General features: G+C 71.9%; 55 protein-coding genes and 6 tRNA genes (2 of these 61 running past the window's edge). 25 read left to right on the top strand and 36 right to left on the bottom strand.

The window, feature by feature from the left end; all coding sequences use genetic code 11:
* Positions 1–315 carry the 5' portion of a trigger factor gene (gene tig / locus AC2AXK_RS09985; protein WP_484345213.1) on the bottom strand. The gene continues 1,083 nt to the left of window position 1, outside the view, so the window shows 315 of its 1,398 coding nt (coding positions 1–315); its start codon is at positions 313–315; the stop codon falls past the left edge of the window.
* Between the two features lie 174 nt (positions 316–489).
* Positions 490–563, bottom strand: a tRNA-Pro gene (locus AC2AXK_RS09980).
* A gap of 244 nt (positions 564–807) precedes the next feature.
* On the opposite strand from AC2AXK_RS09980, the gene AC2AXK_RS09975 reads away from it, so the two are divergent.
* From AC2AXK_RS09975 to AC2AXK_RS09950, 6 genes are all read left to right on the top strand, one after another.
* Positions 808–881, top strand: a tRNA-Gly gene (locus tag AC2AXK_RS09975).
* A gap of 491 nt (positions 882–1,372) precedes the next feature.
* On the top strand, positions 1,373–2,308 hold the full coding sequence (cysK, locus tag AC2AXK_RS09970; RefSeq protein WP_484345212.1) for a cysteine synthase A: 936 nt from the start codon (positions 1,373–1,375) through the stop codon (positions 2,306–2,308).
* A 76-nt stretch (positions 2,309–2,384) separates the two neighbouring features.
* Positions 2,385–2,969 (top strand): serine O-acetyltransferase EpsC, encoded by a 585-nt coding sequence (epsC, locus tag AC2AXK_RS09965; RefSeq protein ID WP_484345211.1) that lies wholly within the window; start codon positions 2,385–2,387, stop codon positions 2,967–2,969.
* 180 nt (positions 2,970–3,149) lie between these two features.
* Entirely contained in the window at positions 3,150–3,503 is a 354-nt protein-coding gene (locus tag AC2AXK_RS09960; RefSeq protein ID WP_484345210.1) for a GntR family transcriptional regulator, read from the top strand.
* Positions 3,500–4,537, top strand: coding sequence for a DUF1648 domain-containing protein (locus AC2AXK_RS09955; RefSeq protein WP_484345209.1), 1,038 nt, complete (start codon positions 3,500–3,502; stop codon positions 4,535–4,537). Before AC2AXK_RS09960 ends, AC2AXK_RS09955 begins: the two co-directional genes overlap by 4 nt.
* A 70-nt stretch (positions 4,538–4,607) precedes the next feature.
* A complete protein-coding gene (locus AC2AXK_RS09950) occupies positions 4,608–5,657 on the top strand; it encodes an LLM class F420-dependent oxidoreductase (RefSeq protein WP_484345208.1) in 1,050 nt (349 codons plus the stop codon).
* On the opposite strand, the gene AC2AXK_RS09945 is transcribed toward AC2AXK_RS09950, so the two are convergent.
* The 3 genes from AC2AXK_RS09945 to AC2AXK_RS09935 form a co-directional block, all read right to left on the bottom strand.
* Positions 5,628–5,972 (bottom strand): MGMT family protein, encoded by a 345-nt coding sequence (locus AC2AXK_RS09945; protein ID WP_484345207.1) that lies wholly within the window; start codon positions 5,970–5,972, stop codon positions 5,628–5,630. The genes AC2AXK_RS09950 and AC2AXK_RS09945 overlap by 30 nt on opposite strands.
* A gap of 83 nt (positions 5,973–6,055) precedes the next feature.
* A complete protein-coding gene (locus tag AC2AXK_RS09940; protein WP_484345206.1) occupies positions 6,056–7,087 on the bottom strand; it encodes an Fpg/Nei family DNA glycosylase in 1,032 nt (343 codons plus the stop codon).
* A gap of 15 nt (positions 7,088–7,102) precedes the next feature.
* The gene (locus AC2AXK_RS09935) at positions 7,103–7,552 is read right to left on the bottom strand and encodes a ribose-5-phosphate isomerase (protein ID WP_484345205.1); all 450 of its coding nucleotides are present in this window, start codon (positions 7,550–7,552) and stop codon (positions 7,103–7,105) included.
* A 55-nt stretch (positions 7,553–7,607) separates the two neighbouring features.
* On the opposite strand from AC2AXK_RS09935, the gene AC2AXK_RS09930 reads away from it, so the two are divergent.
* Positions 7,608–9,617: a M13 family metallopeptidase gene (locus AC2AXK_RS09930; RefSeq protein WP_484345204.1), complete on the top strand. Its 2,010-nt coding sequence runs from the start codon at positions 7,608–7,610 to the stop codon at positions 9,615–9,617.
* 4 nt (positions 9,618–9,621) lie between these two features.
* On the opposite strand, the gene AC2AXK_RS09925 is transcribed toward AC2AXK_RS09930, so the two are convergent.
* From AC2AXK_RS09925 to AC2AXK_RS09915, 3 genes are all read right to left on the bottom strand, one after another.
* The gene (locus AC2AXK_RS09925; protein ID WP_484345203.1) at positions 9,622–10,221 is read right to left on the bottom strand and encodes a hypothetical protein; all 600 of its coding nucleotides are present in this window, start codon (positions 10,219–10,221) and stop codon (positions 9,622–9,624) included.
* 87 nt (positions 10,222–10,308) lie between these two features.
* Positions 10,309–10,818, bottom strand: coding sequence for a pyridoxamine 5'-phosphate oxidase family protein (locus tag AC2AXK_RS09920; RefSeq protein ID WP_484345202.1), 510 nt, complete (start codon positions 10,816–10,818; stop codon positions 10,309–10,311).
* Complete coding sequence (locus tag AC2AXK_RS09915; RefSeq protein WP_484345201.1) at positions 10,818–11,465, bottom strand: mycothiol-dependent nitroreductase Rv2466c family protein; 648 nt, start codon at positions 11,463–11,465, stop codon at positions 10,818–10,820. The genes AC2AXK_RS09920 and AC2AXK_RS09915 overlap by 1 nt, the downstream gene beginning before the upstream one ends.
* Positions 11,466–11,626: 161 nt before the next feature.
* Between AC2AXK_RS09915 and pepN the strand changes: the two genes are divergently transcribed.
* Positions 11,627–14,173 (top strand): aminopeptidase N, encoded by a 2,547-nt coding sequence (gene pepN, locus AC2AXK_RS09910; RefSeq protein ID WP_484345200.1) that lies wholly within the window; start codon positions 11,627–11,629, stop codon positions 14,171–14,173.
* Between the two features lie 49 nt (positions 14,174–14,222).
* Here pepN and AC2AXK_RS09905 read toward each other — a convergent pair whose 3' ends face one another.
* Complete coding sequence (locus AC2AXK_RS09905; protein WP_484345199.1) at positions 14,223–14,882, bottom strand: DUF5701 family protein; 660 nt, start codon at positions 14,880–14,882, stop codon at positions 14,223–14,225.
* 10 nt (positions 14,883–14,892) lie between these two features.
* Positions 14,893–17,040, bottom strand: a complete 2,148-nt coding sequence (gene malQ / locus AC2AXK_RS09900; RefSeq protein WP_484345198.1) for a 4-alpha-glucanotransferase — start codon at positions 17,038–17,040, stop codon at positions 14,893–14,895.
* A gap of 123 nt (positions 17,041–17,163) precedes the next feature.
* Here malQ and AC2AXK_RS09895 point away from each other — a divergent pair, with 123 nt between their 5' ends.
* Positions 17,164–18,267 carry a mechanosensitive ion channel family protein gene (locus AC2AXK_RS09895; protein WP_484345197.1) on the top strand — a complete coding sequence of 368 codons (1,104 nt, stop codon included), beginning with the start codon at positions 17,164–17,166 and terminating at the stop codon, positions 18,265–18,267.
* On the opposite strand, the gene AC2AXK_RS09890 is transcribed toward AC2AXK_RS09895, so the two are convergent.
* Together AC2AXK_RS09890 and AC2AXK_RS09885 are read right to left on the bottom strand one after the other, a co-directional pair.
* Positions 18,215–18,703: a PTS sugar transporter subunit IIA gene (locus tag AC2AXK_RS09890; RefSeq protein ID WP_484345196.1), complete on the bottom strand. Its 489-nt coding sequence runs from the start codon at positions 18,701–18,703 to the stop codon at positions 18,215–18,217. The genes AC2AXK_RS09895 and AC2AXK_RS09890 overlap by 53 nt on opposite strands.
* Positions 18,704–18,717: 14 nt before the next feature.
* Positions 18,718–18,948, bottom strand: coding sequence for a PTS sugar transporter subunit IIB (locus tag AC2AXK_RS09885; protein WP_484345195.1), 231 nt, complete (start codon positions 18,946–18,948; stop codon positions 18,718–18,720).
* A 113-nt stretch (positions 18,949–19,061) separates the two neighbouring features.
* On the opposite strand from AC2AXK_RS09885, the gene ptsP reads away from it, so the two are divergent.
* Entirely contained in the window at positions 19,062–20,753 is a 1,692-nt protein-coding gene (gene ptsP, locus AC2AXK_RS09880) for a phosphoenolpyruvate--protein phosphotransferase (protein ID WP_484345194.1), read from the top strand.
* A gap of 24 nt (positions 20,754–20,777) precedes the next feature.
* Here the strand turns inward: ptsP and AC2AXK_RS09875 are convergent, their stop codons facing one another.
* Positions 20,778–21,557: a hypothetical protein gene (locus AC2AXK_RS09875; protein ID WP_484345193.1), complete on the bottom strand. Its 780-nt coding sequence runs from the start codon at positions 21,555–21,557 to the stop codon at positions 20,778–20,780.
* A gap of 187 nt (positions 21,558–21,744) precedes the next feature.
* On the opposite strand from AC2AXK_RS09875, the gene AC2AXK_RS09870 reads away from it, so the two are divergent.
* Genes AC2AXK_RS09870 through AC2AXK_RS09855 form a run of 4 tightly spaced genes read left to right on the top strand, consistent with a single transcriptional unit; the run spans position 21,745 to position 25,206 of the window.
* A complete protein-coding gene (locus AC2AXK_RS09870; protein ID WP_484345192.1) occupies positions 21,745–22,836 on the top strand; it encodes a LacI family DNA-binding transcriptional regulator in 1,092 nt (363 codons plus the stop codon).
* Entirely contained in the window at positions 22,833–23,231 is a 399-nt protein-coding gene (locus tag AC2AXK_RS09865) for a globin (RefSeq protein WP_484345191.1), read from the top strand. Before AC2AXK_RS09870 ends, AC2AXK_RS09865 begins: the two co-directional genes overlap by 4 nt.
* Positions 23,232–23,238: 7 nt before the next feature.
* A complete protein-coding gene (locus tag AC2AXK_RS09860) occupies positions 23,239–24,186 on the top strand; it encodes an acyl-CoA thioesterase (RefSeq protein WP_484345190.1) in 948 nt (315 codons plus the stop codon).
* Between the two features lie 36 nt (positions 24,187–24,222).
* The gene (locus AC2AXK_RS09855; RefSeq protein WP_484345189.1) at positions 24,223–25,206 is read left to right on the top strand and encodes a DNA topoisomerase IB; all 984 of its coding nucleotides are present in this window, start codon (positions 24,223–24,225) and stop codon (positions 25,204–25,206) included.
* A gap of 131 nt (positions 25,207–25,337) precedes the next feature.
* On the opposite strand, the gene AC2AXK_RS09850 is transcribed toward AC2AXK_RS09855, so the two are convergent.
* From AC2AXK_RS09850 to AC2AXK_RS09820, 7 genes are all read right to left on the bottom strand, one after another.
* Positions 25,338–25,832, bottom strand: a complete 495-nt coding sequence (locus tag AC2AXK_RS09850) for an acyl-CoA thioesterase (RefSeq protein ID WP_484345188.1) — start codon at positions 25,830–25,832, stop codon at positions 25,338–25,340.
* A gap of 35 nt (positions 25,833–25,867) precedes the next feature.
* Positions 25,868–27,493, bottom strand: a complete 1,626-nt coding sequence (locus tag AC2AXK_RS09845) for a GTPase (protein WP_484345187.1) — start codon at positions 27,491–27,493, stop codon at positions 25,868–25,870.
* Positions 27,490–29,436, bottom strand: a complete 1,947-nt coding sequence (locus tag AC2AXK_RS09840) for an ABC transporter (RefSeq protein ID WP_484345186.1) — start codon at positions 29,434–29,436, stop codon at positions 27,490–27,492. Before AC2AXK_RS09840 ends, AC2AXK_RS09845 begins: the two co-directional genes overlap by 4 nt.
* Before the next feature lie 46 nt (positions 29,437–29,482).
* Positions 29,483–31,165, bottom strand: a complete 1,683-nt coding sequence (gene ettA / locus AC2AXK_RS09835; RefSeq protein WP_484345185.1) for an energy-dependent translational throttle protein EttA — start codon at positions 31,163–31,165, stop codon at positions 29,483–29,485.
* A 181-nt stretch (positions 31,166–31,346) separates the two neighbouring features.
* Positions 31,347–31,895, bottom strand: a complete 549-nt coding sequence (locus tag AC2AXK_RS09830; protein WP_484345184.1) for a single-stranded DNA-binding protein — start codon at positions 31,893–31,895, stop codon at positions 31,347–31,349.
* Positions 31,896–31,996: 101 nt separating this feature from the next.
* Positions 31,997–33,544 (bottom strand): GTPase, encoded by a 1,548-nt coding sequence (locus tag AC2AXK_RS09825; RefSeq protein ID WP_484345183.1) that lies wholly within the window; start codon positions 33,542–33,544, stop codon positions 31,997–31,999.
* Between the two features lie 23 nt (positions 33,545–33,567).
* Positions 33,568–35,232, bottom strand: coding sequence for a GTPase (locus AC2AXK_RS09820; RefSeq protein WP_484345182.1), 1,665 nt, complete (start codon positions 35,230–35,232; stop codon positions 33,568–33,570).
* A gap of 97 nt (positions 35,233–35,329) precedes the next feature.
* On the opposite strand from AC2AXK_RS09820, the gene AC2AXK_RS09815 reads away from it, so the two are divergent.
* From AC2AXK_RS09815 to AC2AXK_RS09795, 5 genes are all read left to right on the top strand, one after another.
* Positions 35,330–35,402, top strand: a tRNA-Arg gene (locus AC2AXK_RS09815).
* Positions 35,403–35,429: 27 nt separating this feature from the next.
* On the top strand, positions 35,430–35,894 hold the full coding sequence (gene rnhA / locus AC2AXK_RS09810) for a ribonuclease HI (protein ID WP_484345181.1): 465 nt from the start codon (positions 35,430–35,432) through the stop codon (positions 35,892–35,894).
* Positions 35,895–35,897: 3 nt separating this feature from the next.
* Positions 35,898–37,418 carry an AMP-binding protein gene (locus AC2AXK_RS09805; protein ID WP_484345180.1) on the top strand — a complete coding sequence of 507 codons (1,521 nt, stop codon included), beginning with the start codon at positions 35,898–35,900 and terminating at the stop codon, positions 37,416–37,418.
* 58 nt (positions 37,419–37,476) lie between these two features.
* On the top strand, positions 37,477–38,244 hold the full coding sequence (map, locus tag AC2AXK_RS09800; RefSeq protein ID WP_484345179.1) for a type I methionyl aminopeptidase: 768 nt from the start codon (positions 37,477–37,479) through the stop codon (positions 38,242–38,244).
* Positions 38,241–39,443: a thiolase family protein gene (locus tag AC2AXK_RS09795; protein ID WP_484345178.1), complete on the top strand. Its 1,203-nt coding sequence runs from the start codon at positions 38,241–38,243 to the stop codon at positions 39,441–39,443. The genes map and AC2AXK_RS09795 overlap by 4 nt, the downstream gene beginning before the upstream one ends.
* Here AC2AXK_RS09795 and AC2AXK_RS09790 read toward each other — a convergent pair.
* The 6 genes from AC2AXK_RS09790 to AC2AXK_RS09765 form a co-directional block, all read right to left on the bottom strand.
* Positions 39,393–40,154: a phosphatase PAP2 family protein gene (locus tag AC2AXK_RS09790; RefSeq protein WP_484345177.1), complete on the bottom strand. Its 762-nt coding sequence runs from the start codon at positions 40,152–40,154 to the stop codon at positions 39,393–39,395. The two genes, AC2AXK_RS09795 and AC2AXK_RS09790, sit on opposite strands and share 51 nt — an antisense overlap.
* Before the next feature lie 123 nt (positions 40,155–40,277).
* Positions 40,278–40,350: transfer RNA gene (locus tag AC2AXK_RS09785), tRNA-His, on the bottom strand.
* Positions 40,351–40,484: 134 nt separating this feature from the next.
* The gene (gene orn, locus AC2AXK_RS09780; protein ID WP_484345176.1) at positions 40,485–41,168 is read right to left on the bottom strand and encodes an oligoribonuclease; all 684 of its coding nucleotides are present in this window, start codon (positions 41,166–41,168) and stop codon (positions 40,485–40,487) included.
* 93 nt (positions 41,169–41,261) lie between these two features.
* The gene (locus tag AC2AXK_RS09775) at positions 41,262–42,170 is read right to left on the bottom strand and encodes an ATP-grasp domain-containing protein (RefSeq protein WP_484345175.1); all 909 of its coding nucleotides are present in this window, start codon (positions 42,168–42,170) and stop codon (positions 41,262–41,264) included.
* 126 nt (positions 42,171–42,296) lie between these two features.
* Positions 42,297–42,369, bottom strand: a tRNA-Lys gene (locus AC2AXK_RS09770).
* A gap of 51 nt (positions 42,370–42,420) precedes the next feature.
* Entirely contained in the window at positions 42,421–42,624 is a 204-nt protein-coding gene (locus AC2AXK_RS09765) for a hypothetical protein (protein ID WP_484345174.1), read from the bottom strand.
* Positions 42,625–42,807: 183 nt separating this feature from the next.
* Here AC2AXK_RS09765 and bcp point away from each other — a divergent pair, with 183 nt between their 5' ends.
* The 3 genes from bcp (at position 42,808) to trmB (ending at position 44,184) form a co-directional block, all read left to right on the top strand.
* Positions 42,808–43,284, top strand: coding sequence for a thioredoxin-dependent thiol peroxidase (bcp, locus tag AC2AXK_RS09760; protein ID WP_484345173.1), 477 nt, complete (start codon positions 42,808–42,810; stop codon positions 43,282–43,284).
* 33 nt (positions 43,285–43,317) lie between these two features.
* Positions 43,318–43,399: transfer RNA gene (locus AC2AXK_RS09755), tRNA-Leu, on the top strand.
* Positions 43,400–43,431: 32 nt separating this feature from the next.
* Positions 43,432–44,184 (top strand): tRNA (guanosine(46)-N7)-methyltransferase TrmB, encoded by a 753-nt coding sequence (gene trmB / locus AC2AXK_RS09750; protein WP_484345172.1) that lies wholly within the window; start codon positions 43,432–43,434, stop codon positions 44,182–44,184.
* Here trmB and trxA read toward each other — a convergent pair.
* Together trxA and AC2AXK_RS09740 are read right to left on the bottom strand one after the other, a co-directional pair.
* Positions 44,181–44,543 (bottom strand): thioredoxin, encoded by a 363-nt coding sequence (gene trxA / locus AC2AXK_RS09745; protein WP_484345171.1) that lies wholly within the window; start codon positions 44,541–44,543, stop codon positions 44,181–44,183. The genes trmB and trxA overlap by 4 nt on opposite strands.
* Before the next feature lie 178 nt (positions 44,544–44,721).
* Positions 44,722–47,763, bottom strand: a complete 3,042-nt coding sequence (locus tag AC2AXK_RS09740) for a glycosyl hydrolase (protein ID WP_484345170.1) — start codon at positions 47,761–47,763, stop codon at positions 44,722–44,724.
* Positions 47,764–47,986: 223 nt separating this feature from the next.
* Here AC2AXK_RS09740 and AC2AXK_RS09735 point away from each other — a divergent pair, with 223 nt between their 5' ends.
* Entirely contained in the window at positions 47,987–48,556 is a 570-nt protein-coding gene (locus AC2AXK_RS09735; protein ID WP_484345169.1) for an NUDIX hydrolase family protein, read from the top strand.
* A 30-nt stretch (positions 48,557–48,586) separates the two neighbouring features.
* Here the strand turns inward: AC2AXK_RS09735 and AC2AXK_RS09730 are convergent, their stop codons facing one another.
* On the bottom strand, positions 48,587–50,236 hold the full coding sequence (locus tag AC2AXK_RS09730) for an ATP-binding cassette domain-containing protein (protein ID WP_484345168.1): 1,650 nt from the start codon (positions 50,234–50,236) through the stop codon (positions 48,587–48,589).
* A 43-nt stretch (positions 50,237–50,279) separates the two neighbouring features.
* Between AC2AXK_RS09730 and AC2AXK_RS09725 the strand changes: the two genes are divergently transcribed.
* Positions 50,280–50,705 carry a DUF3054 domain-containing protein gene (locus AC2AXK_RS09725; protein WP_484345167.1) on the top strand — a complete coding sequence of 142 codons (426 nt, stop codon included), beginning with the start codon at positions 50,280–50,282 and terminating at the stop codon, positions 50,703–50,705.
* Here the strand turns inward: AC2AXK_RS09725 and rdgB are convergent.
* The 7 genes from rdgB to clpS form a co-directional block, all read right to left on the bottom strand.
* Positions 50,662–51,279 (bottom strand): RdgB/HAM1 family non-canonical purine NTP pyrophosphatase, encoded by a 618-nt coding sequence (rdgB, locus tag AC2AXK_RS09720; protein WP_484345166.1) that lies wholly within the window; start codon positions 51,277–51,279, stop codon positions 50,662–50,664. The genes AC2AXK_RS09725 and rdgB overlap by 44 nt on opposite strands.
* Positions 51,279–52,115, bottom strand: coding sequence for a ribonuclease PH (rph, locus tag AC2AXK_RS09715; protein ID WP_484345165.1), 837 nt, complete (start codon positions 52,113–52,115; stop codon positions 51,279–51,281). Before rph ends, rdgB begins: the two co-directional genes overlap by 1 nt.
* Positions 52,116–52,159: 44 nt before the next feature.
* Positions 52,160–52,963: an MBL fold metallo-hydrolase gene (locus tag AC2AXK_RS09710; RefSeq protein WP_484345164.1), complete on the bottom strand. Its 804-nt coding sequence runs from the start codon at positions 52,961–52,963 to the stop codon at positions 52,160–52,162.
* Positions 52,960–53,766, bottom strand: coding sequence for a glutamate racemase (gene murI, locus AC2AXK_RS09705; protein ID WP_484345163.1), 807 nt, complete (start codon positions 53,764–53,766; stop codon positions 52,960–52,962). The genes AC2AXK_RS09710 and murI overlap by 4 nt, the downstream gene beginning before the upstream one ends.
* A gap of 164 nt (positions 53,767–53,930) precedes the next feature.
* Positions 53,931–54,086, bottom strand: coding sequence for a hypothetical protein (locus tag AC2AXK_RS09700; protein WP_484345162.1), 156 nt, complete (start codon positions 54,084–54,086; stop codon positions 53,931–53,933).
* A gap of 134 nt (positions 54,087–54,220) precedes the next feature.
* Positions 54,221–54,991: a DUF2017 family protein gene (locus tag AC2AXK_RS09695; protein ID WP_484345161.1), complete on the bottom strand. Its 771-nt coding sequence runs from the start codon at positions 54,989–54,991 to the stop codon at positions 54,221–54,223.
* Positions 54,992–54,993: 2 nt separating this feature from the next.
* The gene (clpS, locus tag AC2AXK_RS09690; RefSeq protein WP_484345160.1) at positions 54,994–55,287 is read right to left on the bottom strand and encodes an ATP-dependent Clp protease adapter ClpS; all 294 of its coding nucleotides are present in this window, start codon (positions 55,285–55,287) and stop codon (positions 54,994–54,996) included.
* 48 nt (positions 55,288–55,335) lie between these two features.
* On the opposite strand from clpS, the gene AC2AXK_RS09685 reads away from it, so the two are divergent.
* Positions 55,336–55,548, top strand: partial view of a nicotinate phosphoribosyltransferase gene (locus tag AC2AXK_RS09685; RefSeq protein ID WP_484345159.1) — the beginning only. It continues 1,110 nt past the right edge of the window; only the first 213 of its 1,323 coding nucleotides appear in the window; the start codon lies at positions 55,336–55,338; its stop codon lies off the right edge, out of view.

The following is a 55,548-nucleotide window of genomic DNA, read 5'->3' as shown; positions in this document are numbered from 1 at the left end:
GTCGGTCTCGCTGATGTCAGGGACCTGCGTCACGTCGACGCTCGGCTGGCCGAGCGGACGGATGTTCGTCTCGTTGACGGCCTGGCGGTAGAAGCCGGACAGCGACTCGTTGATGGCGTGCTCGAGGACGGCTCCGCGCCCGACGCGCTGGTCGATGATGCGCGGCGGCACCTTGCCCTTGCGGAAACCGGGGATGGAGACCTGCTGGGCGATGTGCTTGTACGCATGATCGATGCTCGGCTTGAGCTCGTCGTACTCCACCTCGACGGTCAGCCTGACCTTGGTCGGCTCCAGGGTCTCGACAGCGCTCTTCACTTCGATGATCTCCAACTGGTCGGTGACATGCGGTTGCCCTGCATGAGCATTCTGAGGTTCTCGGCTCTGTGGCGGGTTCGGCCCCACCGCCGACGGGCGACGATCCGTCCGCTCGCGACCGGGCGACCGCCCACGAGCAACCAGTAGATGGTACGCCACATCGTGCTGCTGCTGTCGGGGTGACAGGATTCGAACCTGCGACCTTCCGGTCCCAAACCGGACGCGCTACCAACCTGCGCCACACCCCGTCCGTCTCGGACGACGCGCTTCTCCGTGATGGGGACGGCGCGACGTGCGGGCGGACCGGCCCGCATCAGCGCGGGCACTCGGGCAAGTGTAGAGGGCTGTGCTGGTCCCGACGACCGCCCGACCGGACACGACAGCGACGCGCACCCGGGACGGGGGCGCGGGGGCCGACGATCCTTTGCTAAAGTGTGCTCGCCGGTCTCGGCGCGGATGTCCTCCGGGAACCGCGGCGGTGACAGGTCCAGCGCGGGCGTAGCTTAGTGGTAAAGCCTCAGTCTTCCAAACTGATGATGCGAGTTCGATTCTCGTCGCCCGCTCCACCGTCCTGCAGCCGTTCTCCACGGGCCGCAGGCTCCTCGGAAGCGTTGCAGAGCAGTACCGGCGTCGATAGAGTCGCCGGAAGGGCTGTCCAGGACCGTCGGCGAGAGGAAGCACCGTGAGGTTGCAGGTCGTCACCGCGCCGCTCGACGTGCTCGCCGCCACTCCCCGCACCGTCTCCACCCTCGAGGCCCTCCTCGCTCCCGTGCGTCTGCCGTCCGCATGCGCACGGTGTCGGTGTCTGTAGAGCGGTGACCGCTGCCCGCCCGGGCACCGTCAGCGCTCCATCCCCCGTCACCAGACGCGGCCCCCGATCCACCGCGAACCCCCTGGCACGCCGACCGGCACACGTTCCCGTGCACGCCCGGTCCGGCACGTCCGTGGCTCCCCGTGGATCGGCATGAGCCGCTCCTGGCGACCACCTCCAGGCCCTCGCGCCACCTGCACACCGGTTTTCTGGCTGTCGCCCCTCCCCCCGAGAAAAGGACCCACCATGGCACGCATCTATGACGACGTCACCAAGCTCGTCGGCAACACCCCGCTCGTCCGGCTGAACCGCCTGACGGAGGGCGTGGGCGCGACCGTCGTCGCCAAGCTCGAGTACTACAACCCGGCCAACTCCGTGAAGGACCGCATCGGCGTGGCGATCATCGACGCCGCCGAGGCCTCCGGAGAGCTCAAGCCCGGTGGCTCGATCATCGAGGCCACGTCCGGGAACACCGGCATCGCGCTCGCGTTCGTCGGTGCCGCACGGGGCTACAACGTCGTGCTGACGATGCCCGAGACGATGTCGAAGGAGCGGCGCGCACTGCTGCGTGCCTACGGTGCGGAGCTCATCCTCACGCCGGGCTCCGAGGGCATGAAGGGCGCGGTGAACAAGGCCAACGAGATCGCCGCGGAGCGTCCCGGCTCGATCCTCGCCCGCCAGTTCGCGAACGAGGCCAACCCCGCGATCCACCGCGCCACGACAGCCGAAGAGATCTGGGCCGACACGGACGGCGAGGTCGACATCTTCGTCGCCGGCATCGGTACCGGTGGCACCATCACCGGGGTCGGCCAGGTGCTCAAGGAGCGCAAGCCCAGCGTGCAGGTCATCGCCGTCGAGCCGGCCGAGTCGCCGATCCTCAACGGCGGCGCTCCCGGGCCGCACAAGATCCAGGGGATCGGCGCGAACTTCGTCCCCGAGATCCTCGACCGCGAGGTGTACGACGAGGTCTTCGACGTCGACGCTGAGACCTCTGTCGAGGTCGCACGCCGCGCCGCCCGGGAAGAAGGCCTGCTCGTCGGCATCTCCTCCGGTGCCGCGATCCACGCAGCGCTCGAGATCGGCAAGCGTCCCGAGAACGCCGGCAAGCTCATCGTCGTGGTCGTCCCGTCATTCGGTGAGCGGTACCTCACGTCGATCCTCTACGCCGACCTGCTGGACTGACCCGTCGGGTGGGGTGGCGCGCCGCGCCGCCCCACCCCGACCGACCACCGCTGCACAGGGACAGGACGGCACACGCATGGCACGACTGGTGAAAGCATGGAAGCTCCTGCGTGAGGACCTCCAGGCCGCACGGGACCGGGACCCGGCCGCGCGCACGGCCGTCGAGGTGGCGCTCGCCTATCCCGGCGTGCACGCACTGTGGGCGCACCGCCTCACCCACCGCATGTGGTCGCACCCCGTGCTGCGGCTCCCCGCGCGTCTCGTCTCCCAGGCGGCGCGGTCGGCGACCGGCGTGGAGATCCACCCGGCTGCGACGATCGGGCGGCGCCTGTTCATCGACCACGGCATGGGCGTCGTCATCGGCGAGACCGCCGTCGTGGGGAACGACGTCACGCTGTTCCACAACGTGACGCTCGGCGGCCGCAGCATGACGCACGGCAAGCGCCATCCGACGCTCGGCGACCGGGTCGTCGTGGGAGCCGGCGCCAAGGTCCTCGGTCCCGTCTGGGTGGGGGACGACGCGCAGATCGGCGCGAACGCCGTCGTCGTGAAGGATGTCCCCGGCGGCGCCGTGGCCGTCGGCGTCCCGGCCGTGGTCCGCGCCCGTCCGACGCGCTCCCCCGCGGTCGAGCACTGCGAGGATCCCGCGATCTTCATCTGACCGTCCGCCGTGCCGGGGCCCACCGGCGCCGCACGCTCCCGCTGTCCCGACGAGGGCCGCCGCTCCTGCGGCGGCCCTCGTCGGCGTTCGGGCGCCGGCCGGAAGGGGCGGATCCTGACCGTGGCCGTCCGCCACCCCTCACCATTGAGCTAGTTGCACTAGAACAAGTACTCTTGGGTCATGCTCTTCCGTATCGACGCGAGCGCCAGCGAGGCGCTCTTCGACCAGCTCGTGACCCAGGTGAGGCTGGGCGTCGCTCGCGGCGAGCTCGCGCCCGGCGACCGCCTGCCCTCGGCGCGCGAGCTCGCCGAGTCGCTCGACCTCAACGTCCACACCGTGCTGCACGCCTACCAGGAGCTGCGGGACGACGGCCTCATCGACCTGCGCCGGGGGCGCGGGGCCGTCGTCACAGACCGGGCCGGCGCAGACTTCACGCCGCTGCGCCGCGCGATCGACGCGGTCGTGCGCGAGTCCCGCGCCCTCGACCTCTCCCCCGACACCACCACAGCCTTGCTCAAGGAGGCACTGCGATGAACGGACCTGCCTCGCACAGACCCGCGACGGACACACCCGGGAAGTCGGGCGGCACGAGCCGCCCCGGTCACCGGCTCTCCACCACCCTGCTCGCGCTCGGCGTCCCGGTGGCACTGACCGCCTCGACCGTCACCGTCGCCCTCACCTGGCGCCACGAGCTTCCCGACCCGGTCGCGATGCACTGGAACGCGTCCGGGCCCGACGGGTTCGGGTCGTTCACCACGGCGCTCCTCGCCCCCGTGTTCGTCGGGGCCGTGCTCGCCGTCGCGGCCTGGGCTTTCGGTCTCCTCGCCGGGCACGCGGCGTCCACCCGCCGTCTGGCCAACGGGACGAGCGCGGGCCTCGCAGCCCTGCTCGGCACCGCGACGCTCACGACGTTCGACGTGCAGCGGGGCCTGGCGGACGCGACAGCCGCACCCGGTGTCGGCAGCAGCCTCGCCCTGTCCCTCGCGGCCGGGCTCGTCGTCGGTGGCCTCGTCGCGTGGGCGACGCCCGGCGACCCGGCGCAACCGACGACCGACGCCGTCTCCCCGGACGCCGCTCGGCTGCCGATCGCCGCAGACGAACGAGCCGTGTGGTTCGCCACGGCCACCAGCCCGTCCTCCCTCGTCGTCGGCGGCCTCGCCGTGCTGCTGACGACGATCACAGCCGTCATCACCCAGATGTGGTGGATGCTCGTGGTTCCCGCCCTCGTCGCACTGCTCCTGCTCGCGATGAGCCGGTGGAAGGTGCGGGTCAGCACATCCGGCCTCGACGTCCGCTCGACGCTCGGCTTCCCCCGCACCACCGTCCCGCTCGACGAGGTGGTCCGTGCCGAGGTCGTCACCGTCCGTCCGCTGCGCGACTTCGGCGGATGGGGCTGGCGCACCGACGGCACCGGTCGCGTCGGCATCGTCCTGCGCGCGGGAGAGGCCCTGAGCGTCACCCGGACCGGCGACCGGGTCCTCGTCGTCACGGTCGACGACGCGGGCACGGCCGCTGCGCTCCTCAACACCCTGGCTGCCCGTGACCGCGCCCCTGGCAGCGCCGTGTAGCATCGGGCAGGTACCCAGTACCGCCAGTTGCAGATGACCGCGGTCCCGACCTCGACGACGAGGAGCACGCATGCGCACCGGGTTCCACACCGGCTACTGGTCGGCCGGGCCACCCCCGGGGGTCGCCGACGCGGTCCTCGCGGCCGACGCGCTCGGCGTCGACTCCGTCTGGACCGCGGAGGCCTACGGGTCGGACGCCCTGACCCCGCTCGCCTGGTGGGGGGCAGCCACGCGGCGGATCCGCCTCGGGACCGCGGTCATGCAGATGTCGGCCCGGACCCCGACGGCGACCGCCATGGCCGCGCTCACGCTCGACCACCTCTCGGGCGGGCGGTTCATCCTGGGCCTCGGGGTCTCAGGCCCGCAGGTCGTCGAGGGATGGTACGGGCAGCCCTACCCGATGCCCCTCGCCCGCACGCGCGAGTACGTCGACATCGTCCGCCAGGTGCTGCGCCGCGAGGGACCCGTCACCAGCACCGGGCCGCACTACCCGCTACCGCTCACCGACGCGACCGCCTCCGGCCGGCGCGTCACCGGCCTGGGCAAACCCCTGCGCTCGACGGTCCACCCCCGCCGAGCCGACCTGCCGATCCACCTGGCCGCCGAAGGGCCCAAGAACATCGCCCTGGCGGCCGAGATCGCGGACGGGTGGCTCCCGCTCTTCTACGCACCGCGCCTCGACGCGGAGTTCCGCGAGATGCTCGCCGAGGGGTTCGCCGTGCGCGCCGGCGAGCGTTCGTCCGCCGCGGACTTCGAGGTCAGCGCCACGGTGCCGGTCGTCGTGGACGACGACGTCGAGCGTGCGGCAGACGCCGTCCGGCCCTTCCTCGCCCTGTACGTCGGCGGGATGGGCGCGAAGGGAGCCAACTTCCACCGCAACGCCATCGACCGGCTCGGCTACGCGGATGCCTGCGACGAGATCCAGGACCACTATCTGGCGGGCCGGCGGGACGAGGCCGCGCGCGCCGTGCCGACCGGGCTCGTCGAGGACATCGCCCTCGTCGGGCCCCGGGAGAAGATCGCCGCCGAGCTCGCCGCGTGGCGCGCGACCGCCGTGACGACCCTCGTCGTCCAGGGGGACGACGTCGCGCTACGGACGGTCGCCGAGCTCTCCGCCTGATCGCGCGGGGCCGGGTCCTCCCGCTCCGAGAGCCGACCACCGGACCCTGCCGTCCGGCGTCAGCGGACACCCCTCGGCGCGCAGCCGCTCGAGGGCCTCTGCCCGCTTGGGCGCGGGCGGACGACCTGACGCAGCGACGACCCGCCACCACGGCACCCCTCCGCCGGCGTGCCGCAGGACGGCACCGACCTGTCGCGGTCCGCCTCGGCCGAGCGCCCCACCGACGACCTCCGCGACGCGGCCGTACGAGGTGGCGGACCCGGCCGGCACCGCGTCCACGGCGTCGAGCACAGCCTCGAGGTACTCCTCGTCCATAAGTCCACCCTACGACCGGGCCCGTGGACGGACCCCGGTGGGGACGGACCAGTCGGGGCGCCGCCCCCGGGGCCCCGGACGGGTCACGACTGGCAGCGCGGGCACCAGTACAGGGCCCGGGAGGCAACCTCCCGCACGAGGACGGTCGTCCCGCACACCCGGCACGGCAGACCGTCCCGGTGGTAGACGTAGAAGGACTCGTCCTCCGGGACACCGCCCGGTCGCCCGTCCGTGTTCTGCCGGGTCCGGCGTCGCCCACGGCGGGCCGGCGGGTCCGGCTGCGTGCGCTCCCCCGTCGGGGCATCACGGTCCTGCGGGCGTGTCGTGACGATCGCGCCGGTACGGGCCCCGTCCTCCATGAGGCCGACGAGATCCGTCCAGATCTCGTCAAGGACCTCGGCCGGGACGAGCCGGCCGGGCGTGGCCGGGTCCAGCCCCGCCCGGAAGAGCACCTCGGCGCGGTAGATGTTCCCGACCCCCGCGACGACGCCCTGGTCCATGAGCAGCACGGCGATCGACGACCGCGAGCGGACGACCGCCTCGACGAACCGCTCGGGCACCGCGTCCGCGCGCAGGGGGTCGGGCCCGAGCTGCGCGACGACGGCGTCCATCTCCTCCGACGTGACGACCTCGCACCGTATCGGGCCTGTCAGGTCCGCGACGGCGCGGTCCGAGCACAACCGCACCCGGACCTGGCCCCGCGGCTCGGGCGGCTGCCACGCGCCTGCGTCCGGGCCGGGCAGGTCCGCACGGCCCAGGGCCTGCTCGGACTCCCCCACTCGCTTCCGGGGCGCGCCGATCGCGTGCACGACGGCCGCGCTGCCGTCGCTCGAGAACGTCCAGGCGCCGTAGAGCCCGAGGTGGACGCGGAGCCACCGCAGGTGACCGTCGGCCGTGTCCGCTGCGGCCCGCGCGCCGCTCTCGGCCGCTCCGGCGGGACGGAACCCGAGGAACATCTGCTTGCCGTAGGCCTCGCTCGCCACGAGGGTCTCGCCGTCGAGCAGCGCGGCGCCCGCAGCGAACCGACCCTGCGGGCTGGAGACCTCGAGCGTCGTCCCCGCGAACAGCTCCTCGAAGGTCCGGGCGAGCCGGTGGACGGTGTGGCCCTCAGGCACCGGCGGCGTCCCGGGTCAGCGCGCGGACTCGTACGCGGCGAGCTGGTCGATCCGACGCTGGTGGCGCGGGTCGCCGCTGAACGGCTCGGCGAGGAACGCGTCGACGAACGACAGTGCCTCCTCGACGGAGTGCTGACGCCCACCGATCGCGACGACGTTCGCGTCGTTGTGCTGACGGCCCAGGCGCGCCGTCTCGAGATTCCAGGCGAGCGCGGCCCGCACCCCGCGCACCTTGTTCGCGGCGATCTGCTCGCCGTTCCCGGAGCCGCCGATGACGACCCCGAGGCTCCCCGGCTCGGCGACGACCGCCTCGCCCGCGGAGAAGCAGAACGACGGGTAGTCGTCGAGGGCGTCGTACTCGTGGGCACCGTGGTCGACGACGTCGTGGCCGGCGGCACCGAGGTGCGCCACAAGAGCCGTCTTGAGCTCGAACCCGGCATGGTCTGAAGCGATGTGAACGCGCATAGGACCATCATGCCGCAGCACGCGCCGTGCCACCGCATACGCCTAACCTGGGTCAATGACCTCTACAGACACCGGCCGGGGGCCGGCACTCCACTCCGGGATCGACCTCTCGGCGCTCGACCCCGACACCCGCCCGCAGGACGACCTCTACCGCCACGTCAACGGCCGATGGCTCGCCACCCACGTCATCCCGGCGGACCGGGCCGCCGACGGCGCCTTCCGCACGCTGCACGACGAGGCCGAGGAGCAGGTGCGCACGATCATCGAGGAGCTCGGTGCCGCCGGGACCGAGGACCTCACCGGTGTCGCGGCCCAGATCGGTGGGCTGTATGCGAGCTTCATGGACGCCGCAGGGATCGAGGCCCTCGGCGTCGCACCGATCGAGGACGAGCTCGCACTCGTGGCCGCCGTGCAGGACCGGGCCGAGCTCACCCACCTCCTCGGCACCCTGCAGCGCACCGGTGGAGCCGGAGCCTTCGGGTTCTACGTGGACAACGACGCGAAGGATCCCGACACCTACGTCGTCCACCTGTACCAGGCAGGCCTTGGACTGCCGGACGAGTCCTACTACCGCGATGACAAGTACGCCGAGATCAGGACGCAGTACACCGCCCACGTGGCGCGGATGCTCCGCCTCTCGGGCGCCTACGACGACGCGACGGCGACCGCCGGAGCGGAGCGGGTCCTCGCGCTTGAGACCCGGCTCGCGGGACACCACTGGGACGTCGTCCGTGACCGCGACTCGGAGCTCACGTACAACCCCATGACGCTCGACGCCGTGGCGCAGAGCGCGCCCGGGTTCGACTGGCACGCGTGGACCACGGCGATCGGCGCTCCCGCCGGTGCGCTCGACGCCGTCGTCGTCCGCGAGCCGGAGTTCTTCACCGGCCTCGCAGAGCTCTGGCAGTCCGAGCCCCTCGACGACTGGAAGGCCTGGTTCGTCTACCACCTCGTCAGCGCGCGCGCCCCGTACCTGTCCGAGGCGCTCGTCGAGGCAAACTTCGACTTCTACGGACGCACGCTCTCCGGAGCCCAGGAGGTCCGCGACCGCTGGAAGCGTGGTGTGTCCCTCGTCGAGGGAGCACTGGGCGAGGCCGTCGGGGAGATCTATGTCGCCCGCCACTTCCCGCCCACGCACAAGGAGCGGATGGACGTCCTCGTGAAGAACCTCATCGAGGCGTACCGGGTGTCGATCACGCACCTCGACTGGATGGGTCAGGAGACGCGGACGAAGGCGCTCGCGAAGCTCGCCGCGTTCAACCCGAAGGTCGGGTACCCCACGAAGTGGCGGGACTACTCCGCACTCGTCATCGACCCGGCCGACCTCGTGGGCAACGTCCGCCGGTCGAACGAGGTCGACCTCGACCGCGAGCTCGCGAAGATCGGCACCCCGATCGACCGCGACGAGTGGCACATGACGCCCCAGACCGTCAACGCCTACTACAACCCGTCGATGAACGAGATCGTCTTCCCCGCCGCGATCCTCCAGCCGCCCTTCTTCGACCCCGACGCCGACGACGCCGCCAACTACGGGGGTATCGGTGCCGTCATCGGGCACGAGATCGGGCACGGCTTCGACGACCAGGGCTCCAAGTACGACGGGGCCGGACGCCTCCAGGACTGGTGGACGTCGTCCGACCGCGCGGAGTTCGACGCGCGTGCCGCCCGCCTCGTCGCCCAGTACGACGCGTACTACCCCGCACAGCTCGGCCCCGAGCACACCGTCAACGGCGCGCTCACCATCGGGGAGAACATCGGCGACCTCGGGGGCCTGTCCATCGCGCTCAAGGCGTACGAGATCTCGCTCGGCACCGACCTCGCTTCGGCGCCGGTCATCGACGGCCTGACCGGTGCTGAGCGCGTCTTCCTCTCGTGGGCCCAGGTGTGGCAGACGAAGATGCACGACGAGGCGGCACTGCAGCGCCTGGCGACCGACCCCCATTCCCCGGCGGAGTTCCGGTGCAACGGCGTCGTGCGCAACATCGACGAGTTCTACTCGACGTACAACGTGCGCCCCGGTGACGCGCTCTACCTCGAGCCCGAGGAGCGCGTGCGCATCTGGTGAGGCGTCAGCCGATCACGGCCACACCGGCACGGGCAAGGGTGAATCCTGCGCCCGTGCCGGTGTTCGTGCACGTCATGCCGGCCTCGGTGCTCGTGCACGCGAACGGCTCCACCGCGACCTCCTGCCCGTACTCGAGCACCGCGGCACCGTCCGTCGGCACGCCCGCGGGTGCGTCACCGGTGACGCACGGCACATCCACACCGGCCGACGTGACCTCGACGACATAGCCCACGGTCCCCGCGCACCCCTCGACGGGAGCAGGCTCGCTCGCGAGCTCGAAGATGGTGCAGAGCGCACCCTCGGCGCTCACCTCGCAGGCGATGTTGCCCGACGGCGCAACGATCCGCTCGGCAGGCGCAACCTCCTCCTCCGTCGGCGGCTCCTGCTCAGGAGCCGCGGGCGCGGCCGACGGTTCCGTGGGCGCCGACGCCGACGTCGAGGGCGAGGCCTCCGCAGAGGACGCGTCGCCGGAGCCGCCGAGCATCGACACCGCCAGCCACACGGCCGCGACGACGAGAAGCACGTCGAACGCGATGAACGCGATCAGCGGCCCCCCGAGTCGCCCTCGCGCGGTCCCGGGACGGGGCGGCGTCGTGCCAGACATGCAGAACTCCTTCAGGTCGGTGAGATGTGGCCCTGCGGCCGCTGACCAGCATCCCACGCGCCCCGGACGGTCGGCACGTCACCGCCCTCAGCTCCGGCGCACCACCTCGACGGGTCGACCCGGCGTCCACGTCTCGACGACGATCGCGTCACCGGACTCCGCCAGGCTCGTGAGCACGACCCGCTCGAGGCCGAGGAGGAACACGTGCCCCGGCCCCGCCACCGGCGCCATGGCCACGATCGCCTCCCGCTCCGGACCGCCCGTGAGCTCCCGGGCACGTCCCATGATCTTCGCGTCCCCGCCGACCATGGACCCGTCGCCCGGGTTGGAGTGGAGCGCGAAGCGCGCGTCGGCCTGCAGGTCGCGCGCCTTGCGCGCGCCCGGCATCGACCCGATCCACAGCTCCTCCGCCCACCACGCCACCTCCGTCCCGCTCACGCGGGGCGAGCCCGCCGACGTGAGCGTCGCGAGCACGTGGTGACGGTTCGCCTCGAACCGTGCCCGGACGCGGGACGCGAGCTCAGGAGCCTCGTCGACGAACCGCTGCCACCGCACCTGGGGACGCGCCAGCCGCAGCCCTGGCGAGCTCTTCGCCATCAGTCGAAGACCGGGCCCTGGGTCCGCGTGCGCTTGAGCTCGAAGAAGCCGGGTGTCCCGGCGACGAGCACGCACCCGTCCCACAGCCTGCCGGCCGCCTCGCCCTTCGGCGCCGGTGTCACCACCGGGCCGAAGAACGCGACGTCGTTGAACGCCACGACGGGCGTGCCCACGTCCTCGCCGACCTTCGAGATGCCCTCGGCGTGCGACGCGCGCAGCTGCTCGTCGTAGGCGTCGGTGTCGTAGGCGTCGATGAGCGAGGCGGGCAGGCCCACCTCGGCGAGCGCCTCGGCGACGACCTCGCGGCGGTCAGACCGACCGCCCGGGTGGAAGCGGGTGCCGATCGCGTCGTAGAGCGGCTTGACGACCTCGTCACCGTGCTCGACCTGGGCAGCGACGACGACGCGCACCGCACCCCATCCGCCGTCGAGCAGCTCGCGATAGTCCGGTGGCAGGTCCCGACCCTCGTTGAGGACCGACAGGCTCATGACGTGCCAGCGCACCGTGACGTCCCGCACCTGCTCGACCTCACCGATCCAGCGGCTCGTCATCCACGCCCACGGACACATCGGGTCGAACCAGAAGTCTGCGATGTTCGTCCGCGCGTCGGATGCGCTCGTCGTCGGTGCGCTGTCCGTGCTGGTCATGGCTCTCCCCGTGTCGGCCGTGCAGGTCAGGTCCATTCGTAGCACGGACGGCTTGACCGCGTGGAATGATCGGGGGTGGTCGATCGACCACCCACCCCGGTGCCCGTCCCCCCGTCCGCGACCCAGGACCGGCAGGCACCATGAGCCCCAGGGAGCCAGTCGTGCCCGGAGAGAACCTCACCCGAGCGGAGGCCGTCGAGCGCGGCGAGCTCGTCACCGTCCGCGCCTACGAGATCGACCTCGACCTCACAGCAGGGCCGCGGACCTTCGGATCCACGACCGTCGTACGCTTCGCCGCCACTCCGGGAGCCAGCACCTTCATCGACCTCATCGCGCCGACCGTGCGCGAGGTCGTCCTCAACGGCCGGACGCTCGACCCCGCGACCGTGTTCGCGGACTCACGCATCGCGCTCAGCGACCTCGAGTCGGAGAACGAGCTGCGCGTCGTCGCCGACGCCGCGTACACCAACTCCGGCGAGGGTCTGCACCGGTTCGTCGACCCCGTCGACGGGGAGGTCTACCTCTACTCCCAGTTCGAGGTCCCGGACTCACGCCGGGTGTTCGCCGTGTTCGAGCAGCCCGACCTCAAGGCGACGTTCCAGTTCACCGTGACCGCCCCCGCGGCCTGGCAGGTCGTGAGCAACTCCCCCACGCCCGAGCCCGTCCCGGTCGCAGACGGGGTGGCGACGTGGTCGTTCGAGCCCACGCCGGTCATCTCCTCGTACATCACCGCTCTCGTCGCAGGGCCCTACGTCGTCCAGCGCTCCGAGCTCACGAGCCGCGACGGCCGCGTCATCCCGCTCGGCGTCTTCTGCCGCGCCTCCCTCGCCGAGCACATGGACGCGGACTACATCTTCGAGACCACGCGCAAGGGCTTCGAGTTCTACGAGGAGAAGTTCGACTACGCCTACCCGTTCGCCAAGTACGACCAGCTGTTCGTCCCCGAGTTCAACGCTGGGGCGATGGAGAACGCCGGCTGCGTGACGTTCACCGAGACGTACGTGTTCCGGTCCAAGGTCACGGACGCCATCAAGGAGCGTCGCGTCGTGACGATCCTCCACGAGCTCGCCCACATGTGGTTCGGCGACCTCGTGACGATGAAGTGGTGGAACGACCTGTGGCTCAACGAGTCGTTCGCCGAGTGGGCCTCGACCCTCGCGACCGCCGAGGCCACGGAGTGGACCGGGGCCTGGACGACGTTCGCCGCGATGGAGAAGAGCTGGGCGTACCGCCAGGACCAGCTCCCGTCCACGCACCCGATCGTCGCGACGATCAACGACCTCGAGGACGTCCTCGTGAACTTCGACGGGATCACGTACGCCAAGGGCGGTTCCGTCCTCAAGCAGCTCGTCGCCTGGGTGGGGATCGACGCGTTCATGGCAGGCGTCGCCCAGTACTTCCGCAAGCACGCGTTCGGCAACACCGAGCTCTCGGACCTGCTCGCCGAGCTCGAGTCCACGAGCGGACGGGATCTCGGTCGCTGGTCGCAGCTGTGGCTCGAGACCGCGGGGGTCAACACGCTGCACCCCGAGCTCGAGGTGGACGCTGACGGCGTCATCACGTCGCTCGCGATCCTCCAGTCCGCCCCTGCGGACTACCCGACGATCCGTCCGCACCGCCTCGCGATCGGGTGCTACGACCTCGAGGACGGCGCCCTCGTGCGCACGCACCGCCTCGAGCTCGACATCGACGGGGAGCGCACCGAGGTGCCCGACCTCGTCGGGCGCCAGCGTCCGGCGCTCCTGCTCCTCAACGACGACGACCTCGCCTACGCGAAGATCCGTCTCGACGAGCAGTCGCAGGCCGTCGCCACCGAGCACCTCGCCAAGATCACCGACCCGCTCGCGCGGTCGCTCGTCTGGGGTGCCGTCTGGGACGCGACGCGCGACGGCGAGACGCCTGCCAGCGACTACGTGCGCCTCGTTCTCGGCAACATCGCGACGGAGACCGAGTCGACGACGATCCGCACCACGCTCACACAGCTGACCCTCGCCGCACGCAGCTACGTCGCACCCGCCCGGCGGGAGTCGACCGTCCGGGAGGTCGGTGACGCCCTGTGGGCCCTGGCCCGGGCGGCCGAGGCCGGCTCCGACGCGCAGTTCCAGTTCGTCCGGTACGCCGCCGGGCTCACGAGCACGGACGAGCAGCTGGACACCCTCGCGGCACTCCTCGACGGCGGATCGCGTCTCGACGGCCTCGAGATCGACACCGACCTGCGCTGGGAGCTGCTCGAAGGGCTCGTCCTCGGCGGGCGTGCCGGCACGAGCGAGATCGAGGCGACGCTCGCGGACGACAGCACGGCGTCGGGCCAGCAGGCAGCAGCACGGGCGCGCGCGACGATCCCGACGGTGGACGCGAAGCTCGCGGCGTTCGCGTCCCTCGTCGACTCGGACGAGGTACCGAACGCGATCGTCCGCGCAACCACCGTCGGGCTGGGGCACGTCAACGACGCAGCCGTGCTCGAGCCCGTCATGGAGCGGTACTTCGACGCGATCGAGCGGCTCTGGGAGGAGCGCAGCTACCACATCGCGGAGACTCTCGTCGAAGGCCTGTACCCGGCGGCGCTCGCGAACGAGTCCCTCCGCGAGCGCACCCAGCGATGGCTCGACGAGCGGCCGTCCGCGGCGCCGGCGCTGCGGCGCCTCGTCGTCGAGAACCTCGCGGGCGTCGAGCGCGCGCTCGTCGCGCAGGCGGCGGACGCGCGCTGACCCCACGGCCGTGACGCCGTAGGACGCGCGCCCCTCGCGGGCGCGCGTCCTACGGCGTGCTGCTGGGTCCCCCCGCGCGACGGGCACCCGCGGACGCCGACCCGAGCCAGGAGTGCGGGTTGCGATCCCAGCACCAGCCGAGCTTCGGAGCCCGCTCGCTGATCCACACAGCGGGCACGCGCTGGTCCCCGCGCCGGGAGCCGAGCAACGAGAAGCACCGGTTGCGACGGAGCATGTCGGGGCGATGCGTGACGAGCGCGATCCCCTCCGCGATGGTCAGCGGGGTGCGTCCCCGGCGCCGGATCACCCCGAGGGCATCCTCCGGAGTCACCCCGCACAGGTCGCTGCCCGTGTCGATGTCGAGGAGCAGGTAGGCGGACGTCGGCGCCGCGTCGAGCTCCGGGAGCACGACGTCGGGCGTCGGGACGTACCCGTCGATCTCGTCAGGTCCGATCATGAGCCGTGCAGGCCGGTCCCCGAGCGTCATCCGCGCCGCGGCCTCGGCAAGCGGTACCTGCGTGAGGACGAGGACCAGCGGCACGTGGTCGTCCCGGTCGGTCCCGGCACCCGTCGTCTGCCCCGGCAGCAGGGCCTCGAGCGGCTCGAGGCCGGATCGCAGGTCACGCTCCGACACACCGAGGAGATCCGGGTACCCCAGGCGCACGACGTCGTCGACCTGTCGCTGCAGCTCGACGACGTCGCTGTGCACGCTGACCCCGTCAGTCCGTCTCGGCGCCCGGTCGGGCGTTCATCACGCGCGCGAGGGACCGCAGACGCGCGTTCTCGAGCAGGTTCTCGAGCATGACGACGTTCCCCGCCGAGTCCCCGAGGGGCACCTTCCAGTTGGGGTACTCCTGGTCCGTGCCCGGTTGGTTCTGCGCACGTCGCTCCCCGACGCAGTCGGCCAGCGAGACGCCGAGCAGCACGGACGGCGACTCCTTGATGTAGCGGTGCAGGCCCTCGACGAGCTCTCGTTCGGACGGGTCGTCGCCGATGAGACCACGCGTCGCGAGCGCGAGGACCATCTGGTCACGTTCCTGCCGTGCCTCCTGCCGCACCTTCTGCACCGGCTCCGTGAGCAGGCCGAGTCGCTCGCGGATCTCGACGTGCTCCCCCGCGAGGTAGCCAGCGCTCGGCGGCAGGTCGTGGGTCGTCACCGTGGCGAGCGTCAGCGCCCGGAAGTCCTCCGGCGGGATGGGACGCCCGTTCCCGTCCTTCTCGAACCACAGCACCGAGGTGCCGAGGATGCCGCGCTCGGTGAGATAGTCACGGACCCATGGCTCGAACAGGCCCAGGTCCTCGCCGATGACGAGCGCGCCGGCCCGGTGCGCCTCGAGACACAGGATGCCGATGAGGGCGTCGTGGTCGTAACGCACGTAGGCGCCCTGGTCGGCGGAGTTCCCCTCCGGGATCCACCAGAGGCGGAAGAGACCGATGACGTGGTCGATGCGCAGGGCACCCGCGTGGCGGAAGATCGTGCGCAGGAGCTCCCGGAACGCGGCGTACCCGGTGCGCTCCAGCTCGAGAGGCTGCCACGGCGGCTGCGACCAGTTCTGCCCCTGCTGGTTGTACATGTCCGGCGGAGCCCCGACGCCGATCCCCTGGGCAAGGACCGGACCCAGCGCCCAGGCGTCCGAGCCGGCCGGGTGCACGCCGACGGCCAGGTCGTGCATGATCCCGATGGACATGCCGCCCTCGAGCGCGGCGCGCTGCGCCTGCTCGAGCTGGAGGTCCGCGACCCACTGAAGCCAGCAGTAGAAGTCGATCTCCGCGGCGAGCTGCTCCCGCATCGCGGCGACGGCGGCGCTCGACACGTCCTGCAGCTCCTCGGGCCACTCGGTGCCCGCGAGATGGTCCGTGAGAGCGCACCACGCTGCGAAGTCCTCGAGCCCACGCCCCTGGGACTGGCGGAACTCGCGGAAGGACGTCTCGCGTGCCGCGGACCGGGGCGCCTGGTAGACGACCTTGAGGGCGGCCTTCTTCGCGTCCCACGCCGCATCCCGGTCGATGGGCCCTGCGTCCTCGCTCATGCCACGGACGGCGTCCGCCGACCACTCCACGAGCGACCGGTCGGCAGCCGAGAGGTAGGCCGTCTCGCGGATGTCCTCGACCCGGAGATAGATGGGGTTGATGAAACGTCGGCTCACCGGGAGGTACGGCGACGGCGTCATCGGCGGCGTGGGCTCCGCCGCGGCGACCGGGTTGATGAGCAGGAAGTCCGCGCCGAGCGACCGACCGGCCATCCAGCCGAGGTCGGCCAGGTCTGCGAAGTCCCCCACCCCCCATGACTGGTGGGACCGGACCGAGTAGAGCTGTGTCATGAGTCCCCACGGAGCACGCTCCGCCGTGGGCTCGGGCCCCTCGAGGCGGTCCGGGGTGACGGCGAGCGTGGCGCGCGCCTGTCCGTCGGGTGTCCGTGCGAACACCTCGTGCCAGCCCAGCGGGAGGTCGGCGGGCAGCTCGAACGTCGCCCGACCGATCGCCCGGCCGTCGACGGTGCGCGGAGGCGTGTAGACGTCGAGCTGCTCGAGGGCGACGGTGCCACCATGCGACTCGAGCTCGACGAGCACCTCGACCGGCGCTCCGTCCGTGACGTGCACCGGGACCCGGGCGGCGTGCCCCTGACGCACGACGATGGTCGGCGGGAGCATCCGTCGCCAGGGCGCGTCCTCGGCGTTCGCCAGCGCCACGTCCACGCGCTCCGGGTTCGATGCGTCCACGCCCATCGCGCGCAGGACACCGACGAGCGTGCTCGCGGAGACCTTCTGTGTCTCGCCGTGGAAACCGTGGTGCTCCGTCGTGATGCCGTATGCGTGAGCGAGCTGGACGAGGGCGTCGGAAGGGGGGTTCGCGTTGTCGTGGGCCACGGGTGAATCCTGCCAGAGACAACGGACCGGGGCAGCCGGGAGGCGACGCGTCACCCGCGCTCGACGGTCGTCGCGAGACGCTGGCCTGCGGGCGATGTCGTCGACGATGTATAGCCTTCGAGCATGCTGCACACGGACATCACCTCCTCGTCGTTCGACCCCAAGAGCCTCGACTCGTGGATCGACTGGCTGCTGGGCACCCCGCTGCACCTCGTGCTCATCGCGCTCGTCGGGGCGATCGTCCTGGTCTCCCTGCGGCGGGTCATCAGGACCGCCGTGGAGCACATCGCGGACGGCAGCCTCATGAACCGGCGGGGCCTGCGAGACCTCGGCGGCACGGACGTCGGCGCCGCGCTGCTGCGCGCCAACCCGCTCGCCTCCGCTCGTCGGGCACAGCGCGCCCGGACGATCGGGTCCGTCCTGCGCTCGACCACGACGATCGTCGTGGGCGCCATCGTCGTGCTCATGATGCTCGACGAGGTGGGCGTGAACATCATGCCGTTGCTGGCGTCCGCGGGCGTGGCAGGCGTCGCGCTCGGCTTCGGCGCGCAGAGCCTCGTCAAGGACTTCCTCTCGGGCACGTTCATGCTGCTCGAGGACCAGTACGGGGTCGGGGACACCGTGACGTTCGGCGAGGTGTCCGGGACCGTCGAGGCTGTGGCCCTGCGCGTCACGAAGGTCCGCGACGGCAACGGCACGCTCTGGTACGTGCGGAACGGGGAGATCGTCAGCGTCGGCAACAAGACCCAGGGGTGGGCGCGCGCGATCGTCGAGGTGCAGCTGCGACCCGACGCGGACTTCGACGAGGCGCGGCGTCGGCTCACCCGAGCCGGCCGGACCGTCCAGGACGACGCGGTGCTCGGTCGGTACTTCCAGGAGGACCCGGAGGTCATCGGGATCGAGACGCTCACGGCCACGTCCGTGCTCATGAAGCTGCAGGCGAGGACCGACCCTGCGATGCAGTGGGAGGTGGCTCGCGCGATGCGCGAGGCGGTGTGGACGGAGCTCGACGCGGCTGGCATCCCGCTGGCGACGACCCAGCAGCCGACCGTGATCGTCAGCGACCAGCAGCGCACGACCCCGGCCGCTCCCGCAGCACCGGCGAGCAGCGAGCGAACCGCTCCGCAACGAGCACCCGCCCCGGCCGCGTCCCCGGCAGCTCCGGTGGGACCGGTCAGTCCTGCGCCGCCCGCGTCAACCAGCTCAGCAGAGGATCTCCCGCGCTGACCTCCTCGCCCGTCCGTGCGAGGAGCGTCAGCTCGCCGGGACCTGCCTGGAGGGCGACGACCGGACAGACGGTCGAGAGGCCGCGCGCCGCCACCTCCGACGGGCGCCACGTGATGAGGACCTGACCGGCGGCCACGACGTCCCCCGCGCTCACGTGCAGCTCGAAACCCTCGCCGTCCAGGGTGACCGTGTCGATGCCCAGGTGCACGAGCACCGCCGGGCCGTCGGGCGTCTCGATCGCGAAGGCGTGCGGGAACAGCGACCCGACGACACCGGAGACGGGGGCGACCACCGTGAGGCCGGAGGCGGCCCTGGCCTCGTGCCGCGGCTCGACCGCGACGCCGGGCCCGACCATCTCCTCGGCGAAGACGGGGTCAGGCACCTCCGACAGTGCGACGACGCGACCGGCCAGCGGCGCGATGACGACGAGGGCCATCGGAACGGCGTGCGTCAGCGCAGGCCGTCGAGCTCGGCTGCGAGGCTGTCCGCCTCGGGACCGACGATGACCTGGACGACGCGCCCCGAGCGGACGACCCCGAACGCTCCGGTCGCCTTGAGACCGGGCTCGTCGACGAGCTCCGGGTCCGTGACCTCGATGCGCAGCCGCGTGATGCAGGGCTCGCAGTCGACGACGTTGGCCTGCCCTCCGAGTGCTTCCAGAATCTGCTGTGCCTTGCTCATGCCCGAACTCCTGTGGTTGCTCTGTGGATCTGTGGCTCTTGCCTAGGGTAGTCGCCCTCGCTCGGAAAAACTGCGAGACTCCCCTCAGAGCGCGCTGATGAGGAGGTTCGTCGATGAACACCCCAGCTCCCCGGACGGTTGCCGGGATCGGAGTCTGTCCAGGTGTCGTGGCCGGACGGGTCGTCCACCTGCCCGCGCCGATCGCCGAGCCCCCGCCCGGGCTGCGGCTCCCGCCGCGCGAGGACCACGAGGCGCGCGCCCAGGAGATCGCCGCGGCGAGCAAGCGCGTCACTGCGGAGCTCGAAGCAGCTGCAGCGCGCGCCGTCGGCGACACGAGCGACGTCCTGCGAGCCACCGCCGCCATCGCCGGGGACCCGACGCTCGTCGCCGACGCCCAGCGCCGGGTCGTGGAGGACCACCTCGTCCCGGAGCGAGCGGTCTGGGAGGCGGCCGCGGAGGTGACCGCGCAGTTCCGTGCCCTGGGCGGGTACCTCGCCGAACGCGTCGACGACGTGCTGGACATCAGGGACCGACTCATCGCCGAGCTCACCGGCCGCCCGCGGCCCGGGCTGCCTGTGTGCGACTCGCCGTACGTGCTCGTCGCGGTCGACCTCGCTCCGTCCCTGACCGCATCGCTCGATCCGCGGCAGATCCTCGCCATCGTCACCGACGGCGCCGGCCCGACGTCGCACACCGCGATCGTGGCCAACGCGAAGGGCATCCCTGCTGTCGTCGGGGCGCGGGGTGCCAGCGCGAGCCTCGAGGAGGGCGCCCTGGTGCTCGTCGACGGCGCCACGGGCGTGGTCGTCGTCGACCCCGACCCCGAGCGGCTGAGAGCGGCGTCGGCGCTCACCGCACGGCACCGGACCTTCCGGGGCCCGGGGCGCACGCGCGACGGGCACCGGGTGCTCCTGCTCGCGAACGTGGGTGATCCGGGCGAGGCGCGCGGGGCCGCACTGGCCGGTGCGGAGGGCGTCGGGCTCTTCCGGTCGGAGTTCTGCTTCCTCGACCGCGAGGAACCGCCGACCGTGGAGGAGCAGGTCGAGGCCTACCGGACCGTGTTCTCCGCCTTCCCGCGCCGCAAGGTGGTCATCCGCACCCTCGACTCCGGTGCCGACAAGCCCTTGCCGTTCCTCCGTGCCGAGCACGAGCAGAATCCGGCCCTGGGCGTGCGCGGGCTGCGCACCGCCGCACGGTTCCCCGGGCTCCTCGACGATCAGCTGCGCGCCATCGCGCTGGCCGCGCGCACGACGGAGGCAGACGTCTGGGTCATGGCACCGATGGTCTCGACCGTCCCGGAGACGGAGGACTTCGTGGCGGCGTGCGCCTCCCACGGTCTCGATACGGCGGGCGTGATGATCGAGGTCCCGAGCGCCGCGCTCCTCGCCGGGCCGATCCTCGCCCGGGCGAGCTTCGCGTCGGTCGGAACGAACGACCTCACCCAGTACGCCATGGCCGCTGACCGGCTGCTCGGGTCGCTGGCCGAGCTCTCCGACCCGTGGCAGCCCGCCGTGCTCCAGCTCATCGACGCGGCGTGCCGGGGTGGCGCCGCACAGGGTCGGCCGGTCGGGGTGTGCGGTGAGGCGGCGTCGAACCCGGTGCTCGCCGTCGTCCTCGTGGGCCTGGGAGCGACATCGCTGTCCATGACGCCCCGGGCGCTGGCCGACGTCGGGGCTGTCCTGTCCGCCGTGGACCGGGACAGCTGCCGGGAGGTGGCGCAGGTCGCGCTCGCCGCCGAGACGGCCGCGGGAGCGCGGGCGCAGGTGCGCGCGCGGCTGCCGATGCTCGCGGGGCTCGGCCTCTGACCGGTCGGCAGCCGGGAGCGTGCCTCAAACGACCGCGCTGGGAGCTCCGGGCCCGGCCCGGTCGGTGAAGCGCAGCTCGATCTCCCGCAGCATCCCCCGGGTGTTCCACGCGACCGCCGTGACGGCCAGCGGGGCGAGGAGCAGCACGACCCATCCGGACGTGACCGCCAGCAGGAACGCCGCGGTGAAGACGATGAGCAGGTTGACCATCGTCGTGCGCGGAGACGCCCCGACGAAGTAGAGGGCGAGCCTGACGAGGTCACGCTGGCGGAACGTGAACGCCGTGCTGATCGCGAGCATGTTCACGAGCCACAGGAGCATGACGAGCGCGAGGAACGGCAGGGCGATGCGGAGCGCGACGTCCCCCACCGGGCCCCCCAGGCGCACGTCGCGGACATCTCCGAGCAGGAGCGCCAGCACGATCACGGCAGGGATCCAGTGCACTGCCGTGCTCGTCGCGTTGAGCCGGTACCCCCGCAGGAACTCCTCGACCGGACGGGACGCACCGTCGCGCAGGCTCCTGCGGACACAGTGCAGAGCAGCGGAGAGGGCCGGTCCGAGCGAGAACGCTCCGATCGCCAGCAGGATGCCGTTCGGTCGGTCGTCGGCGAGCAGCGCGAGGGCGACGATCATGGGCAGCGCGGCGACGAGGAAGCACCCTTCGAGCGCCACGACCCAGTGCGCGGTGCGTCGGAGCCCCGCCTGCGGGGCCAACGGGGTCGAAAGGACGTCCGTGGGGGTCGGCTCCTGCGGGTCGGCCCCGTCGGCGTGTGCACGGTGCTGCTCCGGCTCGTTCGTCGTCATGGCACCACGATCGCACGGTGGACAGGTGGCGCGGCGATGCGTACCACCCCGCGTAGGATCACACCGACCGGATGACGGGCACCGACGCACGCCGACGCACACAGTTGCGCCGTCGACCGGGCCCGCGGACCCGGATCCGGTTCCGCTTCGACGAGAACCGAGTGGAGCGACCGTGGAGTCCACGCCGATGACGATCTCGAAGATCGCCGAGGCAGCCGGGGTCTCGGTCCCGACCGTGTCGAAGGTCCTCAACGGCAGGGCCGACGTCTCCCCGGCCACGCGTGCCCGGGTCGAGGCACTCATCGACAAGCACCAGTACCGACGCCGCCGCGCCGTGAGCTCACCAGCGACCGCGGGAGGGATGCGCACGATCGACCTCGTGTTCCACGAGCTCGGCAGCCCCTGGGCCGTCGAGATCATCCGGGGGGTCGAACGGGTCGCCCGGGAGGAACGCCTCGCCGTCGTGCTCGCCGAGTGCGGCGGTGCCCGCACACCGCGCCAGGAATGGCTCGACGGCGTGCTGGCCCGCAAGCCCGACGGTGTCGTCATGGTCTTCGCGGACCTCGACCCGTCCCAGCGGCGCCAGCTCGAGACCAGGAACATCCCCAGCGTCATCGTCGACCCCTCCGGTGAACCGACGATCGACGTCCCGTCCGTCGGCTCCGCCAACTGGAACGGAGGGCTCGCCGCGACCCGGCACCTCCTCGACCTCGGGCACCGGCGCATCGGCGTCATCGGCGGACCGGCGAGCGTGTGGTGCTCACGGGCGAGGATCGACGGTTACCGGTCCGCGATGGAGGAGGCCGGCATCGGGTTCGACGAGACCCTTGTCCGGCAGGGCGACTTCGGCGTGGACAGCGGCCACGAGCAGGGGCTCGAGCTGCTCTCCCTGCCCGACCGACCCACCGCCGTCTTCGCGGGCAGCGATCTGCAGGCGCTCGGGCTCTACCACGCGGCGACAGAGCTGGGACTACGCGTGCCGCAGGACGTCTCCGTGGTGGGGTACGACGACCTGCCGGTGGCGGCCTGGATCAACCCGCCCCTGACGACCGTGCGCCAGCCTCTCATCGAGATGGCGGACCACGCGACCCGCCTCGTCCTGCGCCTCGCCCGCGGGGAGCGTCCCCCCACGACCCGCATCGACCTCGCGGCGACCCTCGTCGTGCGCGCCAGCACGACCGCTCCGCACGCACCCGCCTCCGGCTCCGGCTCCGGCTCTGGCTCTGGCTCTGGCTCTGGCTCTGGCTCTGGCTCTGGCTCTGGGATAGTGGACGCGTGACACACGAGCCCGTCCCCCCGCCGTCGTTCTTCGAGCAGATCGGTGGTCACGAGACCTTCGTCGCCCTCGTCGACGCCTTCTACGACGGTGTCGCGAGCGACCCCGTCCTCGCCCCGATGTACCCCGAGGCCGACCTCGCGCCCGCGAAGGTGCGACTCACCGGGTTCCTCGAGCAGTACTGGGGCGGACCGACCACCTACTCGCAGGAACGGGGTCACCCCCGCCTGCGCATGCGGCACGCCCCCTACAAGGTCAACCCGGACGCCCGCGACCGCTGGCTCGCGCACATGCGCGCAGCGGTGACGAGCCTGCACCTCGCGCCGCTGCACGAGGCGACGCTGTGGGACTACCTCGAGCGCGCCGCGCACTCGCTCATCAACACGTTCGACGAGTAGGAGGCCCATGAGCGCCCCGACGACCCCGCCGCACACCCCCGACGACCGTGGCCCGCGCGCTCCGGACGACCTCCCGGCAGCCCCGGACTCCGTCGAGCTGGATCCCCTGGCCCACCTGCTGAACGTCCTCGAGCTCGAGTACCACGGTGCCGAGACCGGCGAGGACGTCTACTCGGGCTCGAGCATGCACCAGCCGAACGGACGGGTCTACGGGGGGCAGGTTCTCGCGCAGTCGCTCCTCGCGGCCGGAGCCACCGTGGACCGGGGCCGGCTGCCGCACTCGCTCCACGGGTACTTCCTGCGCGCAGGCGACGTCCGCCAGCCCGTCGACTTCGCGGTGGAGCGCCTGCGGGACGGGCGCTCCTTCAGCGCCCGGCGCACCCACGCCTACCAGGGCGGCAAGCCGATCCTGTCGATGATCGCCTCGTTCCAGGAGGAGCAGGACGGCATCGAGCACTCCTCCAGCATGCCGGAGGTCCCCGGCCCGGAGGAGGTGCGCTCCGTCCAGGACGAGCTCGGCGGGATCGACCACCCGGTCGCCGAGTTCTGGTCCCGGCAGTCAGCCTTCGACATCCGGCACGTCGACGGGTCCCTCTACCTCGGGCCCGCCCAGGAGCAGACCGACCGGCAGTGCGTGTGGATGCGCTCCAAGGGACCGGTCCCGGGCGGCCAGCTCGTGCACCGTGCCCTGCTCGCCTACGCCTGCGACCAGGTGCTCCTCGAGCCCGTCCTGCGGCGCGGTGGGCACAGCTGGATGACCCCCGGCCTGAGCATCGCGAGCCTCGACCACGCGATGTGGTGGCACCGGGAGGTGCACGTCGACGACTGGCTGCTCTACGTGCAGTCCTCGTCCTCTGCCCAGGGTGGACGCGGCCTCACCTCGGCGCGCGTGTTCTCCCGCTCCGGGACGCTCGTGGCGAGCATCGCTCAGGAGGGCATGATCCGGGTCCCCTGACGGGCGTGCTGGTCCGGGACCCCTCAGACTCTCCTCATGCCCCGACTTCGTCGCGTCTCGGTCTCCCGCCCGGGCCTCTCCCGCCGCACGGCCGGCCGCGGCTTCACGTACGTGGACGCCGACGGTCGACGGATCACCGATCGCGTCGTCATCGAGCGGTGCACGGCACTGGCCATCCCGCCGGCCTGGAAGGACGTGTGGATCTCCCCGTGGGAGCACGGCCACATCCAGGCGTTCGGGCACGACGAGGCGGGACGGGGTCAGTACCTCTACCACCCGCAGTGGCGTGCCCGCCGCGACCGCGCCAAGCACGATCACGTGCTCGAGGTCGGCGCCCGGCTGCCCGCCGCACGGGAGCGGGTCGCCGAGTGGCTCGCTCTCGAGGGCATGCCCCGTGAGAGAACACTTGCCCTCGCCTTCCGGATGCTCGACGTCGGGTACTTCCGGCTGGGTGGGGAGGTCTATGCCGCCCAGAACGAGAGCTACGGTCTTGCGACGATGCGCAAGGAGCATGTCCAGGCACGCCGCGACGGCTCGCTGCACTTCTGCTTCCCCGCCAAGTCCGGGAAGGTGCGCGACGTGACCGTCGAGGACCCCGACCTCCACGCGGGGGTCCGGGCCCTGCTCGCGCGGCGCGGCGGGGACCGGCTGCTGGCGTGGCGCGAACGGGCGCGTCCGGCGACCTGGCGGGAGATCACCTCGGCGGACCTCTCGGCGTTCGTCAAGGAGATGCTCGGGGCCGACGCCACGCCGAAGGACTTCCGGACGTGGCACGCGACCGTGCTCGCCTCACGGGGTCTCGCGGAGGCCGGGCCAGCGCCGCGGTCGGACCGCGCTCGCCGCTCGGTCGTCGCGGGCGTCGTGCGCGGTGTCGCGGACGAGCTGGGGAACACCCCGGCCGTGTGCCGCGCGTCGTACATCGACGCCCGCCTGTTCGACCTCTGGGAACGCGGACGGACGATCCCGCCCGGGTGCTCGCCGCAGGACGCGGAGCGCGCGGTCCTCGAGCTCCTCGGCTGACGCCCGGGAGCAGACGTCACTCGCTCAGGCGCACCTGAACGTCCACCGGCCCAGCGGCGTCGGAACGCGCAACAGGCTCAGCGCCGTCGGAACGCGCAACAGGCTCAGCGGCGTCGGAAGGCGCAACCGGCTCAGCGGCGTCGGAACGCCACAGGCTCCTCCACGAACGGCGACCACGCCTCCCGCTCGGTGGCCGTCAGACGGCGGGGCGCACCGGTGGCCGCATCGATGACGACGATGGTCGTCGTCGCTCGTGCGCACGGGGTAGCGCCCGTCCCCGGGCCGGTCCGCTCCCCCACTCCCGACGCGTCGTCGTGCACCTCGTAGCAGACCTCGAGGCTCGCTCCGCCGATCCGCCCGATCCACAGCTCGATGCGCAGCGCCTCCCGCGTGAAGGCCACCGGTCGCAGGTACTCGATCTCCTGGCGGGCGACGAGGGTGTGCGACGTCGCGTCGGGGCCCGAGTCGAGCACGGCCGTCGGCCACGGGGCACCGGCGCCGGGCTGGCGCCAGAACACGGTGATGCGCGCCTCCTCGAGCAGCCGGAGCATCTCGACGTTGTTGACGTGCCCGTAGGCGTCGAGGTCGGACCAGCGCAGGTGGACAGGGACGTGGAGTCGGGTCATGGGGCTCAGTCAAGCACCCGTGCGGGGGCGTACGGTCAGCGTCCCGCGATGGCGGCTGCGGCACGGCACTCGTCGAGGAGCCGCCGGTGCTTCTCCACCGGCCCGACGACGTTCTCCACCGCGACCATCTCGATCTGGGTCCGCAGGCGACGGGCCGCCCGACGGGCGGCCCGAGAGGCGCCGACCAACGCGAAGACGCGGGACAGCAGCGCTGTGACGACACCGAGGACGACCCCGCCGACAGCGAGCAGCGTCGGGATCGGGAAACCCTCGATGTCGGGCGAGTTCGGCACGGGGATCTGTGTGAAGGCGAGCACGGCGAGCGCACCGAGCCACGCGAGCCCCGCGAGGAAGAGCCCGAAGAACACCCACTGGACGACCGAGACGACGCGCCACCAGGCGGGACGGCTGGCGCCGTCCAGCTCGGTGCGGGCGACGGCCTGGTCGAGCGCGTCAGGCAGGCCGTCGTACCGGACGGCGTCGCGGGTGCGCAGGACCCAGCGGGCGGGGGCACCCGCGGAGGCCGCGTCGACGTAGCTGCGCACTGCTGTCTGGCACCGGGCCGCCATGGCCGCGTCGGTTGCGGGCAAGGAGGTGCGTGTGAGCTCTGTCGCGGCCGCGCGCCGATGGAGGTTGAGTCGGCGCAGCGGATCGGCGCGGAAACGCCCTGCCCACCGGGTGAGCGGCCACCCGGTGGCGGCATGGGCACGCAGGAGCGAGGAACCACGGACGGCGTCGACGACCACGTCGACGCGCGCGGCCTCCTCGAGTCCTTCGAGGAGGCGGTCCCGCGCGTCCGCGGACGTCCCGGCCCGTGCGCTGCTGCCGGTCTCCTCCGCGATGGCCGCGGCCGCAGCGCGCACATCCGCGACGAGTCGTTCCGCCGACGCGGCCCGCTTCGCCGCCGCCTGGGTGAGGAGCTCTCTCAGCTCACCCATGCCCTGGCCGGTGAGCGCCGAGACACCGAGCACGGGTGCGGCGGCCAGTCCGTCCTGGACGACGAGGCGTCGCAGGTCGGCGAGACACTGCTCCTGGTCGGCCGGGGAGAGCCGGTCGATCTGGTTGAGCACGACGACGACGACGTCCGCGTGACCGGCGAGCGGCACGAGGTAGCGCTCGTGCAGTGCCGCGTCTGCGTACTTCTGGGGGTCCACGACCCACACGAGCAGGTCCGCGCGCTCGACGAGCCGCTCCGCCCGCACACGGTGCTCGACGACGACCGAGTCGTGGTCCGGGAGGTCGAGGAGCACGAGACCGCTGTGGTCCTCGTGCCCGTCGAGGAACGTGCGCCGGCTCACCTCGAGCCAGTCGAGGAGAGCACCGGCACCGGACGTCGACGGATCTTCGACGTCCCACACCGCAGCGAGCGCCCGTGACGTGGTGGGTCGTTGCACCCCTGGCTCGGCGATCTCCTTGCCTGCGAGCGCGTTGAGGAGCGTCGACTTGCCGGACCCGGTGGAACCGGCGAGCGCGACGACCGTGTGGTCGACGGACTGGGCGGCGCGCGCCCGCGCGTGGTGCACCGCCTGGGTGCCCCGGTCGAGCGTGGAGGTGCTCAACCAGCCGCGTCCGGAGTCGAGCGCGATCTCGAGCGCCGCCACGCGGCGACGCAGGTCTTCTCCGCGGCCGCGCCACCGAGCGGCCTCACGGAACCGCTTCACGTCTGCTCCGTCCGGGGGGTGCGGTTGAGGATCCGCCCGAGCAGCCCACCTCGACCGGTGCGCGCGGGCGCGGGGCGCCGGTAGGGGTCGTCGACGACGTCGAGCTCTGCCCCGCGCAACCGCCCCAGGCGTGGGTCACCGTCCGACGCGTACGGCGGAGAGTCCAGCGGGACGCGCGTGGCGTGCAGTGCGGGCCTGGCTGCCCGCCCGGCACGCTCGGCCGCGGACGCGGTCTGCACCCCCTGGGCGGCCAGGCGCAACGGTGCCCCGCTCGACCGCCCGGCACCCGCCGTGTCCAACCGGTCGGTGAACCTCGCCGCCTCCGTCCCGAGCAGCGCGTCGACGCGGGCTGCGAGGCTCTCCTCGGCGGCGCGCGCCAGGGACCGCACCGCCTCGTCGCCGAACACCGCCTCGAGAAGGCGCTGGGCGAGGAGGGCCGACCCGCCGGCGATGCCCACCTCCGCACCCGTGAGTCCGCCGGTCTGGGCGAACACGACGACCATGAGGGCCGCGCCGAGACCGTTCACACCGATGGCCAGCACCCGTGCACGTCCGCGCTTGTCCGCCCCGCGCTCGCTCACGAGCGTGAGGACGTCGGCCTGCCAGGCCCGGATCTCGGTAGCCAGGTCTGCACGCAGGTCGGTGGATGCTCGGGACAGCTCGAGGCTGTCGAGCAGCACCGACCCGGCTGGGTCGCGGTGCCAGTCCGCGTAGGTGCGCTCGGCAGCGCGGTCGGCGGCGTCGAAGATGATGGCCTCGAGGCTCGTACTGATGGCTGCGTTGACGCGAGGCGCCGCAGCACGACCCCGGAAGAACCCGGCGACCCGGTCCCGCAGCATCGCGATGCGCTCCTCCACGCCACGCATGAAGTCGCCCGTCCCGACGAAGTCCTGCCACCTCGAGAGCACCTCGCCGCGCAGGAGGGACCCGTCCGACGTGGCGTCCGCGACGTCCCGGCCCGCGCGCGCATACGCGGTGTCGACGAGCTGGCGCAGGTGCGCGTCGGCGGCGCGCTGGGAGTCTGCTGCGTCCGCGAGGGTCATGGCCCGACCCGCGAGATCGTCGATCACGCCGTCCCGGGTCGCGGTGATGATGGCGTCACGCGCCGCGTCGTCCCCGCTCACAGCGGTGAGCCAGCGGGAGATCGGGGCGACTGCGTCACGCGGCAGCATGCCGTCCACGAGCGGGGACTCGGGCACGAGGAACACGGGCGCGTCGCCCAGGCCGTGGTCGGCGAGCATCTGTCGGAGGTGGTCGCGGACCACCTCCGCACCGGGATCGACCCGGTCGATGACGATGGCGACCTGGGCGCGGCGCGCCGCACCCTCCTTGAGCATCTCCCACGGGACGGCATCGGCGTACCGCGCGGCCGTGGTGACGAACAACCACAGGTCCGCCGCGGCGAGCAGCTGTGCGGCGAGCTCCCTGTTGCCGACGACGACCGAGTCGAGATCAGGGGCGTCGAGCAGCGCGAGCCCCTGGGGCACGGCATCGGTCGGGACGAGCCGGAGGGCCGGCCCGCTCGAGCCACCGTCCTCGCGTGGGAGGTGCGGGAATATGCGGTCCGTGACGAACCACGGGGTGTCGAGCGGGTGGTGGACGAGCACCGGGGAGCGTGTCGTGGGACGCAGGGCGCCGGGCGTCGTCACGTGCTGGCCGAGGACCGAGTTCACGAGCGTCGACTTGCCGGCTCCCGTCGAGCCCCCGACGACGACGAGGAGCGGCGCGGCGGTGGACTGGAGGCGCGGCAGGAGGTAGTCGTCGAGCTGCGCCAGGGCGTGCGCGCGCTCCCGGCGCGCCGCGGGGGCCGTGACGGTCTCGAGAGGCAGCTCCAAGGAAGCGACCTCGCTACGCAGCACGGCGAGGGCGTCGGCGAGCGCAGCGAACCCTGAGGCCCCGTCCTGCTCGCCGGGGCCGGTGGTTCCGCGGTCTGGGTCGGACATGTGTGCAGTCTGCCCGATAACCGCGGAGCCCACCGGCCCAGGGGCGTCAGTCGCGGGTGAGCTTGCGGTGCGTGACTCGTGTGGGACGCGCCGCGTCGGGCCCGAGCCGGGCCACCTTGTTCTCCTCGTACGACGCGAAGTTGCCCTCGAACCAGTACCAGCTCGCGGGGTTCTCCTCCGTACCCTCGTAGGCGAGGATGTGGGTCGCCACCCGGTCGAGGAACCACCGGTCGTGGGAGACCACGACGGCGCAACCCGGGAACTCGAGGAGCGCGTTCTCGAGCGATCCGAGCGTCTCGACGTCGAGGTCGTTGGTGGGCTCGTCGAGGAGCAGGAGGTTCCCGCCCTGCTTGAGGGTGAGCGCGAGGTTGAGGCGGTTGCGCTCACCACCGGAGAGCACCCCTGCCGCCTTCTGCTGGTCGGGTCCCTTGAAGCCGAACGCCGCGACGTACGCACGCGAGGGCATCTCGACGTTGCCGACCTTGATGTAGTCGAGCCCGTCGGAGACGACCTCCCACAGGGTCTTCTTCGGGTCGATACCGCCGCGCGACTGGTCGACGTAGGAGATCGAGACCGTCTCACCGATCTTGAGCTCGCCGCCGTCGAGCGGCTCCATGCCGACGATGGTCTTGAACAGGGTGGTCTTACCGACACCGTTCGGCCCGATGACACCGACGATCCCGTTGCGCGGGAGGGTGAAGGACAGACCGTCGATGAGGGTGCGTCCGTCGAAGCCCTTGTTGAGGTCCTTCGCCTCGATGACGATGCTGCCCAGGCGCGGGCCCGGCGGGATCTGGATCTCTTCGAAGTCGAGCTTGCGGGTGCGGTCGGCCTCCGCCGCCATCTCCTCGTAGCGCGCCAGGCGGGCCTTCGACTTCGTCTGGCGGCCCTTGGCGTTCATCCGGACCCACTCGAGCTCGTCCGCGAGGCGCTTGGCGAGCTTCTGGTCCTTCTTGCCCTGGACCTTGAGGCGCTCGCCCTTCTTCTCGAGGTACGTGGAGTAGTTGCCCTCGTACGGGTACAGGCGTCCGCGGTCGACCTCGCAGATCCATTCCGCGACGTGGTCGAGGAAGTACCGGTCGTGAGTGACGGCGAGGATGGCGCCCGCGTAGGAGGACAGGTGCTGCTCGAGCCAGAGGACCGACTCGGCGTCGAGGTGGTTGGTGGGCTCGTCGAGGAGCAGGAGGTCGGGCTTCTGCAGGAGGAGCTTGCAGAGGGCGACACGGCGGCGCTCACCACCGGAGAGCACGGACACGTCCGCGTCCGGCGGCGGGCAGCGCAGCGCGTCCATCGCCTGCTCGAGCTGGGCGTCGAGGTCCCAGGCGTCGGCGTGGTCGAGGGCTTCCTGGAGCTCGCCCATCTCCGCCAGGAGGGTGTCGAAGTCCGCGTCGGGCTCGGCCATGAGCGCCGAGATCTCGTTGAACCGGTCGAGCTTGCCCTTGATCTCGGCGACCGCCTCCTCGACGTTGCCGAGGACGGTCTTCTCCTCGTTGAGGGGCGGCTCCTGCAGGAGGATGCCCACGGAGTACCCCGGCGAGAGCCGGGCCTCGCCGTTGGACGGCTGCTCGAGGCCCGCCATGATCTTGAGGATCGTCGACTTCCCGGCACCGTTGGGGCCGACGACGCCGATCTTCGCTCCGGGGAGGAAGTTCAGGGTGACGTCATCGAGGATGACCTTGTCACCGTGCGCCTTGCGCGTCTTGTACATGGAGTAGATGAACTCAGCCACTGGCTCTCTGTCCGCCTCAGGATTGATTGCGCGGCGTGCTCGCCGCCTGGGTCAGGGTCGGCCCGCCGGGGTCCGCCCCGCGTCGTGCGCAGGGGCGGACCTCGGACGGGTTGCTCGACCCCCCAGCCTACGCGGTCCCCCCGGCCCCACGGGCGGAGGTCCGCAGGTCCCGCCCGCCGGCTCAGCTCGACTGGAGCTCGGGGACGGGGGCCTCGGCCGTGCTCGCGTCCGCCGCGTCGTCGGCGGGCAGCGTGGGTTCCGCCGGGGGCGCCGACGCCCACGGGTCGTCGTCCTCGGGCGCCGGCGCCGCGTCGACGCCGTCCGCGGTCCCGGGCCGGAGCCCTTCCGCTGCGCCTGCGACCTTCGTGTGGACGGTGTGCCGGAACGTCGCCTGCCCGCGCGCGAGGTCCGGGCCGAGCGCGTCAGCCTCGATGACGAAGGACGTCCGTGGTCCGTCGGGCGACATCCACTCGTCGCTCGTGAGGGCCCCGTGCACGAGGACCGGGTCAGACTTGCGCAGCGACTCGGCGACGTTCACCGCGAGAGTGCGCCACGCCTTGACGGTGAACCATGTCGTCGGGCCGTCGACCCAGCGGTCCTCCGCCCGGTTGAAGTACCTCTTGGTGCTCGCGAGCCGGAAGCTCGTGAAGTCCGTGCCTGCGTCGGAGACGAAGTGCTTGGGCTGGGTGCCGACCCAGCCCGCGACGGTGACCTTGGTGTCCGTGCTCATGGGTCCTCCTGCGACGAGGGGACGACCGCGTGCCGTCCCGGTGCAGGCAACAGTGGAGGTGGCGACGCTCGCACGCGCCGGACCGGCACGCGGCGTGTGGATCAGACCTCGGCAGGGATCCCTGTGGGGGACGTCTCACGCGCCGACAGCGCTGACCGGCGGACGTCCGCATGCTCGTCGAGCACCGTCTGGGCCGGTTCGACGAGCATCCGCGTCGCGACCGAGGACAGCGCGTCGAAGGCCGCGGCCCGCAACTCCTGGGCGCGCCGGTCCGCCAGCGCGGCACGCAGACGGGTGGCGACGACCAGGGCGGTCACCGCGCCCGCAGCGGCGAGCACCGCGAGGACAGCCGTGCCGAGGAGAGCCCCGGAGGCGACGTCGATGACGCCGACGCCCATGAGGAGCGCCACGAGGCCGGCAACGAGGGCGATCCCGCCGAGCACCCACCCGAGAACTCCTGCGCGCCGGGCTCCGGGCGACCCGGTGAGATCGACCGGAACCTCTCCGAGCGCGGCCACGACCGCCGCCGACAGCTGTGGGTGCCCGGGCACGGCCGCATCGACCGACTCGGCCCAGGCCGGCCGCATGCCCTCCGTCACCCGGCTCACCCACCGGCTGCGCAGGACGCGCACCGCAGACTCCTGCGGCGCGCGGAACGTCGGCGCGGCGGACTGCCGGGTGCCGCCGAAGCGCACAGCGCCCCGGACGTCGTCGACGACGGCCGCGACGCCCGCCACGGCAGCCAGGCGGTCGACCTCGCCAGCCAGGAGGGGGCGGGCGTCCGTGACCGTGGTCGCCGGCACCTCCTCGGCGATCCGCCGACCCTCGCGGTCGAGCTCGTCCGCGAGGCGACCGGCCGCGACACTCCTGCGCGCCACGGCCGCGCGCAGCGTCTCGCGGAGCTCGGCAACACCCTCCCCCGTCTGCGCGGAGATCGTCCGGACGTCCACGCCGACGAGCCCGTCCGCCTCCAGCAGGCGGGCGACGTCGGCGACGAGCGCGGGACGGCCCGACTCCGGGACCGTGTCGATCTGGTTGAGCACGACGATCATCGACGCCTCTGCCCCGGCGAGCCCGCGCAGGTACCCGGCGTGCAGGGCCTCGTCGGCGTACTTCTGGGGGTCGACGACCCAGATGAGCAGGTCGACGAGGGGCAGGATCCGGTCCACGATGTCGCGGTGGGCGGACTTCACGGAGTCGTGGTCCGGCAGGTCGAGGAGGATCAGCCCGGTGAGGGGCTGCTCTTCCTGCGCGTCGAGCTCGCTGCCGCGGATGATGCGCCGCTCAGGGTCGACCTCGAGCCAGTCGAGGAGCGGCCCGGCGTCGTCGCTCCACGCGCACGCCGTCACACGTGCGGTCGTCGGACGCCGGACGCCGACGTCCGCGAAGCTCAGGCGCGAGAGCGCGTTGAAGGTGCTGGACTTGCCCGAGCCGGTACCGCCGGCGAGGGCGACGACCGTGTGGTCCACTCCGAGGGCGAGTCGCTCGTCTGCTCCTGCGAGGACGGCGAGGGCGTGCGCCGCGACCTGGGGGTCGAGCCTCCCGCCAGCGACCTCGAGCGCGTGACGGAGGTGGGCGACGTGGGCCGCATACCGCGCACCGTCCGGTCCCGTCGGGCCCTGCGGCGGTGTCGGCTCGGTCTGTGGCACGGGCTGCTCCTGGGGTCGGACGGTCATGTGAGCTGGGAGAGCTCCGCGAGACGCACCCGCAGTCCGACGGCGGCGTCGTCCGCGAGGGCTCGGACCGCGAGGGCTGTCCGCACCGGGAGGATCTCCTCGTCGACCAGCGTAGCGGCGGCAGCGGCGAGGTCCTCGGTCGTCGGCGCCACGAGGTCGCGCCCCGCGTTCCCCAGGAGACGACCCACGAGCGCCTCCGCGTCGTCGTGCCCGACGGCAGCAGCGACGAGGAGCGCGTGCAACCCGTCGGCACCGAAGGCGCGCATCGCGGCCGCGACCTGCTTCGTCCCGAGATCGAGCGCGTCGATCCGGGCCCGAGCCGCAGCGAGCCATGCGTCCACCACCCGCTCGCACCGCGCCTCCGCGGTCGCCGCCGACGGCACCGGTGGCAGGACGGTCACGCCCCCCTGCACCCCGACGAGCGCGTCGACCAGCGCCGTCCGCGCGTCGTCGAGGGCGGCGGCCACCGCAGCGACGGCTGCCGCGCCCACCGCCGTCACGAGGGGCGCGAGCGCCTCGGCACGGGCACGGCCGCGCCGCGCCGACCCACGCGCGAGCCCGGACCGGGAGATCGCCTTGTCGAGACGCGCCGGTCGCACGAGCTGGGACCACCGGGCTTCGACCGCGCCGCGCGCCAGGGCGCCCGACCGGACGACGTCACCGACCGCCTGCGAGACGGGTGGTAGCGCGGCCTGCGCAGCGGCGGCGACGCGCTGCCCGGCGAGGACCTGGGCCTCGACGTGCTCGGTGAGCTCTTCGACCCACGGCGGCAGGGCGACGAGCGAGCCACGCAGTGTGCGCAAGATCACGGTCCGGGCGCGGTCGGTGCCTCCGAGCGTCGTCAGCCACCGGCCGATCGGCGCGACGGACGTGGCCGGGAGGAGCCCTTCGTGCGGCCCCGCGTCGGGCACGACGAACAGCGGGACGTTGTCCATGCCGTGCTCGCGCAACCGCTCCAGCAGGTCACCCCGCACGGTCGTCAGGGAAGCCGCTGGCGCCCTGTTGAGAACCATGGCGACGGTCGCGCCACGCTCGGTCGCACCACGCAGGGTCATCCAGGGCAGCGCGTCGCCGTAGCGCGCCGCGGTCGTGACGAAGAGCCAGAGGTCGGCTCCCTCGAGCAGGCGGGCGGCGACCTCCCGGTTCTCGTCGAGCACCGAGTCGAGGTCCGGGGCGTCCAGCAGCGCGATGCCTCGCGGGACCTCCGCGCTCGCGACCGAGCGGATCGTCGTCTCGAGGGGCGTCCCCGCGATGACCTCGTAGTCCTGCGGGTTGTAGGCGAGGACCGGCTCCCGCGTCGTCGGCCGGATGACGGACGCGCGCGAGATCTCCTGCCGCAGGAGGGAGTTGATGAGGGTCGACTTGCCAGCGCCCGTCGATCCCGCGATGACGACGACGGCGGGCGACGACAGCTCCTTGAGCCGCGGCAGCAGGTGGTCGTCGAGCTGGCCGAGCAGCCGGTCCCGCTGGGCCCGGGCCTGGTCGACGTCGGAGATGTCGAGAGGGAACTCCAGGGCGGCGACGTCACGCCGCAGGTCGGTGACGACGTCGAAGACGGTGAAGTGCGGTTCGACCTCGTCGACGCTGCCCGACGCGTGACGCCCGGGCGCTACGCCGCGCTGGGGGTCGCCGGGACCGCTGGTGATAGTCACGGTCGTCATTCTCGCAAGGGACCAGGACTGCACCAAACGCGCGCGCCGCAAGAGCCCGCCCCAGTCCGGCCGGTATCCTCGCTGTGCACGGTCTCGCACCGTCCACGCCTCGATAGCTCAATGGATAGAGCAACGGCCTTCTAATCCGTAGGTTGCAGGTTCGAGTCCTGCTCGGGGCACCTCTCACCCCCTGGGAAGATGTGTCCATGACGACGAGCGACACCGACGGCACCGTTGTGGAGATCTGGACCGACGGAGCATGCAAGGGCAACCCCGGGCCCGGAGGCTGGGGTGCGTGGCTGCGTGCCGGTGCCCACGAGCGCGAGCTCTTCGGGGGTGAGGAGCTCACGACGAACAACCGCATGGAGCTCACGGCGGTCATCGAAGGACTGAGCGCACTCACCCGCCCGTGCAGCGTCACCCTCCATGTCGACTCGACGTACGTGATGAACGGCATGTCGAAGTGGATCGCCGGCTGGAAGCGCAACGGGTGGCGCACCGGCGACAAGAAGCCGGTGAAGAACGTCGACCTGTGGCAGGCGCTCGACGCCCAGGTCGCGCGGCACACCATCACGTGGAAGTGGGTCAAGGGCCACTCCGGGGACGTCGGCAACGAGAAGGCCGACGAGCTGGCGAACCGCGGTGTCGACGCCGTGCGCCGCCGGGCCTGACCCGTGCCCGTCGCACGTGCGGTGCTCGCGCACGCAGCGACCACGCCGGACGAGCTCGCACTCGTCGCTGAGGACGGCACCAGCCTGACGTACGCCGAGCTGGCCCGGCGGGCGTCCGCCCTCGCCACGCTCCTGGGCGCCGGAGTCCTGCCCACCGGGCCGGTGCGACGCGACGCCGTCGTCGCCGTGGATCTCACCGGCGACGGCCCGGGACGCGTGGTCGACGACCTCGTCGCGCTCCTCGCCGTCGACCTCCTCGGCGGCGTCCCGCTCCTGTGCCCCGCAGGCTGGACACGCACCCAGCAGAGCGCGGTCCTGACCACGACGAGGCCCGGCCACGTTCTCGGCGCCGTGCCGCATCTCGGCGCCGTGCCGGACGACCAGGGTGTCGCGTTCGCGCCGGTCGCGGTGCACGCCACGGACCGCGGATGGGCCGGCTTCACCTCGGGCAGCACCGGGCGGCCACGTGCTGTGGTCCGCACCCGCGGATCGTGGACCGGCTCCTTCCCGGCGGTGACGGCGCTCACGGGTGCGGGCGCAGGCACCCAGGTCCTCGTGCCCGGGCCGTTGGCGACGTCGCTCTACTGCTTCGGTGCCCTGCACGCACTCTGGGCGGGGGCGACGGTCCGGCACACGACGAGCCGCACAGGATTCCTCCGTGCCGTGGCGACCTGCGACGTCGTGCACCTCGTGCCCGCCGACCTCACGCTGCTGCTCGACGCGAGCGACGACGTCGCTCGCACTCCCCCTGACGAGGCCCACCCCGGAGCGCCCTGCGCCCCCCGGACCCGGCCGAGGACCGCGATGGTCGGCGGAGCCGGGCTGGCACCAGGCACCCGCCGACGAGCCGAGGCGCACAACATCCGGGTCGTCGCCTACTACGGCGCGACCGAGCTGTCCTTCGTCGCCGTCGACGACGACGGCACGGGCCTGCGTCCGTTCCCGGAGGTCGAGATCGAGGTTCGCGGCACCCGCGGCCAACCCCTCGAGCACGACGACCGCGCCGGGGCCCCCCGGGGCGAGGTGTGGGTCCGCTCCCCCTGGCTCGCCTCGGGCTACCTCGCCGGCGCCGACGGGCCACTTCACCTCGAGGACGGGTGGGCATCGGTCGGGGACCTCGCGGAACCGCTCGCCCCCGACGGTCGCCTCGTGCTGCGGGGACGCGGCTCGGGGACCATCACGACGGGTGCCGCCACTGTCGTCGCCGAGGACGTCGAGGAAGCCCTGCGCGACTGCCCGGGGGTCGACGACGTCGTCGTCCTGGGGGCGGCCCACCCGGTGCTGGGAGAGGTCGTCGTCGCCGTCGTCGTCGGCGACGCCCCCCTGCACATGCTCGAGGCCCGTGCGCGAGAGCGGCTCTCCCCGGCCCAGCGCCCGCGACGCTGGTACGCCACGAGCGACATCCCACGGACCCCGACCGGCAAACCCGCCCGGTCCGAGCTGGCCGGCCTCCTCCGGCGCGCCAGCACGGCGAGCCCGGGCGACGACCAGACCGGGCTCCCGCTGCGTCGCCTCTCCCGCTGAGCGCCCTCGAGCACCCGTCGTTCCCACCGGGGCGCGCGGCCGACGTAGGCTCGGAGGCGTGATCGAGAAGAAGACTCCCGCCCAGATCGAGAAGATGCGCGAGGCCGGCCGGGTCGTCGCCCGCGCCCTGGCCGCGATGGAGGACGCCGCCGACGTCGGGGTGACGCTCCGCGAGATCGACGCGGTCGGCGCCCGCGTGCTCGCCGACGCGGGAGCGACGTCACCGTTCCTCGACTACCACCCCGACTGGGCGCCGTCCCCGTTCCCGGGCGTCATCTGCGCATCCGTCAACGACGCGATCGTGCACGGGGTCCCGACCGACCAGGCACTCGCCGACGGCGACCTCCTGAGCATCGACTTCGGGGCCGTCCTCGACGGCTGGTGCGGCGACGCCGCCCGGTCCTTCATCGTCGGCACCCCCCGTCCTGGCGACGAGGAGCTCGTCGAGGTGACCCGCCTCGCGCTCGAGGCCGGCATCGCCGCGGCGCAGCCCGGCAACACGCTCGGCGACATCGGTCACGCCGTGCAGAAGATCGCCCGCAAGGCCCGCGTGGGCATCCTCGAGGACCACGGGGGTCACGGTATCGGCACCGAGATGCACATGGATCCCTTCATCCCCAACGAGGGCCGCCGCGGCAAGGGCATGAAGCTCACCCCGGGCCTCGTCATCGCGATCGAGCCCATGTTCATCGCTGACGGTCGAGGCGGTTACCGGCCCGACGACGACGGCTGGACGCTGCGCTCCCTGCGTGGTGCCCGCGCAGCGCACTGGGAGCACACGGTCGCGATCACCGAGTCGGGACCGCGCATCCTCACCGAGCTGTGACCCGGTCGGCCGCGTCCGGTCATGAGGCGGTGATCGTCGCCGCGCGACGCACCTTCATCGGCACCGCCGGGCGCGGCCACCGGGACCTCGTGGCCCATGAGCTCGCGGCCCCCGTCCTGCGTGCCACCCTCGAGGACGCCCGCGCGACCGGGGTCCACGAGCACCCGGACGACGTCGTGCTCGGCAACTGCACGGGGCCCGGCGGGAACGTCGCCCGCGTCTCGGCGCTCGCGGCCGGCCTGGGCCCACAGGTCCCCGGGATGACCATCGACAGGCAGTGCGGGAGCGGCCTCGCGGCCGTGCTCACCGCAGCCCAGGCCGTCCGTACCGGTGAGAGCGCCCTCAGCCTGGCGGGAGGCACGGAGAGCGCGTCGACGGCCCCCCTGCGGTCCCACCGGCCGGGGCACGCTCCCGGACGCGCCAACGACGGGCCGCAGCCCTACGACCGAGCCCCCTTCGCCCCGACGTCGGAGGACGACCCGGACATGGGACGCGCCGCGGACGCCCTCGCGGCCACGTCCGGCGTCACCCGGGAGCGCCAGGACGTCTATGCGGCGCGAAGCCATGCACGCGCCCTGGCGGCGCACGAGCGCGGCGCGTTCGACGACGAGGTCGTGCGCGTCGGGACGCTCGACCGCGACGAGCGGGCGCGCCCCCTCGACCCAGCGCTGCTCGCACGACTGCGCCCCGCCTTCAGCGCACCGGGCGACCCGGGCCCGCCGGGCACCGTCACGGCCGGCAACGCCAGCCCGCTGTCCGACGGGGCGTCCGCCGTCGCGGTCGTCCGCGGGCGGCCCGGCATCGCCGGGCTGCGCATCGTGGCCGGATCCGTCGTCGGGTGCGACCCGCGGCTGCCTGGTTGGGGGGCAGCGCCGGCGGCGCTCGCTGTGCTCGCACGCGGTGAGACAGACGTGACGGACCTCGCAGCCGTCGAGATCGTCGAGGCGTTCGCCGCCCAGGTCCTCGCCGTCACCGACGCTCTCGGCCTCGACCCGCTCGGCCGGGACGGCGCGGTCGTGTGCGCCGACGGCGGCGCGCTCGCGCTCGGTCACCCCTGGGGGGCGAGCGGGGCGGTGTCCCTCACCCGCCTCTTCACGCGGCTCGTCCGGGCGGGCGCTCCCGCCGGGACACGTGGGCTCGCAGCCGCCTCAATCGGTGGCGGGCTGGGCGTGGCGATGCTCGTCGAGGTCGTGCGCTGAGCTGTCCTCAGCCTGCGTCCCGCCCATCCGCAGCAGGTGCGCCCAGCGGTGGAAGGCCACGACGATCCCGAGGACCGCGACAGCGAGGCTGATCGCCGCCAGGACGTCGGTGACGAAGTGGTAACCGAGGTAGAGGCGGCTCCCGGCGACGAGGCCGATGATGACGACGCTCGCCAGGGCCCAGATCGTGAACCGCAGCCCGGTGCGGTGACGCTCCCAGATGAGGTAGCCGCTGACGAGCACGAGCGTGGCGGCGCCGATGGTGTGCCCGGACGGGAACGAGAAGGACGACTCCACCCCGGGGACCGTCATGTGCTCGTCGTCGGGACGAGGGCGCGCCACCACGGCCTTGATCGACACGGAGACCACGGTGGACAGCAGCATCGCTCCGACGAGCAGGACCGGGTCACGCCACTGACCGGCCAACCGCCACCACACGATGCACCCCACGGCCACGAGTATCGGCAGCACGACGGGCCCGGAGCTGTTCGTCACCCAGGTGAGGAAGGTCGTCGCGGCGTCGCTGCGGTGCTCGCTCAACCATTCGAGGATCGGCTGGTCGACCACCCAGAGGTCGTCCCGCTCCCGCACGGCGTCGAGGAGCACGAGGAACGCCACGACGCCGCCGAGGAAGACCGCTGCGCCAGGGCCGAGCGCCCGCAGGAGCTCCGCGTTGGAGGGCCGGGGGTGTCGGGTGTGCTCGGGAGACATCTCGTCACCCTAACCGCGGCTGCCGCACGCTGGGCGGTCGAGCGCGACGCCCGGTGGCACGCGTGCCCGGAGACGGAACGAGCCCCCGACCGGCTCTCGCCGATCGGGGGCTCGTTCGCACGGGGTGAGTAACGGGACTTGAACCCGCGACCCCCTGGACCACAACCAGGTGCTCTACCAGCTGAGCTATACCCACCATCGCACCTGTCAGCCGGGGCTGTTCAGGACGTACGCCCGGAAGAACCGGGCCGTCGAAAAGCATACCCGGAGATTCGACCGACCCCTGACCAGTCCCGCCTCGCGGGCGCGTGACGCAGGACACGTCCGACGTCAACCCGGGACGCTGACGCCCTCCTGCGCGCCGGCCTCGCCGCCGAGCCGCCCGCGCAGGGCACCCGCGACCGGGTCCGCGGCGATCTCGGCGGCCACGGCACGAGCCGTCGGCGTGTCCGGTCCCGGCTGCGGGACGAACACGGCGGAGCGGTAGTAGCGGAGCTCGTCGATGCTGTCGAGGATGTCCGCCAGTGCGCGGTGCCCACCCTTCTTGGGTGGCGACGCGAAGTACGCCCGGGGGTACCAGCGCCGGGCCAGCTCCTTGATCGACGACACGTCCACGACGCGGTAGTGCAGGTGGCCGGACAGCTCCTTCATGTCGCGCTCGAGGAACATCTTGTCCGTGCCGACCGAGCTCCCGCCCAGGGGCGCCTTGCCCGGCTCCGGCACCCACGCGCGGACGTACTCGAGCACGGCCGCCTCGGCGTCGGCGAGGCTCACGCCGCCGGCGAGCTCGTCGATGAGGCCCGAGGTCGTGTGCATCTCACGGACGAAGTCGTTCATCTGCTCGAGCGCAGCGTCGGGCGGGCGGACGACGACGTCCACGCCGTCTCCCAGGACGTTGAGCTCGGAGTCCGTGACAACCGCGGCGACCTCGATGAGCGCGTCGGCCGAGAGGTCGAGACCGGTCATCTCGCAGTCGATCCAGATGATCCGGCCGGTGCTGGAGGTGATGGGCATCTGACCAGCCTACGACGGCGCACCTCGGTGCGCCGCGACGTCCACCACCCGGCCACGGCCTGCAGGGCGCGCCGTCAGGTACGCCGCGCGCCCTCAGACGCCGAGACGGTCCGCGATGACGCCGGCGAACCGGTCGAGCGCGCCGGGGACCTTGCTGAGGAACAACGCCGGCTCGGTGAGCTCGAGCTCGAGGAGGATCGGCTCGCCGTCGTCCCCCGGGAGCATGTCGACGCGTGCGTAGAGCAAGGAGTCGACGGACTCGCCCAGGACGGACCGGGCGGCCTCGAGGGTGCGCTGACCAAGAGCGAGCTCGGCCTCGCTGGCCTCGACGCTGCGCATGACCTCGGTCTGGTACAGCCCCTGCGTGGGCCGGTGACCACGCGACAGCATGGCGTTCTTGCGCACCGCGTGGGAGAACTCCCCGCCCATGAAGATCAGCGCCGTCTCACCGGCGACGTCGACCTGGTTGAGGTACGGCTGGACCATGACGTGCCGACCCGACCTGAGGAGCTCCCGTGCGTGCAGGATCGCCGCACCCCGGGCCTCGGCGGTGTTCTCCTGGTACCTGGCGGTGTCCCGCGAGCCCGAGCTCACCGTGGGTTTGATGACGTAGTCGCCGTGGGCAGGGAGCCGGGTGTGGATGGCCTGCGAGGTGAGGTGCCGGTCCGGGTCCAGCCACAGCGTCCGGACGACGGGCACACCCATCTCCCCCATCGTCTTGAGGTAGTACTTGTCGGTGTTCCACGCGATGACCTCAGCGGGGTTGGCGATCGCCGGCACGCTGCGCACCCATGCGATGAACTCCTCCTGACGCGAGGAGTAGTCCCAGGTGGACCGCACGACGACGAGGTCGAACGCCGACCAGTCGACGTCGGGGTCGTCCCAGACGGCAGGACTCGCGTCGATGCCACGTTCGGTGAGCGCACCGACGAGGGGTGCGTCGTCCGGGTCGAGGTCAGGGAGGACAGAACAGGTCGCGAGCGCTACTCGAGGTGTGGGCACCCTGCCAATATAGCGATGAGCGGGGCCAGTGGGGCCCGACGCGACTCTCGACGACGGCTGCCGGAGCCAGCACTGGCCCCTCACGCAGCACGGCCCGGAGCATGAGCCCCGGGCCGTGAGATCTTGTGCGCCATCCTGGACTCGAACCAGGAACCCGCTGATTAAGAGTCAGCTGCTCTGCCAATTGAGCTAATGGCGCGCGGACGAAACCGTACCAGCAGAGGCTGGCCGTTCGCCAATCCCGCGCAGATCAGCGCTCGTCGTCGAGGATCTGCGCCGAGCGGGGACCGAAGGGGCTCGCCAGGTCCGCCATGAGAGCCAGGGGCACGCGTTCGTCGAGGAGACGCGCGAGCAGGGCGCTGACGTCGGGCAGCCCGTGCAGGTCGAGACCGTGGGGGTCGTTGCACGCGTGAGCCGCTTGTCGCGGTGCGGAACGCGTCGTCACGGTGGACATGGGATCCCCCTCCTGGCCGACCCACGTCGGCTCCACGACCATGGCACCACCGCCCACGGTGATCGGCAATGGGAAGAACTCCCCATCGCCGGCCGGGGTGCGCACGCACCCTGACGAGACGCCCTGCCCTCAGGTGTGCCCCGTAGCATGGTCGCCACCGACCGCCGCACTCCGAGGAGCATGATGTCGAACCGCCTGTCCCCCGGGGACGAAGCCCCAGACTTCACCCTGCCGACCGTCCCCGAGGGCAGCGTCTCCCTGTCGTCCCTGCGGGGGCAGCGCGTCGTCGTCTACTTCTACCCGGCAGCAAGCACCCCGGGATGCACGACGCAGGCGTGCGACTTCCGGGACAACCTCGCGTCCCTCGCATCGGCCGGGATCTCGGTCATCGGGATCTCCCCCGACGGGATCGAGAAGCTCGCAGCCTTCGCCGAGGCAGAAGGCCTGACGTTCCCGCTCGCGTCCGACCCGGACAACGCCGTCGCCACGGCGTACGGCGCCTACGGGGAGAAGAAGCTCTACGGCAAGACCGTCGTGGGCATCATCCGCTCGACGTTCGTCATCGACGCCGAGGGACGGATCGAGCTCGCCCAGTACAACGTCAAGGCGACAGGCCACGTCGCGAAGCTCCGTCGCGACCTGGGCCTCGACGCGCGCTGACCGCTGCGTCGCAGCCCCTAGACTCGTCCCCGAGCGCGAGTGGCGTAATTGGCAGCCGCGCCAGGTTTAGGTCCTGGTGTCTTCGGACGTGGGGGTTCGAGTCCCCCCTCGCGCACCGCTCACTCGTCGCAGGAGGCCGCACCACCCATGTCCGACGAGATCGCCGCGCCCGCACCGTTCCGCGCGACCACCGTGTCGTTCGCCCAGCGCAGCGGGCGCCTCAAGGACCGGCAGCAGCGTGTCTGGGCGGAACTGGCCCCGCAGTTCGTCGTCGAGCCGCCGCGAGCCCAGGGCCGGGCCTCGGTGGACCCGTCGTTCGTCCTCGACACGCTCGCTGTCTTCGGGAGGCACGCGCCCCTGGTCGTCGAGATCGGGTCCGGTCAGGGTGAGGCGATCGCGCACGCCGCGCTGGCGAACCCGGGGACCAACTTCCTCGGCGTCGAGGTGTACCGCCCGGGAGTCGCCCAGACCTTGCAGCGCATCCGCCGCCTCGGACTGACGAACGTCCGGCTCGTCCAGGCGGACGCCGTCGACCTCCTCGCCACCGCGCTGCCCGCCGGGTCGGTCGACGAGCTGTGGGTGTTCTTCCCCGACCCCTGGCACAAGGCCAAGCACACGAAGCGTCGTCTCGTGACGGACCGGTTCGCCGGGCTCGCAGCTCGGGCGCTCACGCCCGGGGGCACGTGGCGGCTCGCGACGGACTGGGCCGCGTACGCCGACCAGATCCGTGCCGTCGTCGGTCGATCCGAGGACTTCGACGTCGACCCCGAGCCGGGACGGTTCGACGGCCGGCCCGTGACGAGCTTCGAGCGCAAGGGGATGGAGAAGGGCCGCACGATCACAGACATCCGCTGCGTCCGCACGGCCCCTCCCGAGGCCCGGCTGCCCGCCGTCGGCTAGCTGGCCTGCGCCGCGATCTGCTTGCGGACGTCGTCCATGTCGAGCCCGCGGACTCCTTCGATGACCTGCGCGAGCGCAGGCGCCGGCAGCGCACCCGGCTGCGAGAAGACGAGGATCCCGTCCCGGAAGGCCATGAGGGTCGGGATCGAGGTGATGTTGGCGGCCGCGGCCAGGCCCTGCTCCGCCTCGGTGTCGATCTTGCCGTGCACGATGTCCGGGTTGGCCTCGGCGGACGCCTCGAACACCGGCGCGAACTGGCGGCACGGACCGCACCATGCCGCCCAGAAGTCGACGAGGACGATGTCGTTGTCCTTGATCGTCTGCTCGAACGTGGCCTGGGTCAGCTCCTGCGTAGGCATGAGGTTCCTCTCGTCATGAATAGGTCTGTCTCTCACTAGACACCACAGCGCGCCGACCTATTCCAGGCGTGGCGACGGACCGGAGCACAGTGCCCGGGTCCGTCGCCCGGCCGCTCCCCCTGCGAGCTGCCGGCGCCGGTGTCCTCCTCGGCACGCGCCGAGGAGGACACCGGTGGTGTCACCCCCCGAAGGGCAGCGTCACCACGCTGTCCCCGAGCCCGAGGTCGGTCGTGGACATGCCGACGGCGTTCCACACCTCCACGCGCACCGTGCCCCCGGCCAGGTCACCGAGAGCGCCGGACGAGGCGACGAGGCCCTGCGCCTGCGTGTACCGCTCGAACCCGGGGAGCGGGTCCGTCGCGAAGTACGCATACGTCTCCTCGCGATCCCACGACCCGTCGCTCGTGAGGTCGTACGAGACGCGCACGTGCGTCCCGTTGCCGATGCTCGAACCGGCGTCGAGCGCGAGGTCGAAGGCCGTCGACCCACCTGTGAAGGCGGCGGTGAGCCCGGTCGTCTCGAACGTCACCGGATTGCGGACGGTTCCGTCAGCGATGCCGCTGGCTGCTGACACCGGGACACGACCTGCCGCTGCCGGGGCCTCCCCGAGGCTCCCGTCGTCCGTGAGGTAGAGCGTCGGAGCGAACGGGTCGGTGGGATCCGTCGGCGGGTCCGTCGGCAGGTCCGTCGGGTCCGTCGGTGGGTCCGTCGGGTCCGTCGGCAGGTCCGTCGGGTCCGTCGGCGGGTCCGTCGGGTCCGTCGGCGGGTCCGTCGGGTCCGTCGGGGGGTCGGTCGGGCCCGGGTCAACCCCTCCGCCCGCGCTCCCCCCGCTCCACGTGAAGGCTCCCGTCGTGGCCGTCGTGCCTGCCGCGACGTCCAGCACGGTCCCGTCCGAGAACGTCACCGTGATGTCCGTCGACGTGACGTTCGACGCCACGTACGTGCGTGCGCCGTCCTTGGCGAACACCGACGACAGCACATGGTCGGCGGTCACGCTCGTGTCGACGTTCCCCAGCGCCGCGAGGTTCGCGATCCAGTGGTACGTGTGAGCACGGGTCTCGCCCTCCTCGACGACGTAGCCGGGGTTGGCGGTGAACTTCTCGAGGGCGAGCTCCCCGTCTCCGAGAGCGAGGAAGCTCCAGAGGATGTCCTGCCACACGTCGGGCTCGCCGCCGTTGAGCCGGACGACCTCGGCGTAGTTCTCGAGGTTGTACTCCGGACGGGCTCCCAGGTAGAGGTGGTTACCGGTGATGGGGAGCATGTTGATGCCCTGGATCTTCTCGGGGTCGCCGCTGAACCAGGTGGAGTAGGTCGCTCCGTCGCCCCACACCATCCCAGCGGTGGTGTGCTGCTGACCGTCGACCCCGAACTCCGCCGGGAAGGCCTCGCCGGACGAGTTGAACCAGTAGTTCTGGATCGCGCTCGCCTGGGTCGTCCAGAGGTACACACCAGCGTCACGGACGGCGGTGTCCCCGGTCGCCTCGCCCCACTGGATGAGAGCACCCGCGAAGTTCTGTCCCTCGGAGCTCGACTCCTGGTTGTTGCCGGCCCAGAACGCGCCGTGCCCCGACGCCCAGTCGTGGCCGGCGTAGATGTCGAAGTCCCGCAGGTACGGGAACATCTCGTCCGAGCGGTCGTAGTTGTTCGCGTCCCGCACGAGCAGGTCGATCATCCCCCCGTACTGCTCGTCGGACGCCCACTCGGGGTCGAACTTGGCGAGGGTCGCGGCCGCAGCGACGAAGTACCCGTAGTGGAAGTGGTGGTCATTGAGCTCCTTGTCCGAGCCGTAGGAGGCCGGGAAACCGACGAGCGTCCCCCATGCCTCGTTGTACGCGAACAGCTGCTCCGCCTCGCCGTCCTCGGCCGTGAGCCAGTCCGTGAGGACGCTGCGCATCTCCGCCAGGGTCTGATCCCGCAGCTCGGTACGCCCGACGAGGTCCGCCATCTCGGCGATCCGTGCCGCCCTGCCGAGCCCCTTGCCCGTCCAGTACGTGTCGTTGTTGAGGATGACCATCGGCTCTGCCGCCACCTCGTCGAGGTAGGCGTTGAGCGAGTCGAGCCCTGGTCCGCTGCCCGTAGCGACAGCGGGGAGCTCCGGAAGCACCCCGGTGTACGTCGTGACGGTGGTGAACTCGTCGACCCCTCGCAGGACGGGCATGGGGCCGCGCGGCGAGACGTACGCGTCACCGGTGGGCTGCGCGCCGACGAGCTGCTGCGCCTGGTGCGGGTAGAGCGCGACCACCGTCCCCTGCTGATCCCCGAACAGGTCCTGCGTCTCGTACGCGTACGTCACCGAGACTTCTGCGGCGGCCTCGTCGTAGTCGTACGAGACGGTCGTCCCGACCACCTCGGCGTACGCGTGCTCACCGAAAGCCTCGGCCGCAGCGAGTCGGTCGGCATCCGTGGCGTCGGCGTCGGTCGGGAGCACAGCGAGGGAGAAGTAGTCCTCGTCGCCGAGCGGGCTGCTGATGGACTGTCCGGAGACGGTCCAGTCGGCACCAGGCGCGGTGAAGGCGACGTAGTCGTGATCGTTGACCGTGAATCCCACCTGGGCGCCGTCGTCGAGCCACACGTCGGGCTCTGCCGAGAGGGTGAGCAGCGCGTCACCGCCCGTCGCGTGGAAGTACGTGAACGGCAGCCCGTGCCCGATGGTCGCAGTAAGGGTCTGGTCGCCGTCCGACCACGACGGTGTCACGGTCCAGTCGGTCCAGTCGGCGACCTTGACGTCTCCGGCATCCAGCCCCGCGACCCCGGCGACGAGGTCCTCGGCATATTCATAGTGGTATTCGCCGATGCCCCCACCGGCGCTCGAGATGGTCGGGACGGTCGTGTACGACACCCCCAGCCCGTTCGCCCCCGGGAGGAACGACGCGGGGTGGGCGTGCAGCGGCTCGCTGAACTGGCAGTTGAACTTCTTGAACACGAGCGAGGACCACCAGTCGTTGGTGGGCACCGGCCCTTGTGGCGCAGCCTCGGTGAGGTATTGCCGGGGGTTGTTCGAGATGTCTCCGCACGCCTCGGGCGCGGGACCCACCGCTGCGGTGGTGTAGCTGCCTGCACCGACGGGCTGGATACCGTCGGCCGCTGCTGCCGGGCCGAGCGAGGCGCCCCCTGTGGCGCTGAGCCCGACAGCGAGGAGGACCGCGAGGACTCTGTGCCGCCGTGCCCCTCGGGTGTCGGATGGTTCGTGACGTGACGCGTGGACTGCGGACATACGCATACCGGTCTCCTTTGACCAGGTGTCTGCTTCCGGGCAGGAGGCTCATCGCCCCCCAAGACGTCCTACCCCTGCGAGAACGTTCCCACAACGACCATACGCCGCGTTTATCAGGACGGCACATTCATCACAAAGGGTCCGGCCCGCGTGTGAGATCCGCCCCGACCGCCCCCGTCCGAGGGCGCCGTCTGGCGATGAGGAGCCCCACCGGGATACAACTGATCCCGTGACCGACACCGCTGACTTTCCCCCACCCGAGTTCGACCCCGCCGCAGCGCGACCCGCCGGATGGCTCGGAGCGGACCAGATGGCTGCGGCACGCCGCAACCTGCCGATCGTCTACGTGGACGCCGTCCCGGTGCGCGTCGACGACTCGGGGGACGTCGTGTCCGTCGGGCTGCTCCTGCGCGTCACCCGCGAGGGGATGATGAGCCGCGCCCTGGTCTCCGGTCGCGTGATGTACCACGAGCGGATCCGCGACGCCCTCCTCCGGCACATCGAGAAGGACCTCGGGCCCGTCGCCCTCCCCCTCATCCCGGCGTCTCCGCAGCCCTTCACCGTCGCCGAGTACTTCCCCACCCCGGGCGTCACCCCGTACCACGACCCACGTCAGCACGCCGTGTCCCTCGCCTACGTGGTCCCCGTCCGGGGCGACTGCCGCCCGCAGCAGGACGCGCTCGACCTCGCGTGGATCGCACCCGAGGAGGCGTGCAGCGAGAGCATCCAGGCGGAGATGTACGGCGGCCAGGGTGTCCTGCTCCGGCAGGCGATGGCTCACGTCGGTCGGATCCAGTAGCCGGCACGGGTTCTCGGGCCGGCCGAGGTCTCAGAGCTCGAGCCGGTCCCAGTCGTGCAGATCGTCCTGCATCCGCCGGTCGTGCGTCGCGACGACGACTGCCGCCGACGTGACACGCAGGGCGCGGGTGAGGTCGTCCACAAGATCGATCGACAGGTGGTTGGTCGGCTCGTCGAGCAGCAGGACGTGCGGTGCCGCGAGCAGGGCGCACGCGAGATCGAGGCGCCGGCGCTGGCCCACGGACAGCTCGGCGACCGGCCGGTCGAGGTCCTCTTCCGAGAGCACACCGAGCAGCGCGACGGGCACCACGTGGTCGGGGTCCAGGCTGCCGTCGGCGAGCAGTCGCAGCGCGAGCGCGGCGTACTGGTCGAACCCGGTCACCGGCCCCGCCGCGTCGTCGGTCGGGTCGTGCGCAGCTGCGGGGGTTCCCTCCTGGGCGACCACACCGAGCCGGGCGTCCGGTAGCGCCGTCCGGTAGCCGCGGTCGAGCGCGATCGTCCCGGCGAGCACCCCGAGCAGGGTGGACTTCCCCGCGCCGTTCGCCCCGGTGATGAGCAGCCGTCCCGACGGCGGGACGGTGATCCGCTCGCCAGGCAGGTCGAGCCGCGGCGCTCCCCCGTCACCCCGGACCGCCGGGTTGCGGAGATCCACGACGGGCGAGTCCGGCTGCCACCCGGGTTGCATCGTCGGCAGGTCCGGGAAGTGCAGCGCGGGCGGGGGTGGGGGGATCTCGACCGCCTCCGCCTTGAGCTTCTCGACGAGCCGGTCAGCAGCCTTGACGTGCGTCCGCGCACGCGTTCCACGCCGGTGCTTCTGGCTGCCCTTGGGCGGTCGCCACTCGTCGGACAGACCTTCGTAGGTCATGTCCAGCCGCGCCGCGAGCACCTCGGCCCGCTTCGTCTCCGCCCGGTACCGCTGCCGCCACCGGTGCAGCGCCTGGGTCTTGGCGAACCGGTAGGACAGGTAGCCGGGCTGCCCGTAGAGCACCGGCCTGCCGTCGACGGACGGGTCGAGATCAAGGATGGCCGTGGCGACGTCGTCGAGCAGCTGACGGTCATGGGTGACGATGACGACGGCGCCGGTCCAGGCGGTCAGCTCCGCGGTGAGGTAGTCGATACCGCCCCGGTCGAGGTGGTTCGTCGGCTCGTCGAGCAGCAGGATGTCCGCCCGTTCCGCGAGCGTGCAGGCGAGCCGTACGCGGAAGCGCTCACCGACGGAGAGCGTGTCGAGCCGGCGCTCCATGTCGCGGCACGCGCCGAGCCGGGAGAGCGCCACCTGCACGCGCCGGTCGACGTCCCACGCCGCCAGGTGGTCGGCACGGGCGAGCAGGGACGAGAACTCACCGAGCGAGCCCGACTCGTGGTCGAAGGCCGCGGCCGCACGCTCGAGGTCCTCAGCGACACGTCGCACCTCCGCGAGCGCGTCGCGGACGAGGTCCCCGACCGTCTGTCCGGGCTCGACGACGAGCTCCTGGCGGACGACCGAGCACGAACCGGTACGTCGCACCTGCCCCGAGCCCGGCGGGAGGTCGTCGGCAAGGAGCCGCAGGAGCGTCGTCTTCCCTGACCCGTTCTCACCGACCACGGCGAGACGCTGCCCGGCGGACACCCGCAGCGAGACGTCGGTGAGGACGGGACGGCCGGGATACCCGAAGCCCAGATGGTCTGCCACGAGATGCACGCAGCAACGATACGCGTCCAGGTGCACCGGTTATCGTCGGGACGTGCCTGCACCGACCCGTCTGCCCGCCCTCGTCGCTGTCGTCGTCGACGTCGCGCTCGTCCTCGTCTTCGCCGTCGTGGGGCGCTCGAGCCACGACGAGCCCGTCACCCTCGGCGGTCTCCTCACCACGGCGTGGCCGTTCCTCGTCGGCCTCGCGGTCGGGTGGGTCGTGGCCCATGCCGCTCGGCCGGCGGCCGTGCGCTGGACGGCGTCCGCGGCCGTGCGCGCGAGCCTCATGGTCGTCGTGCTGTGGGCGACCGCGATGGGACTGCGCCTCGTCAGCGGTCAGGGAGTCTCGGGTGCGTTCCCCGTCGTGGCGCTCGGGGCGCTCGCCGCACTGCTGCTCGGCTGGCGCCTCGTGGCGGCTGCTGCGCTGCGCCTGCTCAGCGGGCGAGGATCTCGGCGATCCGAGGTGCAAGTGCCCTGAACGCCTGACCGCGGTGGCTGATCGCGTTCTTCTCCTCGGGCGTGAGCTCCGCGCACGAGCGGTCGTGACCGACGGGTCGCAGGACCGGGTCGTAGCCGAACCCGCCGTCCCCACGTGGGGCGGTGAGCAGCTCACCGACGAGCGCGCCGGTGACGACGTGCTCGTCCCCGTCCGGGGTGACGAGCGCAGCCGCGCACACGAAGCGCGCACCGCGGTGCTCCGCAGGCACGTCGACGAGCTGGGCGAGGAGCAGATCGAGGTTGGCCCGGTCGTCTCCATGGGTCCCCGCCCAGCGTGCAGAGAAGATCCCGGGCGCCCCGCCCAGGACGTCGACGGCGAGGCCGGAGTCGTCGGCGACGGCGGGCAGCCCGGTTGCCGCCGCGAGCACGCGCGCCTTGAGGAGCGCGTTCTCCTCGAACGTCACGCCGTCCTCCACGGGAGCAGGCACGTCGAACGACGTCGCGCCCGCGACGTCCTCCGCGACGAGTCCAGGTACGGCCTGCGCGAGGATCGCGCGCAGCTCGCCGACCTTGTGCTCGTTGTGGGTGGCCAGGACCAGGCGTGGGGTCGGCATCAGGGGTTCTCCGTCGTCTCGATGGGGGTGGTCGCGGCGGTGGCGTCCGTCGGGGGTCCGCCGCGCACGGGGGTCAGGCTCGTGGGCTCCCCCTGCTCCAGTGCCGCACGCTGGGCCGCAGCGAGCCGGGCGACGCCCACGGTGGCCAGATCGAGCAGGGCATCCAGGTCAGCGCGGCCCAGGGGCGCTCCCTCGGCGGTGCCCTGGACCTCGACGAAACCCCCGCGACCCGTCATCGCGACGTTGAGGTCCGTGTCCGCCCGCGCATCCTCGACGTACGCGAGATCCAGGAGCGGCGCGCCGTCGACGATCCCGACGCTCACCGCGGCGACCGAGTCGAGGAGGACCGGGCGGCTGCCCTTGATGAGCTTCGTGCGCAGCCCCCACGCGACAGCGTCAGCGAGCGCCACGTACGCGCCGGTGATCGCCGCGGTCCGTGTCCCGCCGTCCGCCTGCAGCACGTCGCAGTCCACGTGCAGGGTGTTCTCCCCCAACGCCCGCAGGTCGACGACGGAACGCAGCGCCCGGGCCACGATCCTCGAGATCTCGTGGGCGCGACCACCGACGCCCCCGCGGACCGACTCCCGCGTCCCCCGCGCGACCGTCGCGCGAGGCAGCATCGCGTACTCCGCACCCACCCACCCCTCGCCCGACCCACGCTTCCAGCGAGGCGCGCCGCGCGTGAGGGTCGCGGCGCACAGCACCCGTGTCGCTCCGAACTCGATGAGGACGCTGCCCTCCGCAGCGTCGAGCCATCCGCGAGTGATCCGCACGGGCCGCAGCTCGTCAGCCGATCGTCCGTCGACACGGACCACCTCGGGCGGGACGGGGGTCATGGCAGCCTCCCTAGCGGCATCCGGGACAGCGCGGCCCGCGGGACTCACAGCGTGTAGGTGGCACCGTGCTCCACGACGCCTACGGGTCCGGAGAACTCGGCGCGCGCCTCGGTGACGCTCGCACCGGCGTCGTTCCATGCGGGAATGTGGGTGAGGAGCAGCCGACGGGCACGTGCCTCTGCGGCGATCCGCCCGGCGCGCCGTCCCGTGAGGTGGATGCCGCGCGCATGGTCGCGCCCCTCGACGAAGGCGGCCTCGGCAAGAAGCACGTCCGCGTCCTGGGCGAGGGCGAGAGCGCCGGCGCACGCGTCCGTGTCCCCCGTGTACGCAAGCGTCACCCGGGTGCCCGGTCGCTCGGTGCTCGGCCCGGTGATCCGCAGCCCGTAGGCCTCGACAGGGTGCTCGACGGCGAACGGCTCGATGGTCAACGGTCCGACCTCGGTGTGGTCCCCCGGACGCCATGCCCGGAAGTCGAACTGCCCGCCCATCGTCTCCCCCTCGGCCAGCCCGTAGGACTCCGCGAGGCGCGCCTCGGTCCCCCCCGGGCCGTGGACGGGCACCGGCGCGAGCCCGGCGAGGCGCTCGGACCCTCGCTCCGGGTGGTACTTGAGGTACACGTAGTACCCGCACAGGTCGGAGAAGTGGTCGGGGTGCAGGTGCGAGATCGCGATCGCGTCGACGTCGAAGAGGTCGACGGCACGTTGCAGCTGACCCAGGGCACCGCTGCCGACGTCGAGGACGACGGACCACGTCCGGCCCGCAGCATCGTCCGCCTGCAGCAGATAACAGGACGCCGGCGACGCCGGGGACGCGAAGGACCCGGCCATCCCGACGATCGTCAGCTTCATGCGACCGATTCCACCACGGCGACCTCGGGACCGAGGAATCGGCGCGCGAGTCCGGAGAAGACGTCGGCGTCGCCCGTCGACCGGAACCTGTGCACGGGGGGACCGGCGCTCACGTCCCGCTCGAGGTTGTGCGCGACGAGAGTCCGGTAGACGTCCTTCGCCGTCTCCTCGGCGCTCGAGACGAGGGTCACGTCCTCACCCATGACGTAGGAGATCGCCCCCGTCAGCAACGGGTAGTGCGTGCACCCGAGGATGAGGGTGTCGATCCCGGACGCGCGCACCGGGTCGAGGTACCGGTGCGCTGCCTCGAGCACCTGCGGTCCGGCCGTGAGCCCTGCTTCGACGAGGTCCACGAAGTCGGGGCATGCCTGGGGGTGCACGCGCACACCTGGCGCGGCGGCGAGAGCGTCTTCGTACGCACGGGACTCGATCGTCGCCCGCGTTCCGATGACGCCGATCTCGCCGGTGCGGGTTGCCGCGGCCGCACGGCGCGCGGCCGGGAGGATCACCTCGACGACGGGGATCCCGCGCCCCACGGTGTACCGCTCCCGCGCATCACGCAGCACCGCGGCCGAGGCGCTGTTGCACGCGATGACGAGCATCTTCACGCCCTCGTCGACGAGGTGGTCCATGACGCCCAGGGCGAGCGAGCGGACCGTGGCGAGAGGCTTGGGTCCGTACGGCGCGTTGCGGGTGTCGCCGACGTAGAGGACGGACTCGTTGGGCAGCTGGTCGAGGATCGACCGCGCAACGGTGAGTCCGCCGACGCCGGAGTCGAATATGCCGATCGGAGCGTCATTCACACCCAGAGACTAACCGTGCCCGTTGCCGCGCGAAAAACCGCACGACCGCGCACGGAGGCGGCGACCCCGGGAACAAGAACGCCGACCTGCACGCTGTACGCGTGCAGGTCGGCGAAGAGGTGATGCTGCCCCCTGCTGCTGGCACCGTCAGGTGCCATGGCCTGTTAGACCCTCGACTTGCCCTTGTTGAGCAGTCCCAGAACCAGGCTCACCACGAGGATCGCGATACCGACCCAGATGAGAACCTTCGCGGCCTCGACGGCCACACCGAGGATCAGGAGGACGACGCCGACGATCAGAACGAGCAACCAGGTAGGCATATGACCCTCTTCTCTCTCACAGGCCCGTGCGGCAGCTCCGCAGCGGGTGAATCGCGACCATGCTGGCAGCAACTGCGCCGACGCGCACGTCGAGAGCACCGACGACGCACATCTCGTGTGCGCTGCGCGATGAACTAGGAGCGCGCCACACCCTCGCGGTACCGCTCGATGAGGCACTCCGTGAGCGATTCCTGGAGATACCCGGCGAGCACGAACACGGACCCGAGGAACAGCCGGGGCCCAGAGTCGTCGGGGGCACCCTCCGGGATCGGTTCGCCCTCCTGCTCCGGGTCGCCCGGGCGGCCCCTGCGAGCGGCCTCGGACTCGTCGTCCCAGCTGCCCGTGACCATGTCGTAGAGCTCCTGGGCGTCGGCGTCCGAACGCAGCGACAGACGCTCCCCGATGACCAGCCGGATGTCCGCGAGGGCGCCGGCGATCGCCTCCGCCTCGTCGTCCAGCACCTCGAAGTCGAGCTGGCGTGTCTCGTCGGACGACGGCGCTGCCTCCAGGAGCAGCTGGGCGAACAGCAGGAGCCGCTCGACCTTCTGCTGACGCAGGTCGTCGTCCGTGAAGCGGCGGAACTCCTGAGCGATCTCCGGGTCGGCGGACGCATCCGGGATGAGCCGCCGCACCGCCGGGTCGGTCGGTGCCTGTGCTGGCTCGTCCGTCATCCCGTCGAACAACCCACGGATCGCAGCATCCGTGTCGTCCTCTGCAGGACCGTCGGACTCGGTGCCAGGGTCCGCCGGCGCGGTGTCCTCCTCGGCCTCGTAGAAGCTCTCCTCGCCGCCGAGGAGCTCGACCACGTCTCCGGTGACCTGAGCCAGCACGAGCCGCTCGGGAGTGGACAGACCCGCCGTGAACGTCGTGGCGCCGTTGTCGCTCGTCGCCCGGAACGGCCGCACCACTACTCCCCGCTCCGACGCATGGTCGCCCACAGCCCGTAGGAGTGCATCGCCCGGACGTCCATCTCGACCTTCTCCCTGCCGCCCGTCGACACGGCGGCCTGCCCCTCCTCGTGGACCTGCATCATGAGGGCGTGCGCCGTGGACTGCGGGTACCCGAAGTAGCTCTCGAACACGTACGCGACGTAGTTCATGAGGTTGACGGGGTCGTTCCACACGACGGTGACCCACGGGTCAGCGACGTCCTGCTCGAGGTCCCCGCGCACGTCGGCGTCGGGAGCGGTGCTGGCTGTCACGACACAATCGTAGGTCCTCGCAGGGCCGCGGTGCCCTACCGTTGCCTCATGGGTACAGCGCTTCTCACGGACCGGTACGAGCTGACGATGCTCCAGGCGGCTCTCGCCGACGGCACGGCGGACCGGCACTGCGTCTTCGAGGTGTTCACGCGCCGGCTCCCGTCGTGGCGACGCTACGCGGTCCTCGCCGGCACAGGCCGCATCCTCGAGGGTCTTGCCGACTTCCGGTTCGGCCCTGACGAGCTCGAGTGGCTCGCCCGC

The sequence above is a fragment of the Sanguibacter sp. Z6_81 genome (assembly GCF_057180625.1).
Note: the sequence above shows the minus strand (reverse complement) of the source record. Positions and strands in the feature narration are given on the sequence as shown.

Coding starts and splice junctions, on each gene's coding strand:
- AC2AXK_RS09765 (WP_484345174.1), bottom strand. CDS start 42,624: ATGTCCACCGTGACGACGCGTTCCGCACCGCGACAAGCGGCTCACGCG.
- rdgB (WP_484345166.1), bottom strand. CDS start 51,279: ATGCCGACCCCACGCCTGGTCCTGGCCACCCACAACGAGCACAAGGTC.
- AC2AXK_RS09840 (WP_484345186.1), bottom strand. CDS start 29,436: ATGTCCGACCCAGACCGCGGAACCACCGGCCCCGGCGAGCAGGACGGG.
- rnhA (WP_484345181.1), top strand. CDS start 35,430: ATGACGACGAGCGACACCGACGGCACCGTTGTGGAGATCTGGACCGAC.
- ptsP (WP_484345194.1), top strand. CDS start 19,062: ATGAACACCCCAGCTCCCCGGACGGTTGCCGGGATCGGAGTCTGTCCA.
- AC2AXK_RS09935 (WP_484345205.1), bottom strand. CDS start 7,552: ATGCGCGTTCACATCGCTTCAGACCATGCCGGGTTCGAGCTCAAGACG.
- AC2AXK_RS09860 (WP_484345190.1), top strand. CDS start 23,239: ATGAGCGCCCCGACGACCCCGCCGCACACCCCCGACGACCGTGGCCCG.
- AC2AXK_RS09850 (WP_484345188.1), bottom strand. CDS start 25,832: ATGACCCGACTCCACGTCCCTGTCCACCTGCGCTGGTCCGACCTCGAC.
- trmB (WP_484345172.1), top strand. CDS start 43,432: ATGTCCGACGAGATCGCCGCGCCCGCACCGTTCCGCGCGACCACCGTG.
- AC2AXK_RS09740 (WP_484345170.1), bottom strand. CDS start 47,763: ATGCGTATGTCCGCAGTCCACGCGTCACGTCACGAACCATCCGACACC.
- AC2AXK_RS09855 (WP_484345189.1), top strand. CDS start 24,223: ATGCCCCGACTTCGTCGCGTCTCGGTCTCCCGCCCGGGCCTCTCCCGC.
- AC2AXK_RS09915 (WP_484345201.1), bottom strand. CDS start 11,465: ATGACCAGCACGGACAGCGCACCGACGACGAGCGCATCCGACGCGCGG.
- trxA (WP_484345171.1), bottom strand. CDS start 44,543: ATGCCTACGCAGGAGCTGACCCAGGCCACGTTCGAGCAGACGATCAAG.
- cysK (WP_484345212.1), top strand. CDS start 1,373: ATGGCACGCATCTATGACGACGTCACCAAGCTCGTCGGCAACACCCCG.
- AC2AXK_RS09700 (WP_484345162.1), bottom strand. CDS start 54,086: ATGCCTACCTGGTTGCTCGTTCTGATCGTCGGCGTCGTCCTCCTGATC.
- AC2AXK_RS09925 (WP_484345203.1), bottom strand. CDS start 10,221: ATGTCTGGCACGACGCCGCCCCGTCCCGGGACCGCGCGAGGGCGACTC.
- AC2AXK_RS09830 (WP_484345184.1), bottom strand. CDS start 31,895: ATGAGCACGGACACCAAGGTCACCGTCGCGGGCTGGGTCGGCACCCAG.
- AC2AXK_RS09955 (WP_484345209.1), top strand. CDS start 3,500: ATGAACGGACCTGCCTCGCACAGACCCGCGACGGACACACCCGGGAAG.
- rph (WP_484345165.1), bottom strand. CDS start 52,115: ATGACCCCCGTCCCGCCCGAGGTGGTCCGTGTCGACGGACGATCGGCT.
- AC2AXK_RS09960 (WP_484345210.1), top strand. CDS start 3,150: ATGCTCTTCCGTATCGACGCGAGCGCCAGCGAGGCGCTCTTCGACCAG.
- AC2AXK_RS09930 (WP_484345204.1), top strand. CDS start 7,608: ATGACCTCTACAGACACCGGCCGGGGGCCGGCACTCCACTCCGGGATC.
- AC2AXK_RS09875 (WP_484345193.1), bottom strand. CDS start 21,557: ATGACGACGAACGAGCCGGAGCAGCACCGTGCACACGCCGACGGGGCC.
- orn (WP_484345176.1), bottom strand. CDS start 41,168: ATGCCCATCACCTCCAGCACCGGCCGGATCATCTGGATCGACTGCGAG.
- AC2AXK_RS09950 (WP_484345208.1), top strand. CDS start 4,608: ATGCGCACCGGGTTCCACACCGGCTACTGGTCGGCCGGGCCACCCCCG.
- AC2AXK_RS09820 (WP_484345182.1), bottom strand. CDS start 35,232: ATGACGACCGTGACTATCACCAGCGGTCCCGGCGACCCCCAGCGCGGC.
- AC2AXK_RS09710 (WP_484345164.1), bottom strand. CDS start 52,963: ATGAAGCTGACGATCGTCGGGATGGCCGGGTCCTTCGCGTCCCCGGCG.
- AC2AXK_RS09920 (WP_484345202.1), bottom strand. CDS start 10,818: ATGGCGAAGAGCTCGCCAGGGCTGCGGCTGGCGCGTCCCCAGGTGCGG.
- AC2AXK_RS09885 (WP_484345195.1), bottom strand. CDS start 18,948: ATGAGCAAGGCACAGCAGATTCTGGAAGCACTCGGAGGGCAGGCCAAC.
- AC2AXK_RS09790 (WP_484345177.1), bottom strand. CDS start 40,154: ATGTCTCCCGAGCACACCCGACACCCCCGGCCCTCCAACGCGGAGCTC.
- AC2AXK_RS09895 (WP_484345197.1), top strand. CDS start 17,164: ATGCTGCACACGGACATCACCTCCTCGTCGTTCGACCCCAAGAGCCTC.
- AC2AXK_RS09945 (WP_484345207.1), bottom strand. CDS start 5,972: ATGGACGAGGAGTACCTCGAGGCTGTGCTCGACGCCGTGGACGCGGTG.
- bcp (WP_484345173.1), top strand. CDS start 42,808: ATGTCGAACCGCCTGTCCCCCGGGGACGAAGCCCCAGACTTCACCCTG.
- epsC (WP_484345211.1), top strand. CDS start 2,385: ATGGCACGACTGGTGAAAGCATGGAAGCTCCTGCGTGAGGACCTCCAG.
- AC2AXK_RS09870 (WP_484345192.1), top strand. CDS start 21,745: ATGACGATCTCGAAGATCGCCGAGGCAGCCGGGGTCTCGGTCCCGACC.
- AC2AXK_RS09890 (WP_484345196.1), bottom strand. CDS start 18,703: ATGGCCCTCGTCGTCATCGCGCCGCTGGCCGGTCGCGTCGTCGCACTG.